The 54866-nt window shown below is 67.3% G+C and carries 57 protein-coding genes and 2 tRNA genes (1 of these 59 cut by a window edge); 34 read left to right on the top strand and 25 right to left on the bottom strand.

The features are described 5' to 3' along the window. The 6 genes from glgB to FL625_RS02410 form a co-directional block, all read left to right on the top strand. Window positions 1–451 carry the end of a 1,4-alpha-glucan branching protein GlgB gene (glgB, locus tag FL625_RS02435; protein ID WP_149587026.1) on the top strand. 1721 nt of this gene lie to the left of the window's left edge, so 451 of the gene's 2172 nt are visible here — the last part of the coding sequence; its start codon lies off the left edge, out of view; its stop codon occupies window positions 449–451. A 40-nt stretch (window positions 452–491) separates the two neighbouring features. Beyond that, the gene (gene glgC, locus FL625_RS02430; protein WP_149587025.1) at window positions 492–1763 is read left to right on the top strand and encodes a glucose-1-phosphate adenylyltransferase; all 1272 of its coding nucleotides are present in this window, start codon (window positions 492–494) and stop codon (window positions 1761–1763) included. 63 nt (window positions 1764–1826) lie between these two features. Then, on the top strand, window positions 1827–3251 hold the full coding sequence (glgA, locus tag FL625_RS02425) for a glycogen synthase GlgA (RefSeq protein ID WP_149587024.1): 1425 nt from the start codon (window positions 1827–1829) through the stop codon (window positions 3249–3251). After that, entirely contained in the window at window positions 3248–5374 is a 2127-nt protein-coding gene (gene glgX, locus FL625_RS02420; RefSeq protein WP_268815754.1) for a glycogen debranching protein GlgX, read from the top strand. The genes glgA and glgX overlap by 4 nt, the downstream gene beginning before the upstream one ends. Window positions 5375–5379: 5 nt before the next feature. After that, window positions 5380–7011, top strand: coding sequence for an alpha-D-glucose phosphate-specific phosphoglucomutase (locus FL625_RS02415; protein WP_149587023.1), 1632 nt, complete (start codon window positions 5380–5382; stop codon window positions 7009–7011). A 107-nt stretch (window positions 7012–7118) separates the two neighbouring features. Then, window positions 7119–8651 (top strand): trimethylamine methyltransferase family protein, encoded by a 1533-nt coding sequence (locus FL625_RS02410; protein WP_149587022.1) that lies wholly within the window; start codon window positions 7119–7121, stop codon window positions 8649–8651. A gap of 58 nt (window positions 8652–8709) precedes the next feature. Here FL625_RS02410 and FL625_RS02405 read toward each other — a convergent pair whose 3' ends face one another. Genes FL625_RS02405 through FL625_RS02395 form a run of 3 tightly spaced genes read right to left on the bottom strand, consistent with a single transcriptional unit; the run spans window position 8710 to window position 10903 of the window. Then, window positions 8710–9510, bottom strand: coding sequence for a metallophosphoesterase family protein (locus FL625_RS02405; RefSeq protein WP_149587021.1), 801 nt, complete (start codon window positions 9508–9510; stop codon window positions 8710–8712). Further along, window positions 9507–10415, bottom strand: a complete 909-nt coding sequence (locus tag FL625_RS02400) for a diacylglycerol/lipid kinase family protein (RefSeq protein WP_149587020.1) — start codon at window positions 10413–10415, stop codon at window positions 9507–9509. The genes FL625_RS02405 and FL625_RS02400 overlap by 4 nt, the downstream gene beginning before the upstream one ends. Window positions 10416–10441: 26 nt before the next feature. Further along, window positions 10442–10903 (bottom strand): lytic transglycosylase domain-containing protein, encoded by a 462-nt coding sequence (locus FL625_RS02395; RefSeq protein ID WP_235019284.1) that lies wholly within the window; start codon window positions 10901–10903, stop codon window positions 10442–10444. Window positions 10904–11205: 302 nt separating this feature from the next. On the opposite strand from FL625_RS02395, the gene FL625_RS02390 reads away from it, so the two are divergent. The 4 genes from FL625_RS02390 (at window position 11206) to pgi (ending at window position 15612) form a co-directional block, all read left to right on the top strand. Continuing rightward, window positions 11206–11790 (top strand): HNH endonuclease, encoded by a 585-nt coding sequence (locus FL625_RS02390; protein WP_149587019.1) that lies wholly within the window; start codon window positions 11206–11208, stop codon window positions 11788–11790. Between the two features lie 102 nt (window positions 11791–11892). Then, a complete protein-coding gene (gene zwf / locus FL625_RS02385) occupies window positions 11893–13347 on the top strand; it encodes a glucose-6-phosphate dehydrogenase (RefSeq protein ID WP_149587018.1) in 1455 nt (484 codons plus the stop codon). Beyond that, a complete protein-coding gene (gene pgl / locus FL625_RS02380) occupies window positions 13344–14015 on the top strand; it encodes a 6-phosphogluconolactonase (RefSeq protein WP_149587017.1) in 672 nt (223 codons plus the stop codon). Before zwf ends, pgl begins: the two co-directional genes overlap by 4 nt. A 1-nt stretch (window position 14016) precedes the next feature. Next, on the top strand, window positions 14017–15612 hold the full coding sequence (gene pgi, locus FL625_RS02375) for a glucose-6-phosphate isomerase (RefSeq protein WP_149587016.1): 1596 nt from the start codon (window positions 14017–14019) through the stop codon (window positions 15610–15612). A gap of 49 nt (window positions 15613–15661) precedes the next feature. On the opposite strand, the gene FL625_RS02370 is transcribed toward pgi, so the two are convergent. The 10 genes from FL625_RS02370 to FL625_RS02325 all read right to left on the bottom strand — a co-directional run bounded on the left by FL625_RS02370 (window position 15662) and on the right by FL625_RS02325 (window position 24089). After that, window positions 15662–16015: a RidA family protein gene (locus FL625_RS02370; RefSeq protein WP_149587015.1), complete on the bottom strand. Its 354-nt coding sequence runs from the start codon at window positions 16013–16015 to the stop codon at window positions 15662–15664. Window positions 16016–16076: 61 nt separating this feature from the next. After that, window positions 16077–16385 (bottom strand): hypothetical protein, encoded by a 309-nt coding sequence (locus tag FL625_RS02365; protein ID WP_149587014.1) that lies wholly within the window; start codon window positions 16383–16385, stop codon window positions 16077–16079. A gap of 71 nt (window positions 16386–16456) precedes the next feature. After that, a tRNA-Gly gene (locus tag FL625_RS02360) sits at window positions 16457–16530 on the bottom strand. Window positions 16531–16604: 74 nt separating this feature from the next. Further along, window positions 16605–16928, bottom strand: coding sequence for an ArsR/SmtB family transcription factor (locus tag FL625_RS02355; protein ID WP_235019283.1), 324 nt, complete (start codon window positions 16926–16928; stop codon window positions 16605–16607). Between the two features lie 9 nt (window positions 16929–16937). Continuing rightward, a complete protein-coding gene (locus FL625_RS02350; protein WP_149587012.1) occupies window positions 16938–17141 on the bottom strand; it encodes a YgaP family membrane protein in 204 nt (67 codons plus the stop codon). Between the two features lie 4 nt (window positions 17142–17145). After that, window positions 17146–18432 (bottom strand): NAD(P)/FAD-dependent oxidoreductase, encoded by a 1287-nt coding sequence (locus FL625_RS02345; protein ID WP_149587011.1) that lies wholly within the window; start codon window positions 18430–18432, stop codon window positions 17146–17148. 18 nt (window positions 18433–18450) lie between these two features. Further along, window positions 18451–21696 carry an efflux RND transporter permease subunit gene (locus FL625_RS02340; protein ID WP_149587010.1) on the bottom strand — a complete coding sequence of 1082 codons (3246 nt, stop codon included), beginning with the start codon at window positions 21694–21696 and terminating at the stop codon, window positions 18451–18453. Then, window positions 21689–22702, bottom strand: a complete 1014-nt coding sequence (locus FL625_RS02335) for an efflux RND transporter periplasmic adaptor subunit (RefSeq protein ID WP_149587009.1) — start codon at window positions 22700–22702, stop codon at window positions 21689–21691. The genes FL625_RS02340 and FL625_RS02335 overlap by 8 nt, the downstream gene beginning before the upstream one ends. Before the next feature lie 363 nt (window positions 22703–23065). Next, window positions 23066–23140, bottom strand: a tRNA-Asn gene (locus tag FL625_RS02330). A gap of 70 nt (window positions 23141–23210) precedes the next feature. Next, a complete protein-coding gene (locus tag FL625_RS02325; RefSeq protein ID WP_235019282.1) occupies window positions 23211–24089 on the bottom strand; it encodes an MBL fold metallo-hydrolase in 879 nt (292 codons plus the stop codon). 44 nt (window positions 24090–24133) lie between these two features. Here FL625_RS02325 and FL625_RS02320 point away from each other — a divergent pair, with 44 nt between their 5' ends. Next, a complete protein-coding gene (locus tag FL625_RS02320) occupies window positions 24134–25450 on the top strand; it encodes an ATP-binding protein (RefSeq protein ID WP_149587160.1) in 1317 nt (438 codons plus the stop codon). 1 nt (window position 25451) lies between these two features. Here the strand turns inward: FL625_RS02320 and FL625_RS02315 are convergent, their stop codons facing one another. Further along, window positions 25452–25937 (bottom strand): CAP domain-containing protein, encoded by a 486-nt coding sequence (locus tag FL625_RS02315; protein WP_160147716.1) that lies wholly within the window; start codon window positions 25935–25937, stop codon window positions 25452–25454. Window positions 25938–26160: 223 nt separating this feature from the next. On the opposite strand from FL625_RS02315, the gene FL625_RS02310 reads away from it, so the two are divergent. Next, on the top strand, window positions 26161–26769 hold the full coding sequence (locus FL625_RS02310) for a CDP-alcohol phosphatidyltransferase family protein (RefSeq protein WP_149587006.1): 609 nt from the start codon (window positions 26161–26163) through the stop codon (window positions 26767–26769). On the opposite strand, the gene FL625_RS02305 is transcribed toward FL625_RS02310, so the two are convergent. Then, window positions 26766–27932 (bottom strand): FAD-binding domain-containing protein, encoded by a 1167-nt coding sequence (locus FL625_RS02305; RefSeq protein ID WP_149587005.1) that lies wholly within the window; start codon window positions 27930–27932, stop codon window positions 26766–26768. The genes FL625_RS02310 and FL625_RS02305 overlap by 4 nt on opposite strands. 154 nt (window positions 27933–28086) lie before the next feature. On the opposite strand from FL625_RS02305, the gene FL625_RS02300 reads away from it, so the two are divergent. The 5 genes from FL625_RS02300 (at window position 28087) to FL625_RS02280 (ending at window position 31550) form a co-directional block, all read left to right on the top strand. Continuing rightward, window positions 28087–28719 carry an ATP-dependent Clp protease proteolytic subunit gene (locus FL625_RS02300; protein ID WP_149587004.1) on the top strand — a complete coding sequence of 211 codons (633 nt, stop codon included), beginning with the start codon at window positions 28087–28089 and terminating at the stop codon, window positions 28717–28719. Between the two features lie 120 nt (window positions 28720–28839). Further along, window positions 28840–30102 (top strand): ATP-dependent Clp protease ATP-binding subunit ClpX, encoded by a 1263-nt coding sequence (clpX, locus tag FL625_RS02295; RefSeq protein WP_149587003.1) that lies wholly within the window; start codon window positions 28840–28842, stop codon window positions 30100–30102. A gap of 154 nt (window positions 30103–30256) precedes the next feature. After that, entirely contained in the window at window positions 30257–30631 is a 375-nt protein-coding gene (locus tag FL625_RS02290; RefSeq protein WP_149587002.1) for an NADH:ubiquinone oxidoreductase subunit NDUFA12, read from the top strand. Then, window positions 30631–31113, top strand: coding sequence for an outer membrane lipid asymmetry maintenance protein MlaD (gene mlaD / locus FL625_RS02285; protein WP_149587001.1), 483 nt, complete (start codon window positions 30631–30633; stop codon window positions 31111–31113). Before FL625_RS02290 ends, mlaD begins: the two co-directional genes overlap by 1 nt. Next, entirely contained in the window at window positions 31110–31550 is a 441-nt protein-coding gene (locus FL625_RS02280; RefSeq protein ID WP_149587000.1) for a DUF2155 domain-containing protein, read from the top strand. The genes mlaD and FL625_RS02280 overlap by 4 nt, the downstream gene beginning before the upstream one ends. Here FL625_RS02280 and aat read toward each other — a convergent pair. The 3 genes from aat to accB form a co-directional block, all read right to left on the bottom strand. Continuing rightward, window positions 31454–32149, bottom strand: coding sequence for a leucyl/phenylalanyl-tRNA--protein transferase (gene aat, locus FL625_RS02275; protein ID WP_149586999.1), 696 nt, complete (start codon window positions 32147–32149; stop codon window positions 31454–31456). The two genes, FL625_RS02280 and aat, sit on opposite strands and share 97 nt — an antisense overlap. Window positions 32150–32231: 82 nt before the next feature. Further along, window positions 32232–33578, bottom strand: coding sequence for an acetyl-CoA carboxylase biotin carboxylase subunit (accC, locus tag FL625_RS02270; RefSeq protein WP_149586998.1), 1347 nt, complete (start codon window positions 33576–33578; stop codon window positions 32232–32234). 10 nt (window positions 33579–33588) lie between these two features. Then, window positions 33589–34089: an acetyl-CoA carboxylase biotin carboxyl carrier protein gene (gene accB / locus FL625_RS02265; RefSeq protein WP_149586997.1), complete on the bottom strand. Its 501-nt coding sequence runs from the start codon at window positions 34087–34089 to the stop codon at window positions 33589–33591. Between the two features lie 251 nt (window positions 34090–34340). On the opposite strand from accB, the gene FL625_RS02260 reads away from it, so the two are divergent. The 3 genes from FL625_RS02260 to preA all read left to right on the top strand — a co-directional run bounded on the left by FL625_RS02260 (window position 34341) and on the right by preA (window position 37647). Beyond that, the gene (locus FL625_RS02260; protein WP_149586996.1) at window positions 34341–35657 is read left to right on the top strand and encodes an NAD(P)-dependent oxidoreductase; all 1317 of its coding nucleotides are present in this window, start codon (window positions 34341–34343) and stop codon (window positions 35655–35657) included. Between the two features lie 58 nt (window positions 35658–35715). Further along, window positions 35716–36270: a DedA family protein gene (locus FL625_RS02255; protein WP_235019281.1), complete on the top strand. Its 555-nt coding sequence runs from the start codon at window positions 35716–35718 to the stop codon at window positions 36268–36270. Between the two features lie 78 nt (window positions 36271–36348). Next, window positions 36349–37647, top strand: a complete 1299-nt coding sequence (gene preA / locus FL625_RS02250) for an NAD-dependent dihydropyrimidine dehydrogenase subunit PreA (protein ID WP_149586995.1) — start codon at window positions 36349–36351, stop codon at window positions 37645–37647. A 51-nt stretch (window positions 37648–37698) separates the two neighbouring features. Here the strand turns inward: preA and FL625_RS02245 are convergent, their stop codons facing one another. The 5 genes from FL625_RS02245 to FL625_RS02225 form a co-directional block, all read right to left on the bottom strand. Continuing rightward, window positions 37699–37950 (bottom strand): hypothetical protein, encoded by a 252-nt coding sequence (locus FL625_RS02245; protein WP_435532690.1) that lies wholly within the window; start codon window positions 37948–37950, stop codon window positions 37699–37701. Between the two features lie 74 nt (window positions 37951–38024). Then, on the bottom strand, window positions 38025–38318 hold the full coding sequence (locus FL625_RS02240) for a hypothetical protein (RefSeq protein ID WP_149586993.1): 294 nt from the start codon (window positions 38316–38318) through the stop codon (window positions 38025–38027). Window positions 38319–38400: 82 nt separating this feature from the next. Then, window positions 38401–39021 carry a TetR family transcriptional regulator C-terminal domain-containing protein gene (locus tag FL625_RS02235; RefSeq protein WP_149586992.1) on the bottom strand — a complete coding sequence of 207 codons (621 nt, stop codon included), beginning with the start codon at window positions 39019–39021 and terminating at the stop codon, window positions 38401–38403. 79 nt (window positions 39022–39100) lie between these two features. Next, window positions 39101–39565 (bottom strand): heme-degrading domain-containing protein, encoded by a 465-nt coding sequence (locus FL625_RS02230; protein WP_149586991.1) that lies wholly within the window; start codon window positions 39563–39565, stop codon window positions 39101–39103. A gap of 11 nt (window positions 39566–39576) precedes the next feature. Further along, on the bottom strand, window positions 39577–40224 hold the full coding sequence (locus FL625_RS02225; RefSeq protein WP_149586990.1) for a TetR/AcrR family transcriptional regulator: 648 nt from the start codon (window positions 40222–40224) through the stop codon (window positions 39577–39579). Window positions 40225–40344: 120 nt separating this feature from the next. Here FL625_RS02225 and FL625_RS02220 point away from each other — a divergent pair, with 120 nt between their 5' ends. Together FL625_RS02220 and hydA are read left to right on the top strand one after the other, a co-directional pair. Further along, window positions 40345–41595: a Zn-dependent hydrolase gene (locus FL625_RS02220; RefSeq protein ID WP_149586989.1), complete on the top strand. Its 1251-nt coding sequence runs from the start codon at window positions 40345–40347 to the stop codon at window positions 41593–41595. A gap of 69 nt (window positions 41596–41664) precedes the next feature. Next, window positions 41665–43119 (top strand): dihydropyrimidinase, encoded by a 1455-nt coding sequence (hydA, locus tag FL625_RS02215; protein ID WP_149586988.1) that lies wholly within the window; start codon window positions 41665–41667, stop codon window positions 43117–43119. A gap of 401 nt (window positions 43120–43520) precedes the next feature. Here the strand turns inward: hydA and FL625_RS18030 are convergent, their stop codons facing one another. Beyond that, window positions 43521–43661, bottom strand: coding sequence for a hypothetical protein (locus FL625_RS18030; RefSeq protein ID WP_160147715.1), 141 nt, complete (start codon window positions 43659–43661; stop codon window positions 43521–43523). Between the two features lie 116 nt (window positions 43662–43777). Here FL625_RS18030 and FL625_RS02210 point away from each other — a divergent pair, with 116 nt between their 5' ends. The 10 genes from FL625_RS02210 to FL625_RS02165 all read left to right on the top strand — a co-directional run bounded on the left by FL625_RS02210 (window position 43778) and on the right by FL625_RS02165 (window position 53750). Continuing rightward, window positions 43778–44569 carry an ABC transporter ATP-binding protein gene (locus FL625_RS02210; RefSeq protein WP_149586987.1) on the top strand — a complete coding sequence of 264 codons (792 nt, stop codon included), beginning with the start codon at window positions 43778–43780 and terminating at the stop codon, window positions 44567–44569. Between the two features lie 79 nt (window positions 44570–44648). Then, the gene (locus tag FL625_RS02205; protein WP_149586986.1) at window positions 44649–45059 is read left to right on the top strand and encodes a hypothetical protein; all 411 of its coding nucleotides are present in this window, start codon (window positions 44649–44651) and stop codon (window positions 45057–45059) included. A gap of 67 nt (window positions 45060–45126) precedes the next feature. Beyond that, complete coding sequence (locus tag FL625_RS02200; protein ID WP_149586985.1) at window positions 45127–45993, top strand: ABC transporter permease; 867 nt, start codon at window positions 45127–45129, stop codon at window positions 45991–45993. Further along, window positions 45990–46835, top strand: a complete 846-nt coding sequence (locus tag FL625_RS02195; RefSeq protein ID WP_149586984.1) for an ABC transporter permease — start codon at window positions 45990–45992, stop codon at window positions 46833–46835. The genes FL625_RS02200 and FL625_RS02195 overlap by 4 nt, the downstream gene beginning before the upstream one ends. Before the next feature lie 36 nt (window positions 46836–46871). Next, window positions 46872–47852, top strand: a complete 981-nt coding sequence (locus FL625_RS02190) for an ABC transporter substrate-binding protein (protein ID WP_200833854.1) — start codon at window positions 46872–46874, stop codon at window positions 47850–47852. Window positions 47853–47965: 113 nt separating this feature from the next. After that, window positions 47966–49243 (top strand): helix-turn-helix transcriptional regulator, encoded by a 1278-nt coding sequence (locus FL625_RS02185; RefSeq protein WP_149586982.1) that lies wholly within the window; start codon window positions 47966–47968, stop codon window positions 49241–49243. A 145-nt stretch (window positions 49244–49388) separates the two neighbouring features. After that, window positions 49389–49766 (top strand): response regulator transcription factor, encoded by a 378-nt coding sequence (locus FL625_RS02180; RefSeq protein ID WP_149586981.1) that lies wholly within the window; start codon window positions 49389–49391, stop codon window positions 49764–49766. Further along, on the top strand, window positions 49763–50026 hold the full coding sequence (locus FL625_RS02175) for a hypothetical protein (protein WP_149586980.1): 264 nt from the start codon (window positions 49763–49765) through the stop codon (window positions 50024–50026). The genes FL625_RS02180 and FL625_RS02175 overlap by 4 nt, the downstream gene beginning before the upstream one ends. A gap of 1 nt (window position 50027) precedes the next feature. After that, a complete protein-coding gene (locus tag FL625_RS02170; RefSeq protein WP_149586979.1) occupies window positions 50028–52712 on the top strand; it encodes an ATP-binding protein in 2685 nt (894 codons plus the stop codon). A 54-nt stretch (window positions 52713–52766) separates the two neighbouring features. Further along, the gene (locus FL625_RS02165) at window positions 52767–53750 is read left to right on the top strand and encodes a FliM/FliN family flagellar motor switch protein (protein WP_149586978.1); all 984 of its coding nucleotides are present in this window, start codon (window positions 52767–52769) and stop codon (window positions 53748–53750) included. Between the two features lie 23 nt (window positions 53751–53773). On the opposite strand, the gene FL625_RS02160 is transcribed toward FL625_RS02165, so the two are convergent. Continuing rightward, entirely contained in the window at window positions 53774–54199 is a 426-nt protein-coding gene (locus tag FL625_RS02160; RefSeq protein WP_149586977.1) for a protein tyrosine phosphatase family protein, read from the bottom strand. Window positions 54200–54335: 136 nt separating this feature from the next. On the opposite strand from FL625_RS02160, the gene FL625_RS02155 reads away from it, so the two are divergent. Both FL625_RS02155 and FL625_RS02150 read left to right on the top strand, forming a co-directional pair. Beyond that, window positions 54336–54668 (top strand): TraR/DksA family transcriptional regulator, encoded by a 333-nt coding sequence (locus FL625_RS02155; protein WP_149586976.1) that lies wholly within the window; start codon window positions 54336–54338, stop codon window positions 54666–54668. After that, window positions 54665–54859 carry a hypothetical protein gene (locus FL625_RS02150; protein ID WP_149586975.1) on the top strand — a complete coding sequence of 65 codons (195 nt, stop codon included), beginning with the start codon at window positions 54665–54667 and terminating at the stop codon, window positions 54857–54859. Before FL625_RS02155 ends, FL625_RS02150 begins: the two co-directional genes overlap by 4 nt. Window positions 54860–54866: the final 7 nt, after the last annotated feature.

The raw sequence follows: 54866 nt of genomic DNA, 5'->3' as shown, positions 1-54866 counted from the left end.
CGCCGAGTGGAACCACAACCAGAGCCTCGACTGGCATCAGCTTGATATCGCTGAACATCGCGGCATGCAGCGGCTGGTGCGCGACCTGAACCGCGTCTACCGCGAGACGCGCGCGCTGCATGTGAACGACACGCGGCCAGAGGGGTTCGCCTGGATCGAATCGAATGATGCCGAGGCCAGCGTCTATGCCTGGATCCGCAAGGGCAACGCCGGCGACAAGCCGGTCGTGGCGGTGGTGAACATGACCCCGCTGGAACGGCAGTACCGGCTTGGCCTGCCCGCAGCGGGCAAATGGAACGAGATCCTGAACACCGATGCGGAAATCTACGGCGGGGGCAACCGCGGTAACCTGGGAGGGGTGACCACGGAAAAGACACCATGGCATGGCCAGACGCAGTCGGCGCTTGTCACGCTGCCGCCCTTGTCGGCAGTCTATCTGCAACAGGACTGAAACTCAGGCGGCAATGTCCGCCCATCCGGGGAGGGATGCGATGAAACCGAGACCGAACCAGCGGCTGTCCTCACAGGCCATGGCCTTCGTCCTGGCGGGGGGGCGCGGCAGCCGGTTGAAGGAACTGACCGACCGGCGCGCAAAGCCTGCGGTCTATTTCGGTGGCAAGACCCGGATCATCGACTTCGCGCTGTCGAATGCGTTGAACTCGGGCATCCGCAAGATGGCGATTGCCACGCAATACAAGGCGCACAGTCTGATCCGGCATTGCCAGCGCGGCTGGAACTTCTTCCGGGCCGAGCGCAACGAATATCTGGACATCCTTCCCGCAAGCCAGCGGATGGACGAGGTGAACTGGTATCGCGGCACGGCGGACGCCATCGCGCAGAACATCGACATCATCGACAGCTACGGCGTGAAGTATGTAATCGTCCTGGCCGGCGACCACATCTACAAGATGGATTACGAGGTGATGCTGCGCCAACACGTCGAGGCAGGGGCGGACGTGACAATCGGCTGTCTGACCGTGCCGCGCAAGGAGGCCTCGGCCTTCGGGGTGATGCATGTGGACAAGACCATGCGGATCACCGATTTCCTGGAAAAGCCGAAGGACCCTCCTGCCATCCCGGGCGACCCCGATCACGCTCTTGCCAGCATGGGGATCTACGTCTTCGACTGGGCCTTCCTGCGCGACCTCCTGATCCGCGACATGCAGGACGACAATTCGACACATGACTTCGGCTTCGACCTGATCCCGAACATCGTCAAGAACGGCAAGGCGGTCGCGCACAGGTTCGCGGACAGCTGCGTGACCTCGGGCCTCGAGACGGAGCCCTACTGGCGCGACGTGGGAACGATCGATGCCTTCTGGCAGGCAAACATCGACCTGACCGATTTCGTCCCGAAGCTGGACCTTTACGACAACGCCTGGCCGATCTGGACCTATGCCGAGATCGTGCCGCCAGCCAAGTTCATCCATGACGAAGACGGCAGGCGTGGCAGCGCGGTGTCCTCGCTGGTCTCGGGCGATTGCATCGTGTCCGGCTCGGCGGTGTCGAACAGCCTCTTGTTCACCGGCTGCCGGACGCACAGCTATTCGACGCTGGAATATGTCGTGGCCCTGCCGCAGGTGGTGGTCAACCGGAAGGCCCAGCTGAAGAACTGCGTGATCGACCGCGGCGTCGTCATTCCCGAGGGCCTGGTGGTCGGCGAGGATCCCGAGGAGGATGCGAAGTGGTTCCGCCGGTCCGAGGGCGGGATCGTGCTGATTACCCAGGACATGCTGGACGCCCGAGCCAGGGCGCTTGGCTGAAGGCTGGACGCGGCGCACAAGCCCGGTTAACTTCGGTCGGGAAGCTCTTGAAAGGCAAGGGAAATGGGCGGACGTGTCCTGTCGGTGGCCTCGGAATGTGTCCCGCTGGTGAAAACCGGCGGGCTGGCGGACGTGGTGGGTGCCTTGCCGTCCGCCCTTGCCGCGACCGGCTGGGAGATGCGGGTGCTGCTGCCCGCTTACCGCGCGCTCCGCGCGAGGGCCGCGGATTGGTCCGTGGTCTGGCAGGAGCCGGATCTCTGGGGCGGCCCCGGTCGTGTCCTGGCCGGAGAGGTGGCGGGCGTGCCGCTGCTGCTTCTCGACGCGCCGCACCTCTATGACCGCGAGGGCGGGCCATACACCGGCCCGACCGGCGACCATCCGGACAACGCGGTGCGCTTTGCGGCTTTGTCCTGGGTCGGCGCCCGCATCGCGCGCGAGGGGCTGGCGGACTGGAAGCCCGACATCCTGCACGCGCACGACTGGCAGGCAGGTCTCGCGCCGGCCTATCTGGCCTATCACGGCACGGGCGGGGTCAAGTCCGTGATGACCGTGCACAACATCGCCTTCCAGGGCTGGGCACCGGCGCACATGCTGGGTGTCCTCCGCCTGCCGGGTCATGCCTTCCACGCCGAGGCGCTGGAATACTACGGCGGCATCTCCAGCCTGAAGGCCGGGCTGGTGACGGCGGACTGGATCACCACCGTCTCGCCGACCTATGCGGCCGAGCTGATGCGGCCCGAATTCGGCATGGGCCTGCAAGGCGTCATCGCGGCGCGGGGGCCGGTGGTCTCGGGCATCCTGAACGGGGTCGATACAGCCCTATGGGATCCCGGCTCCGAGGATCCGCCCTTCGGGCCGAAGGCGATGGCCGGCAAGGCCGCGGCGCGCCAAAGGATCTGCGCCGAGTTCGGGCTGGAGGTGCCGGGTCCCCTGGCGATCGTGGTCAGCCGGCTGACCGACCAGAAGGGCATCGACCTGCTGCCCGAGGTCGTGCCGGATTTCGTGCTGGGCGGCGGCGGGCTGATCGTGCTCGGATCGGGCGACCCGGCGCTGGAAGGGGCGATGCGCCATCTGGCCGACCGCTTCCCAGGCCGGGTAGCCACGCGGATCGGCTATGACGAGGCGCTGAGCCATCGTCTGTTCGCGGGGGCGGATGCCGTTCTGGTGCCCTCGCGCTTCGAGCCCTGCGGCCTGACCCAGATGTACGGGCTGCGCTATGGCACGCTGCCGGTCGTCTCGCTGGTCGGCGGGCTGGCCGATACCGTGATCGGCGCCAGCCCGGCCGCGCTGGCCAAGCCGGTTGCCACCGGGATCACCTTTCATCCCGTCGATGCGCTGGCCTTCGGCCGGGCGCTGGCGCAGCTTCTGGATCTTTACCGCCAGCCGAAGCTCTGGGCGAAGCTGAGGGCCAATGCCATGGCGCAGCCGGTGGGCTGGGAAGCCTCGGCCCGCGACTATGCCGGGCTTTACGAAAGGCTTGCGCAGTGACAGCGCAGACCGTCTCGCCGCCCGCGCGGCTTCAGGGCCATGCCGTCGCGCCCGGCCGGCCCTGGCCGATGGGCGCAAGCCTGACCGGCGACGGGGTGAACTTCGCGGTCTTTTCTGCCCATGCGGAGCGGATCGAGCTGTGTCTCTTCACCCCCGACGGCCGCAAGGAACTGGCGCGGCTACCGATCACCGAACGCGACGGTGACATCTGGCATATCGAGGTCTGCGGGCTGACGGTCGGCGCGGTCTATGGTTTTCGCGCCTACGGACCCTATGCGCCAGAGCAGGGCCACCGCTTCAACCCCCACAAGCTGCTGCTGGACCCCTATGCCCGCGCGCTGGAGGGGCGGTTGAAGTGGTCCGACGCGCTGATGGGCTACAGGATCGGCTCGCCGCGCGGCGACCTCAGCTTCGATACCCGCGACAGCGCCTTTGCCGTGCCCAAGGCCGTGGTGACCGATCCCTCCTTCACCTGGGGCAACGACCAGCCGCCGCGCACGCCGCGCTGCGAGACGCTGATCTACGAGGCGCATGTCAAGTCGATGACCGCGCTGCATCCTGGGGTGGACAAGGGCCTGCGTGGCACCTACTTGGGCCTGTCGTGCGACCCGGTGATCGACCATCTCCAGAAGCTCGGCGTCACCGCGATCGAGCTTCTGCCGGTGCAGTCCTTCATCGACGACCGCTTCCTGGTCTCCCGCGGCCTGCGCAACCACTGGGGCTACAACACCCTGTGCTTCTTCGCTCCCGAGCCCCGCTACATGAGCCAGGGCGCGCTGTGGGAAGTGCAGACCATGGTGCGCCGCTTCCACGCGGCAGGGATCGAGGTGATCCTCGACGTGGTCTACAACCATACGGCGGAAGGCGACGAATGGGGCCCGACGCTCAGCTACCGGGGGCTCGACAATGCCAGCTATTATCGCCTGGCCGGTGGCGGTCGGCACTATGTCAACGACGCGGGCACGGGCAACACGCTGAACCTGACCCATCCGATGGTGCTGCGGATGGTGATGGACAGCTTGCGCTACTGGGTCGAAGCCGTGCACGTCGATGGCTTCCGCTTCGACCTTGCCACCACGCTGGGGCGCGAGGCGCATGGTTTCGACCCGAACGGCGGCTTCTTCGACGCGATCCGCCAGGATCCGGTCCTTTCCCGCGTCAAGCTGATCGCCGAACCCTGGGACCTCGGCCCGGGCGGCTATCAGCTCGGGGCCTATCCGCACCCGTTCCACGAGTGGAACGACCGTTTCCGCGATGGGGTGCGGCGGTTCTGGAAGGGGGATGCGGGGCTGACCCGCGACCTTGCCGCGCGGCTTCTGGGCAGCGCCGAACGCTTCGACCACTCTGGGCGCGCGGCCACATCCTCGATCAACTATGTCACCAGCCATGACGGTTTCACGCTGGAGGATCTGGTCAGCTACACCGTCAAGCGCAACTTCGCCAATGGCGAGGACAACCGCGACGGCCACCACGAGAACCATTCCGACAACCTGGGAGTCGAGGGCCCGACGAAAGACGCCACGGTCCTGGCCGCCCGCGCCCTGCGCAAACGCAACCTTCTGGCCACGCTTTTCCTGTCGCAGGGTGTGCCGATGCTGCTGGCCGGCGACGAGATCGGACACAGCCAGGGCGGCAACAACAATGCCTATGCCCAGGACAACGAGATCTCCTGGCTGGACTGGACGAAAGCCGATGCCGACCTTCTGACCTTCGTCCGGCGGCTTTCCGCCCTGCGTCGGGCGCTTCCGGTCCTGCGCCAGCGCCGCTTCCTGCACGCGCGCCCGCGCCTGTCGGACGGGCTGCCGGACGTGATCTGGCGCCGGGCGAACGGCACCGTGCCGCAGTCCGAGGAATGGCATGACCCGGCCTTCCGGTGCCTATGCGTCGAACTGCGGATGCAGGCCGAGGGCGGCGACCCGAACCCCGAGGCGGTCTTTGCCGTGTTCAACACCGGCGCCGCCACCCCCCTGCATCTGCCGGAAACCGCGCCCGCCTGGCACCTCCTGCTCGACACCACCCGCCCCGACCTGCCCGAAGAGGGTATTCCGGCCGCCGATTTTGCCGAGGCGCCGGCCCAGTCCGTGCTGCTCTTCCGCTCTGTCACCCAGCCTGCCAAGGGATGATCGCCATGACCCAGATCGCAACCGTCGCCACTCAGCCGATCCCGGGGCAGAAGCCCGGCACCAGCGGATTGCGCAAGAAGACCCCGGTCTTCATGGGCCGGCACTACCTGGAGAATTTCGTCCAGTCGATTTTCGACGTGGTGGGGGCGGCCGGAAAGACCTTCGTCCTGGGCGGCGACGGGCGCTATTTCAACGACCGTGCGGCCCAGGTGATCCTGCGGATGGCGGCGGCCAATGGCGCGGCGCGGGTGCTCGTGGGGCAGGGGGCGATCCTGTCCACGCCGGCGGCCAGCCACCTGATCCGGCTGAACAAGACGGATGGCGGGATAATCATGTCGGCCAGCCACAACCCCGGCGGGCCGAACGAGGATTTCGGGGTGAAGTTCAACATGCCGAACGGCGGGCCCGCCCCCGAGGGCGTGACCGAGGCGATGTACAAGCGGACCACCGAGATCACCGAATACAAGGTGCTGGAGGCACAGGACGTCGATCTTTCCCGGGTCGGGCGGCACCGGCTGGGCGAGATGATCGTCGATGTGGTCGATCCCGTGGCCGACTACGCCGCGCTGATGGAGACGCTGTTCGACTTCCCCGCGATCCGCGCCATGTTCGCCGGTGGCTTCCGGATGCGGATGGACTCGATGTGCGCCGTCACGGGCCCCTATGCCGTCGAGATTCTGGAAAACCGCCTCGGCGCGCCGAAGGGGACCTGCGTGAACGCCGCGCCTCTGCCGGATTTCGGCGGCTTGCATCCCGACCCGAACCCGACCTGGGCCAAGGCGCTGATGGACGAGATGTTCGGCCCCTCGGCGCCCGATTTCGGCGCCGCCTCGGACGGCGACGGCGACCGCAACATGGTCGTGGGACGGGGAATATATGTCTCTCCCTCGGACAGCCTCGCGGTGCTGGCGGCGAACGCCCATCTGGCGCCGGGCTACGCCAAGGGCCTGAAGGGCGTGGCGCGGTCGATGCCGACCTCGGCCGCCGCCGACCGGGTGGCCGATGCCCTGGGGATCGGGAAATACGAAACGCCGACGGGGTGGAAGTTCTTCGGCAACCTGCTGGACGCCGGGCGCGCGACGATCTGCGGCGAGGAGAGCTTCGGCACCGGCTCCGACCATGTGCGCGAGAAGGACGGGCTCTGGGCGATCCTTCTGTGGCTGAACATCCTGGCCGTCCGCAGGCAGTCGGTGGCCGAGATCCTCGGCGAGCACTGGGCGAAGTACGGCCGCAACTACTACAGCCGCCACGATTTCGAGGCGATCGAAACCGCCAAGGCCGACGCGATGATGGCCGCGCTGCGCGGGTCGCTGGCCGGTCTTCCTGGGCGGCAGGTCGAAGGGATGACCATCCGCACCGCAGACGACTTTGCCTATACCGATCCGGTCGATGGCTCGGTCAGCCAGAAGCAGGGCGTCCGGGTCCTGTTCGAGGATGGCAGCCGGATCGTGTACCGGCTGTCGGGAACGGGCACCGAGGGCGCGACGTTGCGGGTCTATCTTGAACGCTATGCGCCCGGTCCCGATGGCCTCGACCATGATGCGCAAGCGGCGCTTGCCCCGGTGATCCGCGCCGCGCACCGGATCGCGGCGATTGCCGAGCACACCGGCCGCAGCGCGCCCGATGTCGTGACCTGAGACCGATCCGGCGTTTCCTGACCATCAGGGGTCGCGATCTGACCAGACCCGGTGACGGATCGCGACAAACCTGACACAACTGTCGAGTTTCGCGGGAGAGGGTGGCTATGGGTGAGGTCAGGGTCAGGTCGGGAAGGCAGGCGCGTCAGGCGGAGCGGGCGCACAAGGGGCAGGGGGTGGGCCGGCCCTATATCGTCCGCAACATCCCGACCTATGACGTGCTGTCGGAAGAGAACCTGGTCCGCATCGAGCGTGCCGCCGACCGGGTACTGGCCGAAACGGGGATCGAGTTCCGCGACGACCCGGTGGCGCTGGACCACTGGCGGCGGGCCGGGGCGAAGGTCGAGGGCCTGCTGGTGAAGTTCGAGCCCGGCATGCTGCGCGAGATCCTGAAATCCGCCCCGGCCGAGTTCACCCAGCACGCGCGGAACCCGGCCAATTCGGTGCGGATCGGGGGGCGGAACGTGGTGTTCTCGCCCGCCTATGGCAGCCCCTTCGTGATGGACCTCGACCGCGGCCGCCGCTTCGGCACCATCGAGGACTTCCGCAACTTCATCAAGCTGGCCCAGTCCAGCCCCAACTTCCACCATTCCGGCGGGACGATCTGTGAACCGACCGACGTGGCGGTGAACAAGCGGCATCTCGACATGGTGCTGGCCCATATCGTGCTGTCGGATCGGCCCTTCATGGGGTCCGTCACCGCCGAGGAGCGGTCGGAGGACAGCATCGAGATGTGCCGGATCCTGTTCGGCGCCGATTTCGTCGATCGGAACTGCGTGATCCTGGGCAACGTCAACGTGAACTCGCCGCTGGTCTGGGACGGCACGATGACGAAATCGCTGCGCGCCTATGCGCGGGCCAACCAGGCTGCGGTGGTGGTGCCGTTCATCCTGGGCGGGGCGATGGGGCCGGTGACGAACGCGGGCGGAATCGTGCAGTCGCTGGCCGAGACGATGGCCGGCTGCGCGTTGACCCAGCTGGAGCGGAAGGGCGCGCCGGTGATCTTCGGGAACTTCCTGTCGTCGATGTCGCTGCGGTCGGGCTCGCCCACGTTCGGGACGCCCGAACCGGCGATCGGGAGCCAGGTGATCGGCCAGCTCGCCCGCCGGCTGAACCTGCCGCTGCGCTGTTCGGGGAACTTCACCACTTCCAAGCTGCCGGACGGGCAGGCGATGATGGAAGGGACGATGTCGATGCTGGCGGCGGTCCACTGCGGGGCCAACTTCATCCTGCATTCGGCCGGGTTCCTCGACGGTCTCCTCAGCATGTCCTACGAGAAGTTCATGCTGGATGCCGACCTTTGCGGCGCGCTGCATGCCTATCTGGACGGGGTGAAGATCGACGACGACCAGCTGGCGGTCGAGGCCTTTGCCGAGGTCGGGCCGGGGAACCATTTCTTCGGCTGCTCGCACACGATGCGGCACTATGAGACGGCGTTCTGGGACAGCGAGTTGTCGGACAACGAACCCTTCGAGAAATGGGAGGCGGCGGGGTCCACCGACGCCGCGACCCGGGCGAACCGGCTGTGGAAGAAGCGGCTGGCGGAGTATGAGGCGCCACCCTTGGACGCGGGGGTCCGCGACGCCCTGCACGACTTCGTCGCCCGCAAGAAGGCCGCCGTGGCCGATGCCTGGTATTGATGTCCACGGTGGACATTTCCGGATACCACTGCAAATCCAATCGGTTGCCCGCGGACGTTTACGCTTTGTCAACCTCGTTCCATACCCCGTCCAGGCGCCGGTAGGTCCGGGCGGGGCCGGGCTCGAATCCGCGTGCTCCGGGCGGGGAGAGCCAGCTTTCCACCCTCACCACCCCCGGCGAAAGGCTGAGGAGCGCCAGATCGTTGCTGCCGGTCTTCAGCCGGGTGGACAGGGCGGTCCCGACCTGGAGGAACAGCACCCCGGCCGCCGTGTCGGCAAGGCCCATGTGCGGCATGTGGGTATGGCCGGACAGCACGATCTCGGCCCCGGCGCGGGCGAGGGCGGCGAGCGTCCCGGCGGGATCGGCGATATCGGCGGGCGTGCCGTCGGCGGCCGGGACCGGGGCATGGTGCATCACCGCCACCCGCCAGTGCCCCGTCGGCGCCTCGGAAAAGGTCCGCTCCAGTCGCCGGATCGAGGCGCGCCGCAGGCGACCGGATTTCCAGACCAGCGGATTTGCGGTGTTCAGCCCCTGCACCACGGCGTCGGGGAGGGTCGCCTGCGGCTCGGTCAGCGGCCCGAAGGCGCGCCGGTAGCGCGCCAGCGGCGCCAGAAGCCGCAGGGGCAGGTTGTGAAGCGGCATGTCGTGATTGCCGGGCACCAGCAGCACAGGGGCCGGCAGGCGGTCGAGAAAGGCGCGCGCCGCGCGGAACTGGTCGGCCCGCGCGCGCTGGGTCAGATCGCCCGAGACCACGCAGAGATCCGGCTTCAGCCGATGCGCCAGATCGACAAGCGGATCGACCAGCCGCGCATCGACCGTGCCGAAATGCAGGTCGGAAAGGTGCAGGATCCGGCTCATCCGGCCAGCTTGTCCGGCGGCAGGATGACCTGCAACAGGTGATCGTTCAGCCGGATCCGCAGCGGCAGGCGCATCTTCAGCTTCTCGCCGTCGAGCGCCACGGCGATGCGCCGCCGCCCGCGCACCGCAATCGCGATCCGTCGCGGGGTGGAGACGATCACGTCGCGCCCATGGTCCACCCGCCGCCGCACCAGCCGCCAGGCGAGGCGCAGGAATCCGAGCCGCGTCTGCTGATGCGCGAGGAACAGCACGAAACGGTCGTCCGAGATCGCCTCGGCCCCTTGCAGCCCGAACTGGTCGAGCTGATAGGCCGAGCGGGCGACGAAAACCATGGGCGTGCGGATGCTGTGCCGGGTGTCGTCCTGGTAGATCTCCATCCGGTAGGGTTTCTGAAAGCGCAGGATCGTGCGCAGCGAGGCCAGATGCGCCAAAAGGCGATAGCGCCCGAAGCGGGCATAGACGGCCTCGCGTTCCTCGAGGATCGCGGGGTAGAGGCCGATGGCGACGTTGTTCAGGAAGACGCGGCTGTTCAGCGTGCCCACCCGGATGTCATGCGGGGCGCCGTCCAGGATGGCACGGGCAGCGGCCTCGGGGGCTTCGGGCATCTTCAGGCCGCGGGCGAAGTAGTTGAAGGTGCCCAAGGGCAGGACGGCCAGCGCGACCCCGGTTCCGGCCAGAGCATGGGCAACGCCCGCCACCGTGCCGTCGCCGCCGGCCGCGACCACGATGCGGAAGCCGTCCTGCACCGCGCGCGCGGCCTCGTCCGCCGGATCGCCGGAAAAGGGCCGCAGCTCTGCCCGGGCGCCGAACACGGCCATGGCGCGTTCGACCGCGCCGGGGTTGCGTTGCGAGGTGCCCGATCGCGGGTTCGACAGGACGCAGATATCGGGTCGGTTCTCGGCCATGCGCCCCCCTGCCTGACCGGAGACAGCTAGGTGCGCAGACCCGTTTCGTAAAGGAGGCCCAGGCGCTTGGCCTCGTAATAATAGCCCTTGGCATACCACATGACCGCACGGTCCTCGGACCCGCGCGAGACCAGCCAGGCGCCGCGGAGATACTTGCCGGCATAGGTCAGGTTGGTTTCGGCATCCAGCAGGCCTTCGGGCGGGCCGTTGTAGCCCATGGTCCGCGCGGTCTGCGGATGGATCTGCATCAGCCCGTAATAGGGCCCGTTGCGGGCGGCCGGATTGTAGCCGCTTTCGCGCCGGACGACCCGGTGCATCAGGCTGCGCGGGATTTCGTGGAAATCGGCGTAGCGGTCCACCAGCGCCAGCATCTCGGGCGTGGCGCCGGGCGCCATCGGCGCACGGGTCACGGGCGGCTGTGGTGCGCGGCCGCAGGCGGCGAGGGCGGCGGCGGCAGAGAGCAGCATCAGGCGGCGGGTAAGGGGCATCGGTGGCTCCGCTGTGGATCGCCGTCTGATACCGGCGCGCGGCCGGCAGGCGCAACCCCGACCCGCGCGGATGGGGCCGGATTGCGCGGCAACCGGCCGGCCGAAGGGCGCGGGTCAGGGCCGCGAATGTCACCGTGATGTTACCCGGATCGGGCAGAAGGCCTGTGGAAAACCCGCAGCGACACTCTGGCGCTTGGGGGTTGCCATGGCGGAAACGCCAGATATAGTTTCGGCTGACGGGGCGGGACTCCCCGCCCTGCTGGCCGAACGGTCGACGGGCGAAGCGCGGAGTCTTTGACGGAATGGACGGCGATTTCAGAACCCAGTTCGTGCGCGATCCGGCGGCGCTGAAGCATTATCCGGCGCTGGTGCTGAATGCCGACTATCGCCCGCTCAGCTACTACCCGCTCAGCCTGTGGCCCTGGCAGGAGGCGATCAAGGCGGCCGTCCTGGACCGGGTGCAGATCGTCGCCGAATACGACCATGTCGTCCGAAGCCAGCGGCAGGAGTTCAGGATACCCTCGGTGGTCGTCCTGAAGGATTACGTCAAACCCCAGAAGCGCGTGGCCTTCACGCGCTTCAATCTTTTTCTGCGGGACGAATTCTGCTGCCAGTATTGCGGCGCGAAGGGCGATCTGACCTTTGACCATGTGGTGCCGAGGTCGCGCGGCGGGATCACCAGCTGGGAGAACGTGGTTGCGGCTTGCAGCCCCTGCAACCTGCGCAAGGGTTCGAAGACGCTGAAACAGTCGGGCCTCTCCCTGCGCCGCCCGCCGCGCGCGCCGACGGCCGAGGAGATGCAGGCGCACGGCCGCCGGTTTCCGCCGAACCACCTGCACGACAGCTGGATGGATTACCTCTACTGGGATGCCGAGCTGGAGGCGTGACGACGCCGCCGGTTGGCCCGGCCCGTGCTGACTGCTAGACATGGGGTCGGGCAGGCTGTAGAAGGCGCCCGTTAGCGCTAACAGCCTTCCGAGGAGAAAGCCATGGTCTCGCGCGTCATTCCGGTGGATGTCTTCGATCTGGTGATCTTCGGCGGCACGGGCGATCTGGCGCGCCGCAAGATCCTGCCGGGCCTCTATCGGCGGTTCGTGGCCGGGCAGATGCCGGCGGAGAGCCGGATCATCGGGGCGGCCCGGGCCGATCTGACCGATGAGGGCTTCCGCGACCAGGTGCGCGAGGCGCTGGCCGAGTTCGTGCCCAAGGCGCGGCAGGACAAGTCGGCGATCGAGGCGTTCATCGGCCGTCTGCACTATGTTGCGATCGACGCCACCGGCACGAACGGCTGGGCGGCGCTGAAGAAGCTGATGCGCGAGAACGTGGTCCGGGCCTTCTATTTCTCGGTCGCGCCCAGCCTCTTCGGCGACATCGCGCAGCGGCTGTCGGAACATGGCATCGCCGATGCCTGGAGCCGGATCGTGGTGGAAAAGCCCTTCGGCCGCGACCTGGCGAGCGCCAAGGCGCTGAACGCGGTGCTGGCCAGGCATTTCAACGAGACGCAGATCTACCGGATCGACCATTACCTGGGCAAGGAAACCGTCCAGAACCTGATGGCGGTGCGCTTTGCCAACATCCTGTTCGAGCCCTTGTGGAAGGCCGAATACATCGACCACGTCCAGATCACGGTGGCGGAAACCGTGGGCGTGGACGGCCGCGGCGCCTATTACGACAAGTCGGGCGCCATGCGGGACATGGTGCAGAACCACCTGATGCAGCTTCTCTGCCTGATCGCGATGGAACCGCCCTATCACTTCGACCCCGATGCCGTGCGCGATGAGAAGCTGAAGGTGATCCGCGCGCTGAAGCCGGTCCCGCCCGAGGACATCGTGCGCGGGCAATACGGGGCAGGGCAGGGCGAGAAGTCCTATCTCGCACATGCCGAGAATCCGCAGTCGAGGACCGAAAGCTACATCGCGCTGAAGGTCGCGATCTCGAACTGGCGCTGGCAGGGGGTGCCCTTCTACCTGCGCACGGGCAAGAGGCTGCGGGCGCGGGCCAGCGAGATCGCCATCACCTTCAAGCAGCCGCCGCATGCGATCTTCGATGACGCGGCCGGCTGGCACGAGAACGTGCTTGTCATCCGGTTGCAGCCGAACGAGGGCATGAACCTGATGGTGATGATCAAGGAACCAGGACCCGGGGGGATGCGGCTGATGCAGGTGCCCTTGGACATGTCCTTCGCCGATGCGCTGGGGGCCGAGGCCGAGGATGTGCCGGACGCCTACGAGCGGCTCATCATGGACGTGATCCGGGGCAACCAGACGCTGTTCATGCGCGGCGACGAGGTCGAGGCGGCCTGGGCCTGGACCGACCCGATCATCGAGGGCTGGGAGGCGCGGGGCGACAAGCCGCAGACCTACGACCCCGGATCCTCGGGCCCGGAAGATGCGTTGATGCTGATGCACCGCGACGGGCGGCGCTGGCGGGAGATACGCGAATGAACCTGGAAACCTACCCCGACCGGGATCTGATGATGCTGCGGCTGGCCGACCTGATCGCCGGCCAGCTGGGCGATTTCCTGCGCCGAGAGGGCAGCGCGACCTTCTCGGTGCCGGGCGGGACCACGCCGGGGCCGATCTTCGACACGCTGTCGGGGGTGGATCTGGACTGGGCGAATGTGGCGGTGATCCTGAACGACGAACGCTGGGTGCCCGAGTCGTCGGACCGGTCGAACACCCGGCTGGTGCGGGAGCGGCTTCTGCGGGGCCGGGCGGCGCCGGCGCGGCTGGTGCCGCTTTATGCGCCCGCCGAGACGCCCGAGGAGATGCTGGAGGCGTTGGCCGACGGGATCCGGCCGCATCTGCCGATCTCGGTCCTCCTGCTGGGCATGGGGGCGGACATGCACACCGCAAGCCTGTTTCCCGGCGCCGACCGGCTGGAGGAGGCGCTGGCGCCCGACGCGCCGATCCTGATGGCGTTGCGTGCCGAGGCGGCGGGCGAGCCGCGCGTCACCCTGACCGCGCCGGTGCTGCGCGAGGCATTCAACATCCACATCCTGATCACCGGGACGGAAAAGCGCGCGGCGCTGGAGCGCGCGATGACCCTGAGCCCGCAGGAGGCGCCCGTCCGGGCCGTCCTCGACAGCGCAACCGTGCATTGGGCGGAATGACATGAGCAAATGGGCTGAATTGCAGCGGCTTCACGACGTGAACAAGGGCCGCCATATCCTTGATCTGTTTGACGAAGGCCGGGCGGGCGATTTCTCGGTGACTGCCGACGGGATGCTGTTCGACTATTCCAAGACCAACATCGACAGCGCTACCCGTGCCGCCCTGGTGCGACTGGCCGAGGTCTCGGGCGTGGCGGAAAAGCGCGCGGCGATGTTTTCCGGGGAGAAGATCAACGATACCGAAGGCCGCGCCGTGCTGCATGTGGCGCTGCGGGCCGGAGACGAGGCGGTGATCCGCGTCGATGGGCAGGACGTGCTGCCCGAGGTGCGCCGGATCCGCGCCGCCTGCGCGGCCTTCGCGCGCGACGTGCGCTCGGGGGCGTTCCAGGGACAGGGCGGGCGGATCACCGATGTGGTGAACATCGGGATCGGCGGATCCGACCTTGGCCCGGCCATGGCAACGCTGGCGCTGGCGCCCTACCATGACGGGCCGCGCTGCCATTTCGTCTCGAACGTCGATGGGGCGCATATTCACGACGTGTTGCAAGGCCTTGATCCGACGACGACTCTGGTGATCGTCGCCTCGAAGACCTTCACCACGATCGAGACGATGACCAATGCCGACACGGCGAAGCGCTGGATGGCGGCGAAGGTGGCCGATCCGGCGGCCCAGTTCGCCGCCGTTTCGACCGCGCGCGACAGGACTTCCGCCTATGGTATTGATCCGGCGAGGGTTTTCGGCTTCGAGGACTGGGTGGGCGGCCGCTATTCCATGTGGGGGCCGATCGGCCTGGCGCTGATGATCGCCGTGGGGCCGGAGCGGTTCGAGGAGTTCCTCGCCGGCGGCCGGGCGATGGATGAACATTTCCTGACAGCGCCCTTCGCGGCCAACATGCCGGTGATGCTGGCGCTGGTCGGCATCTGGCACAACCAGATCTGCGGCCATGCCACGCGGGCGGTTCTGCCCTATGATCAAAGGCTTGCGCGGCTGCCTGCCTATCTGCAGCAGCTGGAGATGGAATCGAACGGCAAGCGCGTCGCCATCGACGGGTCGGACCTGGAGACGCACTCGGGCCCCGTGGTCTGGGGCGAGCCGGGCACGAACGGCCAGCATGCCTTCTACCAGCTGATCCATCAGGGCACTCGGGTCGTGCCCTGCGAGTTCCTCGTGGCGCGGCGCGGGCATGAGCCGGACCTGGTGCATCAGCACCTGCTTCTGGTCGCCAATTGCCTGGCGCAGGCCGAGGCGCTCTTGCGGGGCCGCAGCCTAGATGAGGCGCGGGCGATCATGGCGCGGAAGGGGCTGACCGGGGCGGAACTGGAACGGCAGGCGCGGCATCGGGTGTTCCCGGGCAACCGGCCCTCGACGGTGCTGGCCTACGACCGGCTGACACCCTTCACCCTGGGCCAGATCATCGCACTGTATGAACACCGGGTGTTCGTCGAGGGGGTGATCCTGGGGATCAATTCCTACGACCAGTGGGGGGTGGAACTGGGCAAGGAACTGGCGCTGGCGCTGCAACCGGTGCTGGAAGGCAAGGCGGGCACCGAGGGCAAGGACGGCTCCACGGCGGCTTTGGTCGAATTTCTGCGTTAGGCGGTGCCCAAGAATTTTCGTCGAAAATTCTTGGGCTTGGCGGGCGAAGTTACTTCAGCGCGGCGGTGACGATGATCTCGACCTTGTAGTCGGGGGTGGCAAGTTTCGCCTCGCCGGTGGCGCGGGCGGGCGTGTGGCCCTGCGGGACCCACTTGTCCCAGACCGAGTTCATCTCGGCGAAGGTCGCCATGTCGGCGAGCCAGATCTGGACCGAGAGGATCCGGGTCTTGTCGGTGCCGGCCTCGGCCAGGATCCGGTCCACCTCGGCCAGGGCCTGGGCGGTCTGCTCCGCGACCGAGCCGCGCGGTTCGCCGAGCTGTCCCGCGACCCAGAGGATGCCGTTGTAGGCCACGGCCTCGGACATGCGGGGGCCGGTGCCGTAGCGGGTGATGTCGGTGTTCATGTCTGTCTCCCTGTTGGCGTCGGCCGGCTGGTTAGCCGGTTCCGGCGCGGAACGGAAGCACCTAGAGCCGGCGGCAGTTGAACTGGTCGCCGGTCGCGCCCGAGATCCAGGTCAGGCCGGTGTCGGTGACTGCGGCAAGGATGATCATGTAGCCGTCGGCGAAGCGCAGCGTGTAGGTGCGGTCCTGCCGGCTGACCGACTGGATCGGGTAGGTCCGGCTGCCGTTGTTGTAGGTGGTGTTGGTGAAGGTGAAGGTCTGCACCCCGCAATCCCAGCGGCCGACGAAGGGATAGGGCTCGGAGGGGCCGCTGTCCTCGACGCAGGCGGCGAGGGCGAGGCAGAGGGGCAGGGCGAGAAGAGGGCGCGGCATGACAGGCTCCGGTGGCTGTGACGCGAAGGTCAACCGGCGCGGATCGCCTGTCAATCGCCGCAGAGAGGTGATGGAGCGGGTGAAGGGAATCGAACCCTCGTCGTAAGCTTGGGAAGCTTCTGCTCTACCATTGAGCTACACCCGCACAGCGCTCATTTAGCCAGTCCGCGCGGCAAGCGCAAGGCAGCAGATCATGCCGCCCTGCGGGCAGATGCTGGGTTAGCTTGCGATCCTGGCGCGGCAGAAGGTGTCGCGCAGTGCGGTGACGATCCTGGCCACCTCTTCCTGCGCCAGGCTGTAGATGACGCTTTTCCCCTCGCGCCGGGTCTGCACGATCCCTTCGGCCCGCAGCCGCATCAGCTGCTGCGAGACCGTGACGGGGCTGGCGCGCAGGGCCTCGGCCAGCTGGGTGACGTTCATCTCGCCATCGACAAGCAGGCAGAGGATCTGCAACCGACCCTCGTGCGACAGCGACTTCAGAAGCGCCACGGCGCGGCTGGCCTGTTCGGCGGTGCCGCCGAAGCCTTCCAGGATCTCTGCCATCATCTTCTCCTATTCGAAGGCGCAGCCCTTCTTGACCCCGAGCTTGCGGAACACCGCAGCGGCCGGACAGAAGCCGGTGAAGGACGACTGGATCAGGTTCAGCCCGATGAACACGGTGAACCAGACGAAGAGCGGCGAGACATAGACGGTCAGCAGGACGCTGAGCAGCACCATCACGCCGGCAAAGCGCAGAACGGCAGCATCGAGGGTCATGGACTTATCCTTTCGTGGTTTCCTTGAGTTTGTCGATCCCCAGCACTTTCAGTGCGAGGCTTTCGTAGAAGGGTTCAGAGGTGCCTTTCCGCAGCTTGCGGATGAAGTATTTCTCGAAACCGGCCTTGGCCAGATGGACCCATTTGCCCGACGACGACCAGTTGACGTTGCGCGGCGGGATCTGGGGTTGGGCCACGAAGGCGATGCCCCCGTCGCCGAAATCGGCCAGGCAGACGGCGTTCCAGGTGCCGACCGAGTCGGGCTCCTTGCCGCGCACGAGGTTGCCGATGTTGTGGGCGGTCGCGGTGACCATCGATTCGATCATGAAGCCGGTCTTCGGCACGCCGCAGGGCACGGGGGTCGGGCCCATCGGCGGGATCGCAACGCAGACACCCACCGCGAAGATGTTCCTGTATTTCGGGTTCTGCTGGTGCTTGTCCACGATGGTGAAGCCGCGCGGGTTCGAGAGGCCCTCGATCCCCGAGACGGCCTTGATCCCGCGGAAGGCGGGCAGCATCATCGAGAAGGCGAAGGGAAGGTCGCGTTCGGCCTTCACCGTGCCATCGTCGTTGATTTCCTCGACGAACATGTGGCCTTCCTCGACCTTCTTGATCCGGGTGTTGGTCATCCACTTGATGTGCTTCTCGCGCATCTGGCTTTCGAGAAGGCCCTTGGTGTCGCCCACCCCGTCGAGGCCGAGGTGCCCGATGTAGGGCTCGGGCGTGACGAAGGTCATCGGCACGCGGTCGCGCACCTTGGCGCGGCGGAGCGCGGTTTCCAGGATGAACAGGAACTCGTAGGCCGGGCCGAAGCAGCTCGCGCCCTGCGCCGCGCCGATGATGACCGGGCCGGGGTTGGCCACCAGCTTCTCGAACACCGATTTCGCCGCCTCGGCATGGTCGATGTGGCAGACCGACTGGGTATAGCCGCCATGCGGGCCGAAGCCCGGTATCTCGTCGAAGGCCAGTTCCGGCCCGGTGGCGATGACGAGGTAGTCGTAGCTGACGGACTTTCCGTCCACCAGCTCGATCCGGTTCTCCTCGGGGTGGAGCTTCTCGGCCGCGACGGGGATGAAGTCGATCCCCTTCTTCTTCATCGTCGGGGCGAGGTCCACCGTGATGTCCTCGCGGTCGCGCCAGCCCACGGCGATCCAGGGGTTCGAGGGCACGAAGTGATAGTGCGGATCCTTGGTGACGACCGTCACCTTGTCCTCGGGACGCAGCTGGTCCTTCAGCTCGTAGGCCATGATGGCGCCGCCAAGTCCGGCGCCCAGTACGACGACATGTGCCATTTCAGTCTCCTCTTCTGATCAGGCAGTGGTGGCGGGCGCCGTGCTGCCGGATGCCGTCCGGAAGACGCGGTAGATCGCCGGGATGACAAGCACGGTCAGCAGCGTGGAGCTGAGCAGACCGAACAAGAGCGAGATGGCGAGGCCCTGGAAGATCGGGTCGGCCAGGATCACCACCGCACCGATCATGGCGGCGATGGCGGTCAGGAGGATCGGCTTGAAGCGGATCGCGCCGGCCTCGATCAGGGTGGCGACGCTGGGCAACTGGCCCTCTGGCGTGGCGTGGCGGATGAAATCGACCAGCAGGATCGAGTTCCGCACGATGATGCCCGCGAGCGCGATGAAACCGATCATCGATGTGGCGCTGAACGGTGCCCCGAACAGCCAGTGGCCGAAGATGATCCCCAGGAAGGTCAGCGGGATCGGTGTGAGGATGACGAGCGGCAGCTTGAACGAACCGAACTGGGCCACGACCAGGATGTAGATGCCCAGGAGCGCCACCCCGAAGGCCGCCCCCATGTCGCGGAAGGTGACGAAGGTCACTTCCCATTCGCCGTCCCACAGAAGCGTGACCTTGCTTTCGTCCTCGGGCTGGCCGTGCAGCGCGATCGTGGGCTTGGTGCCTTCGGGCCAGTCCATCTTCTCGATCTGGTCGGCAACGGCGAGCATGCCGTAGAGCGGCGCTTCGAAATCGCCGGCCAGTTCGGCCGTCACCATCTCGGCATCGCGGCCGTTGTGGCGGAAGATCGGATAGCTCGCCTGATCCTCGGAGACGCGGATCACGTCGCCGAGTTCCACCACCCCGCGCGCGCCGGGCAGGGCGTTGGCCGGAATGGGCGTGGTCAGGAAGCGTTCGTCCATGACCCGGTCGGACTTGTCGCGCCCCACGACCAGCGGGATCGGCAGGCGCCCCTCGCCGCGGTGCGAGTAGCCCACCGTCTGGCCGCCGTTCAGAAGCGCGAGCGTGTCGAACACGTCCTGTTCCTGCACGCCGTAGAAGTCGAGATCGTCGGTCGAGATCGTGGCGCGCAGGCGGCGGGCCTGGGTGCCGAAGCTGTCGTCCACATCGACGATGAAGGGCACGGACTCGAAGGCCTGGCGGATCATCCGGGCGGCTTCGCGCCGGGTTTCGGCATCGGGACCATAGACTTCGGCCAGCAGGGTCGAGATCACCGGCGGCCCCGGCGGGGGTTCGACGACCTTCAGGCTGGTGCCTTCCGGCACCGGCAGGTCGGCCAGACGCTGGCGGATGTCGAGCGCGATGTCGTGGCTGGCCCGGTCGCGGTCGGTCTTGGGCGTCAGGTTGATCGCCACCTCGCCGAGCTGCGGTTCCTTGCGCAAGTAGTAGTGGCGCACCAGCCCGTTGAAGTTGAACGGCGCGGGCGTGCCGGCATGGGTCTGGACCGAGGTCACTTCGGGCAGCTGCATCACGACATCGGCCACGTCGCGGGCAACGCGGTCGGTCGCCTCGACCGAGGAGCCCTCGGGCAGGTCGATCACCACCGACAGTTCCGACTTGTTGTCGAAGGGCAGGAGCTTCACTGTCACGTCGCGGGTGTAGAGCGCCGCGAGCGAGCCGAAGGACAGGACGGCGGTGACCAGAAGGAAGGCCAGGCTGCGCCCCTTGGTCTTCAGCACCGGCCGCGCGACGGCGGAGTAGGCCTTTTCCAGCCAGCCGCCGTGATGGCCGCCGTGGATGTCGTCATGGGCATGTTCCCGCATGTCGGCGCGGCCGGCGATCTTGACCATCAGCCAGGGGGTGATGATGACCGCGACGAAGAAGGAAAAGATCATCGCGGCGCTGGCATTGGCCGGGATGGGCGACATGTAGGGACCCATCAGGCCGGAGACGAACAGCATCGGCAGAAGCGCCGCGACCACGGTCAGCGTGGCGACGATGGTGGGGTTGCCGACCTCGGCCACCGCCTCGATGGCGGCCTGCAGGCGCGGCTTGCGGCGGTCCATGCCCCAGTGGCGGTCGATGTTCTCGATCACCACGATCGCGTCATCGACGAGGATCCCGATCGAGAAGATCAGTGCGAAGAGCGACACCCGGTTCAGCGTGTAGCCCATGATCCAGGCGGCAAAGAGCGTCAGCAGGATCGTCACCGGGATCACGATGGCCACCACGAGCGACTCGCGCCAGCCGATGGCAAACAGGACCAGAGCGATGATCGAGACGGTGGCGAGGCCGAGGTGGAACAGCAGTTCGTTCGCCTTTTCGTTCGCCGTCTCGCCATAGTCGCGCGTGATGGTGATGTCCACGCCGTCCGGGATCAGCTTCGGTTCCAGTTCATGGACGCGGTGCAGCACCTCTTCGGCCACGACCACCGCGTTCGCACCGGCACGCTTGGCGATGGCCAGCGTCACCGCCGGACCCGAGACGACCTTGCCGTCCCCGGTCTTGGCCATGTGCGAGACGATGGTGTCGCTGGTGTTTTCGACGTAAGCCACGGTGGCCACGTCCGAGACATAGACCGGACGCCCGTCGCGGGTGGTGAGCAGGAGGTTCGCCACCTCGGCCGGCGCGGTCAGCGTCTCGCCGGCGACGAGGTCCACCATCTGGCCCTGATCGCGCAGCTTGCCCGTGTTCAGCGTGCGGTTGGCCTGGGCGACCTTGCCGGCAAGCTGTTGCAGCGTCACGCCGTACAGCGCCAGGCGGTCGGGGTCGGGTTCGATGCGGATCGCGTCCTGCGCGTCGCCGACGAGGTAGGTCAGGCCCACGTTCTCGGTCTTGGCGACCTCGGTCTGCAGCGTGCGGGCGATGCGGGTCAGGTCGTTCGCGGTGGCGGTTTCCGAGGACAGGGTCAGGGTCAGGATCGCCACGTCGTCGATGCCGCGGCCCACGATCAGCGGTTCGGGGATGCCGACCGGGATCACGTCCATGTTGGCGCGGATCTTGTCGTGGACGCGCAGGATCGCATCCTCCGACCGCGTGCCGACGACGAACCGTGCCGTCACCATCGCCGCATCGTCGCGGGTCGAGGAATAGACGTGTTCGACATCATTGATGCCCTTGACCAGCACCTCGAGCGGTTCGGTCACGAGCTTCGTCGCATCCACCGCCTTGAGGCCCTGGGCCTGGACATGGATGTCCACCAGCGGCACCGAGATCTGCGGCTCTTCCTCGCGCGGGAGCGAGACCAGCGCCACGAGGCCGGCAGCGAGGGCGGCGAGGATGAAGAGGGGGGTCAGGGCCGAGTTGATGAAGGCCTTGGTCAGCCCGCCCGCGATCCCCAGCGGGTGCTTGGTCCTCGGCTCACTCATGGCCCACCTCGGCGGCATGGGTCGCCTCGGAAGCAGGCAGCACGACATCGCCCGCCGCAAGGCCGGTGACGACCTCGACCATCGGGATGCCGTCGATCACATGGGTCTCGCCCGGCACGATGCTGCGCAGGGCCACGCCTTCAGGCGTCTTGAGGCCGACGAAATCGAGCCCGGCGCGGGTGACGAGCGTGGTTTCGGGCACCAGAAGGGCCTCGCGTTCGGCGACGGGCAGGCTGATCAGCATGCGCTTGCCGACGAAGCTGTCGGGCAGACCGTCGATCTCGACATCGGCGGTAACGCGGCCGCCCTCGATCAGCGGATAGACGCGGGCAAGCGTGCCCTCGCGGTCCTCGCCGCCTTCGGTGATGCGGATCTTGTCGCCGGCATCAAGCGCGGTGGCATGGCGTTCGGGCACGGCCAGACGCAGATAGGTGCCGCCGCCGCCGACCACGGCCACGATTTCGCCCGGCATCAGGACCGCGCCCTTGGTGACCGGCACGTCCAGCACCCGGCCCGCGACGGGCGCCAGCACGACACCCTCCTTCGCCTGCTGGGTGACGACGTCGGCCTGGGCGACCAGCGCGGCGATCTGGCCCTTCAGCACATCGACCTGGGTGCGAAGGGCATCCACCCGCTGCGTCGTGGTCACGCCGTTCTTCAGAAGGTCCTCGCCACGTTTCAGGTCGACCTCGGCATTGGCAAGCTGGGCCGACAGAGCCTCGCGCTGCGCGGCGATCGCGGCAAGCTGGAAGTCCAGCTTGTCATCGACGATCCGGGCGATCTCCTGACCGGCGGTCACCAGGTCGCCTTCGTTCACCGACAGTTCGACCAGCGTTCCGCCGATGCGCGAGCGGGCCGGGATCCGGTCGCGCGCCTCGACGCTGCCGTAGACGGATTTCCAGACCGTGACGGGTTTTGCTGTGACGGTGAACGGCTCGGCCAGGAGCGAACCGGCGGAGATAACGGCAACAGCCAGCAGGCTAGACAGGAGAAGGGGTCGGGACATCGGATTCGCGCTCGCGTTTGTCTGATGGGGTTCATATAGTAAATTTCAAAGCTATGACAATACAAAAATGATGCGGCGGAAGAGTTGGTCCCGGCAAGGTCGGGATCGGGCCGGAAAACAGCAGATCTGTCGGACCAGTCTGGACGGGTGGTTCGGTCGCATCAACCGCAAAACTTTCGGTGCGGCCGGATCCGAGGCCAAGGGTGCATCCGGGATGGCGCGCGTGGCCGGGGCAGACTGCGGCGGCGGACGTCGGCGAGGCGCGTCTCCTGTCCTCTCTGCCAGCGAAGGAGCGCATGACATGGACAAAACCGGGCGGAGGGAGACGTCGCCCGTTCAATATCCAATTAGATCAGGATTTTTTGGCTCCGGCGGTAGGGATCGAACCTACGACCAATTGATTAACAGTCAACTGCTCTACCGCTGAGCTACGCCGGAACACGGGGCGGTCTATAGCAAGGCCGCTTGGGGGCGGCAAGGGGCAAATCCGGGGAAAATGCGCCGGCGGTCAGGCAAGGCGGAACTCGGCGTCTGGGGCCAGGGAGGGGCGAGCGGTCACGAGCTTTCTGCTTGCCAGATCAACGAGATGCGCAAGGACATTGCGCGCGGCCGCAGGGAGGAGATGTGACGGGGTGCCGGCATATATGCGCGCGGTGAGTTCAGCTATGCGGGCAGGACCTTCGGAGAGCATCGCAAGGATCTGCGTCTCGCGCCCCTGACGATGCGCGATCAGCTCGGCCAGGCGCCGTGCCGGATCCGCGACCGGATCGCCGTGGCCGGGCAGGAAGCGGGACCAGCGCGCCTGGGCCAGCCGGTGCAGCGACGCCATGTAGTCGGTCATGTCGCCATCCGGCGGCGAGACGATCGAGGTGGACCAGCCCATGACATGATCGCCGGAAAACAGGGTGTCGCCGAGAGCGAGGCAAAGGTGCCCGCCCAGGTGCCCCGGCGTGTGCAGCGCGCGCAGGTCCCAGTCCGGGCCGGTCAGCAGATCGGCATCCGCCAGCCGCCGGTCGGGCGCGAAGCGAAGGTCGAGGCCCTCGCCCCGGACCGCGAGGCTGTCGGCCAGGCCCTGCATCACGCGACTGCGACCGTCAGTGGCACCGCCGAAGGCATGGACCGGGGCTCCGGTCCGGGCGGCAAGGCGCGGCGCGAGGGCGGAGTGGTCGAGATGGGCATGGGTGACCACGATCAGGTCGATCCGTTGCCCCGGGCCGACCGCGCCCAGGATCGCCGCCAGATGCGCGGGATCATCGGGTCCCGGGTCGATGACGACGAGGCCGCTGCCGCCAACGATCCAGGTGTTGGTTCCGGCCCCGGTCAGCGGAGACGGGTTCGGCGCCACCAGGCAGCGCACCGGCGGGTCGGAGGTCCGGGCGCCGGTCACGGTCTGCCGGCTTTCCAAGCCGCATGCGCGCGGTTAGGGTCGGGGTGATGTCGATCTTGCAACGTCTTCTTCCCAGAGGGCTCTACGGCCGGGCGGCGCTGATCCTGATCGTGCCGATCCTGGCGATTCAACTGGTGTTCTCGACCGAGTTCATCCAGCGCTTCTATGAAGGCGTAACCGCACAGATGACGCAAGGTGTGGCGATCGACTTGGGGTTCCTGATGGACCGGATCGAGTCGAGCGCCACGCTGGAGGAGGCCCGCGCCGAGGTCACGCCGCTGGCCGAGGCGCTGGAGATCAGGCTGTCGATTCCGGCCGGGCCGGAGGCCCCGGTCGCGGACCGGATGGCGTTCATCGACCTGTCCGGCAACACGATCATGACGACGCTGCGGTCGCGGCTGCCGGGACTGCGTGCGATCGACCTGACCGATCCGGCACGGAGGGTGTTCCTCCGCTTCGACAGCCGTTTCGGGCCGGTCGGGGCCGAGGTCAGCCGGCGGCGGATGTCGGCGACCAACCCGCATCAGCTGATCGTGCTGATGCTGTTCACATCGGTCCTTTTGACGGTGATCGCCTACTATTTCCTGCGCCGGCAGCTTCGGCCGATCACCAAGCTGGCCGAGGCGGCCGAGGCCTTCGGCAAGGGGCAGAGCGTGCGCTACAAGCCGCGCGGAGCGCTCGAGGTTCGGGCGGCGGGCCGCGCCTTCCTGGACATGCGCGCCCGGATCGAGCGCCAGATCGAGCAGCGCACGCTGATGCTGTCCGGCGTCAGTCACGACCTGCGCACGCCGCTGACGCGGATGCGGCTGGCCCTGTCGCTGATGCCGGAGGACCCGGAAGTGGCGGCGTTGCAGGAGGACGTCGCGCAGATGGAACGCATGGTGGACGAGTTCCTGGCCTTCGTGCGCAGCGACGCGACGGAACAGTCCGAGCCGGTGGATGCGGTCGCCCTGGTGACGGATGTGGTCGAGAAGGCGGGGGCAAGGGTGCGGCTTGCGGGTGTCGAGGGGCGGGCCGAGCCGGTGGAGATGCGACCGACGGCCATCCGCCGTGCCATCGAGAATCTGGTCGGCAATGCCCTGCGCTATGGCCGAAAGGTGGAACTGCGGTTGGTCTTCCAGGACCGCAGCCTGCGCATAGCGGTCGAGGACGACGGCCCCGGCATCCCCGAGGACCGCCGCGACGAGGCCCTGCGACCCTTCGCGCGGCTGGATGCCTCGCGCGATCCGAACCAGGGCGGAGGGGTCGGGCTGGGGCTGGCGATCGCCTCGGACATCGCGCGCAGCCACGGCGGTGACCTGCGCCTGTCGCAAGGCGAGGCGCTAGGGGGGCTGAAGGCGGAACTGGTGATCGCGCGCTAGGCTATTTCGAGGCGCCGACCACGATGATCCAGTGCAGCTTGTTGTCGGGCGCGGGGCTGAGGGCGATGCCGACCCCGACTTCGCGCGCCTTGCGCAACAGGATGTTGTCCTTGTGCTTGGGCGAGTTCATCCACCACTGCACCGCCCGCGCACCGCTGGCGAAGCCGCGGCCGGTGTTCTCGGCGGCAGTGCGGAAGGCATAGCCCGCGCGGCGCAGGCGCGTCTTGAGCGTGCCGCCATCCGAGGAGGTGTGGCTGATCGACCTGCGGCTTGCATTGTCGCAGGCATGGCCCTGGGCGGCCTTGTCGAGCTTGGCCGAGAGCGTCAGCGGCGACAGGCCGCGCGCCTTGCGTTCGGCGTTCAGGTGCGCCAGCAGCTCTGCCTGCATGGCCTGGGCATTGGCGGGAATCGAGCAGGACTGAGCGGCAGTTCCGAGGCAAAGCACGGCCGAGGCGGCAACCGCCGCCAGCTGCAGGCGCATCATCATGGCAACTCCCCGTAGAATGGCAGTCTTGTTGATCGTCGACCAGTTGGGCCGGAATCGGGCAGAAAGTGGCGTTATTGGTGAAATAGTCGAAAAACGCAGACCTGCGCACGCAACTTTGGCGTGCGCCAGCGGTCCGGCCGATGCCTTGGGCGGAAATCCGCGGAAAGTTGACTTCCCTGCCGTCCGGCTAGCGAGGATCATGCGGACGAATCGGGAGTGGGCCATGCTGGACGGCTTGATGCGCGGGGTGATCGACGCTCCCCTGAACGAGGGTGGCCGCTGGCTGGCGGCGCGCGGGGCCACGGCCAACGCAGTTACGCTGGCGGGCCTCGTGCTGGGGCTTGCAGCGGCTGGGCTGATCTCTGCCGGCGGGGCAGGGGCCGGGGTGGCGCTGGTGCTCATGGCCAGCCGGTTGGCCGATGGCCTTGACGGCGCGGTTGCCCGGGCGCGCGGCAAGAGCGATTTCGGCGGCTTTCTCGACATCGTGGCCGATTTCGCCTTCTACGGCGCGATCCCGCTGGCCTTCGTCCTGCGCGACCCGGCCGCGAACGGGGTCGCGGGGGCCTTCCTTCTGTTCAGCTTCTATGTCAACGCGGCGACCTTTCTGGGTTTTGCGGTGCTGGCCGAGCGGCAGGGCATGCAGACCCGCAGCCGGGGCGAGAAGTCGCTCTATTTCACCGCCGGCCTGATGGAAGGAACCGAGACGATCCTCTGTTTCCTGATCCTCGCGCTCTGGCCAGGCCTGTTCGTGCCTCTGGCGTGGACCTTCGGGGTCTTGTGCGTCGTCACCGCCGGGGCGCGGGTGGCGCTGGCGGCCCGGACCTTCCGCTAGCCCATCACCGCCTCGCGAAAGCGGAAGAACCCGTGCGTGGCCAGCGGCCAGGCGTGCCGGTCGTGATCGCGCAGGACACGGGTCAGGCCGATGCCCCGCCGTCCCGCCAGAGACGCGAGATCGGACAGGGCCGAGGCCACCGGGCCGGTCGGGGCATAGGGCGTGACGATCTGCGCTGCGCCCGCGCGCTCTGCCAGATCGACCAGCGCGGGGAGGGTCCGGCGGCCGAACCGGGGCGCGCCGGGATGGCCGAGACGGCCGAGGCTGTCGGCGATCGCCGCCTCGGTGAAGCGGTGGACGGGGTCGGCGACGGCCAGAGGCGACCGACCGGCAACGTCGCCGAGCGCCGCAACGGCCACGGGGCGCAGTCCGAGGTTCAGCAGGAACTCGGGACACAGGTCCTCTTCGGTTGCCAGGAGGAGCGAGGGCGCCGAGGCATCGAAGTGATCGCCCTGCGGGGCGGGACGGGGCGGCGGCAGGGGCGACATAGGCAGGGGCGGGGCCTCGGGGGCCAGGCCTTCGGGGCGGAAGCGGCCGTTCGTGTTGCGCCGGATGTTGTCGGCTGTGGCGAGATAGGTCTTGCCGGGCGTGTGCAGGCCCGCCACCCAGCGCCAGGACAGGGTGTTCGAGGCCGGGTCGCCGTCCAGGAGGTGGCGCAGGAAGAAATCGGCCCCCAGTTCCCAGGGCAGCCGCAGGGTGAAGATCCAGATCGAGGCGAACCACATCCGGGCGTGATTGTGCAGATAGCCGGTAGCCACCAGCTCGCGCGCCCAGTGGTCGAAGCAGTCGATGCCGGTGTCGCCCGTCATTGCCGCCTCTGCCCGCGCCGCGAGACCCGGTTCTGCCGCCAGCCGGTTCAGGCCCGCCGCCAGGCCCTGCCGGTAGGCCGTCCAGAGCCCCGGCCGCAGCTCCAGCCAGCCCTTCCAGTAGGTGCGCCACCAGATCTCGGCCAGGAACTTCTCGGCCCCCTGCGGATGCGCGCGCAGGGTGGCGTCGATGACTTCCTCCTCGGTCACGAGGCGATGGCGCAGCCAGGGCGAGAGGGTGGAGACATGCGGATGACCGGGCAGATCGAGGTTGCGCAGCGCCGCATAGTCGCGGCCCGCCCGGGGCAGGAAGTCGGCCAGGCGCGCCAGGCCCGCGGCTCGTGTCGGCGTGAACATGCACCGGGTCTAGGCCGCCGCGCGCGGCTTTCAAGGCGCGGAACCCCTGCGGCAAAAGCGCAGGACGTGCCCTTGCAGCCCCCGTGTCACCCCACTAAGACTCTGGCAATACATTCGACGATATTCCTCGAGCGACTGAAAGAGGCAGGCCCCGATGCGCGATCCCGTTGAGCACTACATGAACACGCTGGTCCCCATGGTCGTCGAACAGACGAGCCGGGGCGAACGCGCCTACGACATCTTCAGCCGCCTGTTGAAGGAACGGATCATCTTCCTCGGCGGCCCGGTGCATGACGGCATGTCCAGCCTGATCTGCGCCCAGCTTCTGTTCCTGGAATCGGAAAACCCCTCCAAGGAAATCAGCATGTACATCAACAGCCCAGGCGGCGTGGTGACCGCGGGCCTGTCGATCTACGACACGATGCAGTACATCCGGCCGAAGGTTTCCACGCTGGTGATCGGGCAGGCGGCCTCGATGGGCTCGCTGCTGCTGACGGCCGGGGAAAAGGGCATGCGCTTCAGCCTGCCGAACAGCCGGATCATGGTGCACCAGCCCTCGGGCGGCTACCAGGGCCAGGCGACCGACATCATGATCCATGCGCAGGAAACGCTGAAACTGAAGCGCCGGTTGAACGAAATCTACGTCAAGCACACCGGCAACGACTACGACACCGTCGAGGCGGCGCTGGAGCGCGACAACTTCATGTCGGCCGAGGATGCGAAGGCCTGGGGCCTGATCGACCAGATCCTCGAAAGCCGCGGAAAGGCCGACGATACGTCGAAATGACGCCCACATTCCCGCCGAGTTTCCCGGCGGGTTTTTCGGATTGTGGAGCCTGGGGGAAGGCCCTAAACTTCCCCCGAGGCACCGGCCCGGCGAAGCGGGTCAAAGCTCAGAGGACTGCGGATGGCGAACAACACCGGCGGCGACAGCAAGAACACCCTCTACTGCTCGTTCTGCGGCAAGAGCCAGCATGAGGTGCGCAAGCTGATCGCGGGTCCCACGGTCTTCATCTGCGACGAATGCGTCGAGCTGTGCATGGACATCATCCGCGAGGAGACCAAGACCACGGGTCTGAAATCCTCGGACGGCGTGCCCACCCCGCGCGAGATCTGCAAGGTGCTGGACGACTACGTGATCGGCCAGGTCCACGCCAAGCGCGTGCTGTCGGTGGCAGTGCACAACCACTACAAGCGGCTGAACCATTCCTCGAAGAACGACATCGAACTGTCGAAGTCGAACATCCTGTTGATCGGCCCCACCGGCTGCGGCAAGACGCTGCTCGCGCAGACGCTGGCGCGCATCCTGGACGTGCCCTTCACCATGGCGGACGCCACGACGCTGACCGAGGCCGGCTATGTCGGCGAGGATGTGGAGAACATCATCCTCAAGCTCTTGCAGGCCAGCGAATACAATGTCGAACGCGCGCAACGCGGGATCGTCTACATCGACGAGGTGGACAAGATCACCCGCAAGTCCGACAACCCCTCGATCACCCGCGACGTGTCCGGGGAGGGCGTGCAGCAGGCGCTTCTGAAGATCATGGAAGGCACCGTGGCCTCCGTCCCGCCGCAGGGCGGGCGCAAGCATCCGCAGCAGGAATTCCTGCAGGTGGACACGACGAACATCCTCTTCATCTGCGGCGGCGCCTTCGCGGGCCTGGAAAAGATCATCGCCCAGCGCAACAAGGGGTCGGGCATCGGCTTCGGCGCCGAGGTCAAGAGCCCGGACGAACGCAGCGTCGGCGACCTGTTCAAGGAACTGGAACCCGAGGATCTGCTCAAGTTCGGCCTGATCCCGGAATTCGTCGGCCGCCTGCCGGTCATCGCCACGCTGACCGACCTCGACGAGGCCGCGCTGGTGACCATCCTGACCGAGCCGAAGAACGCTCTGGTCAAGCAGTATCAGCGCCTGTTCGAGATCGAGGGGGTCAAGCTGACCTTCACCCCCGACGCCCTGACGGCCATCGCCAAGCGCGCGATCAAGCGCAAGACCGGGGCGCGTGGCCTGCGCTCGATCATGGAGGACATCCTTCTCGACACCATGTTCGAGCTTCCCGGCATGGACGGGGTCGAGGAAGTGGTGGTGAAGGAAGAGGCGGTGAACGCCGGCGCCAAGCCGATGCTGGTGTACACCGAGACGAAGAAGAAGGAACCGGTCAAGGCCTGATCCGGCTCTTGCGATGCGGAAGGCGGGCCTCATGCCCGCCTTTTTTCATGGCTCGACCGGCAGCGAAGCACCCGTGGTGCGGGACCTGCCGCTTGACCCTAGACCTCGCCCCGGCTTTCCGCCATATGGGGGGAAACGAAGACGGAGTCCGCCCATGTACTTCCTCAAGCGCCTGCTGACCTGGTGGAACAGCCAGACCATCGGCACCCAGCTTTTCACCAGCCGCAAGGGCGTGAAGGTGGGCGAGGACGAGGCGGGGAATGTCTTCTACCAGACCCGTGACGGCAAGCGGCGCTGGGTGATCTACAATGGCGAGATGGAGGCAAGCCGCATCTCGCCCGACTGGCACGGCTGGCTGCACCACACCTGGGACGAGCCGCCGACCAAGGCACCCCTGCGCCACAAGCCCTGGGAAAAGCCGCATCAGGAGAACCTGACCGGCACCGAGGCTGCCTATGTGCCGCCTGGCTCGATCCGTCGTGCCGAGCCGGTCGCAAGGGCCGACTACGAGGCGTGGCAGCCCGAGTGATGGCCTACGAACGCGCCGAGATCCTGGCCGGAGCCGCCGTGCTTGCGGTTGCCTTGGGGTTTGCCGTCTATGCCGCGCGGGGTGCGGGGGTCGGTGCCGCGCCTGACAGCTATCCGCTGACGGCCAGTTTCCGGTCGGCCGAAGGCGTGCGCGTCGGCACCGACGTGCGGCTGGCCGGCGTCAAGGTCGGGACGGTGACCGACCTGCGGCTCAACCCCGAGACCTATTTCGCCGATGCCACCATCTCGATGCGCAAGGACGTGGCGGTTCCGGTCGATTCGACGATCCTGGTCGCCTCCGAAGGCCTCCTTGGCGGCACCTTCGTCGAAGTCCAGCCCGGCGGCGCGCTGGAGATGCTGGAACCCGGCGGCGAGATCGAGGATACCCAGGGCGCGGTCAGCCTGATCACGCTCCTGATGAAGTTCGCCTCCGGGGGCGGCAGCGGGGACGAGGCCCCGGCAGACGAGGCTCCTGCACCATGAGGGCGCTGCTTGCGGCACTCGTTCTTGTCCTGGCGTTGCCGGTCGTGGCGCAGGAAACTGGACAACCCGCAGGCCCGGAGTTCACCGAGTCCGAAGGGGCGTCGCTGCGCTTTCTGGACAAGCTGACCAGTTCGACAGGCGACGTCACCTTGTCGCGTGGCCAGACGGCCAAGTTCGGCCGGCTGATCGTCCGGCTGGACAGCTGCCGCTATCCGACCGGCAACCCGGCCTCGGAAGCCGAGGCGCACCTGACGATCCTGGAAGAGACGACCGAGACGCCGCTCTTCACCGGCTGGATGCTGGCCTCGTCCCCGGCGCTGTCGGCGCTGGACCATCCGCGCTATGACGTCTGGGTGCTGGGCTGCATCCTGCCTGGAGGCTCGGTGCCCGAGATCGCGCCCGAGGCGGATGCAACCTCGGACGGCGAGGGCGAATAGCCCTCGGGCGCGAACACGGCGCGTTGCGCAAGGGCGTCGCTCAGCCGGCGATGATAGTCGGCGCGCGTGATCTCGACCGCGCCGAGGCTTGCCAGGTGCGGTGTCAGGAACTGGGTGTCGAAGAGCCGGAAGCCGCCGGCCCGCAGCCGGTGCACCGCATGGGCCAGCGCCACCTTCGAGGCATCGGTCACGTGCGAGAACATGCTTTCGCCGAAGAAGGCCGCCCCCAGCGTCACGCCATAGACCCCGCCGACCAGCGCCGTGCCCTCGCGCACCTCGATGCTGTGGGCAAAGCCCAGCCGGTGCAGGTCGAGGTACAGGGCCTGGATGCGACGGCTGATCCAGGTTTCGCCTCGCGCGGCGCAGGCCTCGACCACCGCGTCGAAATCCTCGTCCACCGTCACCCGGAACCGGCCAGAGCGGATGCGTTTGGCCAGCGAGCGCGATATATGGAAGCCCTCCAGCGGGATCACACCCCGAAGCCGGGGATCGACCCAGTGGATCTCGGGGTCGTCGCGACCGTCGGACATCGGGAAGATGCCCATCGCATAGGCGCGCAGGAGGATGTCCGGGGTGATCTCGTCGGCGGGCACGGACATCGCAAAATCCTTCGGAGGATTTTGCAAAAGTTTACGGAAACTTTTGCGGTGAGGCGCCCGTTGCCGGGGCGCCCCGTTCAGATCAAGAGAACTGCTTTTCCAGCCACTTTTCCAGCCAGTGGATGTTGTAGTCGCCGTTCTGGATGTCGGGCTCGGCCAGAAGCATGTGGAACAGCGGGATCGAGGTGTCGATGCCGTCGATGATCAGCTCTCCCAGCGCGCGGCGGAGGCGGGCCAGCGCCTCGGGCCGGTCGCGGCCATGCACGATCAGCTTGCCGATCAGGCTGTCGTAATAGGGCGGGATCCGGTAGCCGTCGTAGATCGCCGAATCCATCCGCACGCCCAGACCGCCCGGGGCATGGAACTGGGTGATCCGGCCGGGGCAGGGGGAAAAGCCGGGGATCTTCTCGGCATTGATCCGCACCTCGATCGCGTGGCCGTTGATCTCGAGCTCCTCCTGCGAGAAGGACAGGCCGAGGCCCGAGGCGACGCGGATCTGTTCGCGCACGAGGTCCACGCCGAAGATCGCCTCGGTCACCGGATGTTCGACCTGAAGCCGGGTGTTCATCTCGATGAAGTAGAACTTGCCGTCTTCGTACAGGAACTCGATCGTGCCCGCGCCGATGTATTTCAGCTTCTTCATCGCATTGGCGCAGATCGTGCCGATCTCCGACCGCAGCTTCGGCGTGATGACGGGGCCGGGGGCCTCTTCGAACACCTTCTGGTGGCGGCGTTGCAGCGAACAGTCGCGTTCGCCCAGATGCACCGCGCCGCCCTTGCCGTCCCCGAAGACCTGGATCTCGATGTGACGCGGGCGCTGGAGGTATTTCTCCATGTAGACTTCGTCGTTGCCGAAGGCGGCCTTGGCCTCGGACCGCGCGGTGCGGAAGGCGATCTCCAGCTCGGAGGCGTCCTTCGCGACCTTCATGCCGCGCCCGCCGCCGCCGGCGGTGGCCTTGATGATGACCGGATAGCCGATCTCGGCAGCGACCTTCTTCGCCGTCTCGAAATCCGGCACGCCGCCGTCCGATCCGGGCACCACGGGGATGCCCAACTCCTTCGCGGTTTCCTTGGCGGTGATCTTGTCGCCCATGATGCGGATATGTTCCGCGTTCGGGCCGATGAAGGTGATGCCGTGATCCTCCAGCGCCTGGGCGAAGCTGGCGTTTTCCGAAAGGAACCCGTAGCCCGGATGCACCGCCTGCGCGCCGGTGATCTCGCAGGCCGAGATGATCGCGGCCTTGTTCAGGTAGCTGGCCGAGGACGGCGCCGGCCCGATGCAGACGCTTTCGTCGGCCATGCGGACGTGCATCGCGTCGGTGTCGGCGGTGGAATGGACGGCCACCGACTTGATCCCCATTTCGCGGGCGGCCCGGATCACGCGCAGCGCGATCTCCCCCCGGTTGGCGATCAGGATCTTGTCAAACATCGGCCCGCCCTTATTCGATGATCATCAGGGGGGCGCCGTATTCGACCGGGTGGCCATCCTCGACCAGGATGCGCTTCACCGTGCCCGCGCGCGGGGCGGGGATGTGGTTCATCGTCTTCATCGCCTCGATGATGAGGACGGTCTGGCCTTCGGCCACCTGGGCGCCGACGGTCACGAAGGGGGCGGCGCCGGGTTCGGGGGCGAGATAGACCGTGCCGACCATGGGCGAGGTCACGGCGCCCGGATGCTGGGCCGGATCCTCGTTGGCCGGGGCCGCCGCGGGGGCGGTCGGAGCCGCTGCCGTCGCGGCAGGCGCGGGCGCGGCATGGACCACCGGGGCCGGAGCGGCGGCAACCGTCACCACGTTGGCCTGCTTGACGACGCGCACTTCCAGGCTGTCGTCCTCGCCATACTCCCGCTTCACCGACAGTTCGGTCAGGTCGTTCTTGTTCAGAAGCTCGGCCAGGGCCGAGATGAATGCGACGTCGGAGTCGGTGTTCTGCTTGCTCATCGGGTCCTCTGTTCTTCTCTGCCCTGGGCGCGTGCGGCTTGGGCCCGCAGCCCGCCGCAGTCTGGTATTCGGCGCTTATACGCGAGCCCATGGGGGCTGAAAAGCCGCGAAAGCGCCCAAGAGACAGGCAATGCCGATCCGACCGGTGTCATCGTGTCGAAAATCGTTCATTCCGGAAAATTTACCGTTTGATAAAAAAATCGACCTGTGCCAGCCTGAGACCAATCATAAGCCAGGGAGGCCCCCAGCCCATGTCGAACAGCCCGCTGACGCCCGGCATCGTTCCGGGTCGCCTGCCAGCCGAAGCCTACGCCCGCAACTTCGCCGACCACGAGCCTGCGCTCGACCGGCACGAGGCGCGTGTGGCGGCGGACCGCTGCTACTTCTGCCATGATGCGCCCTGCATCACGGCCTGCCCGACCTCGATCGACATTCCGCTCTTCATCCGCCAGATCGCGACCGGCACGCCCGAGGCGGCGGCGACGACGATCTGGAGCCAGAACATCCTGGGCGGCATCTGCGCCCGGGTCTGCCCGACCGAGACGCTTTGCGAAGAGGCCTGCGTCCGTGAGGCGGCCGAGGGCAAGCCGGTGGAGATCGGCCGGCTGCAACGCTATGCGACCGATGTGGCGATGGCCAAAGGTCTGCATCCCTTCACGCGCGGCACGCCGACCGGCAAGCGGGTGGCGGTGGTGGGTGCGGGGCCGGCGGGTCTGGCCTGCGCGCACCGGCTGGCGATGCATGGTCATGACGTGGTGATCTATGAACGCCGCCCCAAGGCGGGGGGCCTGAACGAATACGGCATCGCCAGCTACAAGGCGACGAATGGTTTCGCGCAGAAGGAGGTGGACTGGCTACTGTCCATCGGCGGAATCGAGCTGCGCTGCGGAGTGGAACTCGGCCGCGACGTGACGCTGGCCGAGCTGGAGGCCGGGTATGACGCGGTGTTCCTCGGCATCGGTCTGGCCGGGGTGAACGCGCTCCGCGCCGCTGGCGAGGACAAGGCCGGTGTGCGCGACGCGGTGGATTTCATCGCCGAATTGCGCCAGACCGCCGATCTGTCCACCCTGCCCATCGGCCGCGACGTGGTGGTGATCGGCGGCGGCATGACGGCGGTCGATGCGGCGGTGCAGTCCAAGCTTCTGGGCGCCGAGACCGTGACCATCGTCTATCGCCGCGGGCAGGAGAAGATGTCCGCCTCGGCCTACGAACAGGAACATGCCACCAGCGCCGGCGTGCGGATCATCTGCAACGCGATGCCGGTGGCGATCCACGGCAACGGCGCGGTGCGCGAGGTGGAATTCGCCTATACGCAGGAGACGCCCGAGGGCCTGAAATCCACTGGCGAGACCTTCCGGCTGAAGGCCGACCAGGTGTTCAAGGCCATCGGCCAGACGCTGGCCGGCGCGCCCGAGGGGCTGGCGGTGCAGGGCGGCAAGCTTGCCGGGCACCAGGGCAAGGTCTGGGCGGGCGGTGACTGTGCCGCGGGTGGCGAAGACCTGACGGTGACCGCCGTCGCCGAGGGGCGCGATGCCGCCGAGGCGATCCACAAGCACCTGATGGCCTGACCGATGGCAGGCGGTTGCACATTCGCTCTGGCCCGGCTAGGCGGATGGCCTGGCCGGGATGTGGGTGGCGAACGTGGACGGATGGATCGAGGCGACGCTCGCCTTCGTACGGGAGAACCGGGACTGGGCCTTCTGGATCGCCCTGGTCTTCGCCTTCGGCGAGAACCTCGCCTTCCTGTCCATCGCCATTCCCTCGACGGCGATCCTGCTGGGGGTCGGCGCCTTCGTGGCCAGCGGAGAGCTGTCGCTGTTCCCGATCTGGGCCGGCGCCTCGATCGGGGCGCTGATCGGCTCGATTGCCTCCTACGCGATCGGTTGGTATTTCGGCGGGCCGATCCTGTCGCTCTGGCCGTTCCGCAACCATCCCGACGCCGTGGAGAAGGGCAATGCCGCCTTCCGGCGCTGGGGGATCTGGGCGGTCATGATCGGGCATTTCTTCGGCCCCTTGCGCGCGGTCGTCTTCGTGATGGCCGGGATCGCGCGGATGTCGGTGCCGTGCTTCATGGTGGTCAACTTCATCGGCTGTCTCGCCTGGGCCTATGTCACGCCGCTGTTCGGCGAGGTGGCGGGCCACGCCATCGGCTGGATCTGGTCGCTGTTCACCGGCGCCTGAGCCGGACCTTCACAACAACAATCCTCGGCATCGCCCGCCCCATGGCGGCGGCTGCCGCATGTCAGGGAGAGGTGCATCATGGCTAACCTGTCGTCCGAATTCGTCGGCATCAAGTCTCCGAACCCGTTCTGGCTGGCCTCGGCGCCGCCGACGGACAAGCAATACAATGTCGAGCGCGCCTTCGAGGCCGGCTGGGGCGGCGTCGTGTGGAAGACGCTCGGCGCCGAGGGGCCTCCGGTCGTGAACGTCAACGGGCCGCGCTATGGCGCGATCTGGGGCGCGGACCGGCGGCTTCTCGGGCTCAACAACATCGAGCTGATCACCGACCGGCCGCTGGAGGTGAACCTGCGCGAGATCAAGGCGGTCAAGCGCAAATGGCGCGACCGCGCGCTGGTCATCAGCCTGATGGTGCCCTGCGACGAGGAGTCCTGGAAGGACATCCTGCACCGGATCGAGGACACCGAGGCCGACGGGGTTGAGTTGAACTTCGGCTGCCCGCACGGGATGGCCGAACGCGGCATGGGCTCGGCCGTGGGGCAGGTGCCGGAATACATCGAGATGGTGACGCGCTGGGTCAAGCAACACAGCCGCATGCCCTGCATCGTCAAGCTGACGCCGAACATCACCGACATCCGCAAGCCGGCTGAGGCGGCCAAGCGCGGCGGGGCGGATGCCGTCAGTCTCATCAACACGATCAACTCGATCACATCGGTCAACCTGGACAACTTCAGCCCCGAGCCCTCGATCGACGGCAAGGGCACGCACGGCGGATACTGCGGCCCGGCCGTCAAGCCCATCGCGCTGAACATGGTGGCCGAGATCGCCCGCAACCCGGAAACCCGCGGCCTGCCGATCAGCGGCATCGGCGGCGTCACCACCTGGCGCGACGCGGCCGAGTTCCTGGCCCTGGGCGCGGGCAACGTGCAGGTCTGCACCGCGGCGATGACCTATGGCTTCAAGATCGTGCAGGAGATGATCTCGGGCCTGTCGCAGTATCTGGACGACAAGCAGATCGGCCTCAGCGACCTGGTCGGCCGCGCGGTGCCGAATGTCACCGACTGGCAGTATCTGAACCTGAACTACGTCACCAAGGCCCATATCGACCAGGATGCCTGCATCAAGTGCGGCCGCTGCTATGCCGCCTGCGAGGACACCAGCCACCAGGCCATCGCCATGTCTGCGGACCGGACCTTCACCGTGAAGGACGAGGAATGCGTGGCCTGCAATCTCTGCGTCAACGTCTGCCCGGTGGACAACTGCATCACCATGGTGCCGCTGGCCAAGGGGGCGGTCGATCCGCGGACGGGCGTGAAGGTCGGCGATTACGCGAACTGGACCACGCACCCGAACAACCCGAGCGTGCAGGCCGCCGAATAGGTCCTGGACGACCCAAGAATTTTCGTCGAAAATTCTTGGGTTCCCTGCGGCTCAGCAGAGGATCCGGATCTGACCCTGGTTGCAGATCACGATGTACTGGCCGCCGCATTCCACCAGATGGAAGCCGCGACGGCGGACTTCCGCAACAAAGCGCGCGCGGCCGACTTCGCGCTCCACGTCCCGGATCGACCGGCGGACGACCCCGCCGGTCGCCGCCGCCTTGGCAGAGAAGACGTGATCGAGCCAGGGCAGGGTGGCAGCGGGAGAGGAGGCTTGCAACATGGCCCGAGCTTCGACCCACAAGGTTAAGGCGAAGTGAACGGCCCATCGTGGCGCAAGAATTTTCGGCGAAAATTCTTGCGGTCCGGCCGGTCGGCTCAGGGCAGGGGCAGGGGGCTGATACCGGCAGCGATGCTCGCCTTTATGTAGGCGTCCCGCGCGGCCTCTGCGGCGGCGGCAGCAGTGGCTTCGGCCGAAGCCCGGCTCAGCAGAAGCTGCGGGTCTGTCCCCCGTTCGGCCGGAGCCTGGGTCACGGACCCGACCCTCTGGGGCGGTGCGACCGCAGCCGTCCCGTCAACGGGTGCCGACCGGTCGGCGCGCGTCGGGGCGGGGGGATGAAGGGGCGCCTCTGCCACTGGAAGCGGCGCACGGATGCTGGTGATCATGGCCATCGCTCGCCCTCCTTTCGGTCAAAAGAGCAAGCGGATCTTAACCCGAAATCAACACCTGCTCAGCCGGATTGTCCTTAAGACTTTAGGGATCGGGCTTGAGCAGACGGGTGAAGAGCGTGTCGAGGAACCCGCCCGCCTCCGCGAAGGGATCGTGGCCGGGGCCGAGGACGGCGCGCACCTGCACGTCGAAATCGGCATAGTGCTGGGTCAGGGCCCAGACCGAGAAGATCAGATGCACCGGATCGACCCGGGCGATGCGGCCTTCCTCCATCCAGCGGGTCAGCACGGCGGCCTTGTCGGTGACCAGCGCCCTCAGGTCGCCCTCGATGGCCTCGCGCATGCGCGGGGCGCCTTGCAGGATCTCGCCCGCGAAAAGCCGGCTTTCGCGCGGGTAGTCGCGCGCGAGGTCAAGCTTGCGGCGGACATAGGCGAGGATTTCCGCCAGCGGGTCGCCGGCCGGATCCATGGCGCGCAACGGATCCAGCCAGGTGTCCAGCAGCCCGGTCAGCAGCGCCTTGTGCACCGCCTCCTTCGAGGGGAAGTAGTAGAGCAGATTGGGCTTCGACAGACCGGCGACTTCGGCGATCTGGTCGAGCGTCGCCCCCCGGAACCCGTGCGCCGAGAACACCTCCAGCGCGGCGTCGAGGATGACCTCGCGGTTCCTCTGCTGGATGCGGGAGCGGGGGCGTGCGGTGGCAGACATGGGAACCGGAACAAGGGGATGGACACATCGGGAATAGCGCAGCCCGAGGCGAGAGGTCAAACCGGCTGCAACAGGGGGGTCAGCCCGTGCCCGCGCCGTCGAGCATCGCGCGCAGGCCGCGGACGACCAGCCGGTGATCCTCGACCTGCGGCAGGCCCGAGACGGTGGCCACCGCCACCACGCCGACCCCGGCCACCCGGATCGGCACCGCGCCGCCCGCCTCGGCATGATCCTCGGCCGAAAGCCCGTGCCGGGCCAGCGTCTCGTCCCTGGCCGCCAGCCGGCGCCCGACCAGAAGCGAGGGCAGCTGGAACTTCAGCGCCGTGTTCGACTTGCGCCGCGCCCAGAGGTCGTTCAGCGGCGCCGAGCCCGGCAGGGCGGCATGGAAGAGTGTCCGGTCCCCGGTGCGGATGTCGATGACCACCGGCAGATCCTCGGCCAGGGCCAGATCCACGAGGATCTGTCCCAGCCGCAGCGCCGACAACTCGTCGAAGGCGGGCAGGGCGAGCGTGGCATATTCGGCCTCGAGTTCGGTCAGGTCCATCTCCGCCCCCCTCAGATCGCCCCGATCCCGCGCAGGACCATGTCCTTCACGCTGGCTTTGGCCTCTTTCCACTGCGCCTCGCTCAGCGGCCGGCCCCCGTTCAGCGTCTGGATCTGGTGCCCGAAATCCGCGTAGTGCTGGGTCGTGGCCCAGAGCAGGTAAAGAAGATGCCGCGGGTTTACCGGACGCATCTTGCCTTCGTCGATCCAGCGCTGGATGACCGCGATCCGGCCCTCGGTCCAGTCGCGCAGCGTCGTTTCCAGATAGTCCTGGATCACCGGCGCGCCGTGCATCACTTCGCTCGCCCAGACCTTCGACCCATGCGGATGGCGGCGCGAGATGTCCATCTTGGCGTCGATATAGGCGCCGATCCCTTCAACCGGGCCGGGCGCGTCGTCGAAGCTGGCGGCAGCATCGAGCCAGATCTCGAAGATCTGCTGCACCACGCGGCGATAAAGGTCCTCCTTGGTGGCGAAGTAGTAGTGCAGGTTCGCCTTGGGCAGCCCCGCCATGTCGGCGATCAGCTGCATGGTGGCCCCCCCGAAACCGGCTTCGGCAAAGACCTTCTCGGCCGCCTCCAGGATCGCGCGTTCGTTCTCGCGCCGGATATCCGTGCGACGTCCCGGTTTGAGGCGTGAAATCTGGGCGTCGCCGCTCATCGCTCTCCGGTTTCTTGTTGACCGAATGGTCAGGTTGTGGTCGCCTTCACCTTGACCATACGGTCAGGAAATGAGTCGCGGCAAGGGGCAGGATGGCCCCGCGCGAACAGGGAGCGTCAGATGCCAGCAACCGGGGACAACCTGCGGATCAATTCCGAACGGCTGTGGGACAGCCTGATGGAGATGGCCAAGATCGGCCCGGGCGTCGCGGGCGGCAACAACCGCCAGACCCTGACCGATGCCGACAGCGAGGGGCGCCACCTGTTCGCGTCCTGGTGCAAGGCCGCGGGCATGACGATGGGCGTCGATACCATGGGCAACATGTTCGCGACGCGGGCGGGGACGGACCCGGATGCACTGCCGGTCTACATGGGCTCGCACCTCGACACCCAGCCCACGGGGGGCAAGTATGACGGCGTGCTCGGGGTTCTCGGCGCGCTGGAAGTCGTGCGCACGCTGAACGACATGGGGGTCAAGACCCGCCGTCCGATCGTGGTGACGAACTGGACCAACGAGGAAGGCACGCGGTTCGCGCCCGCCATGCTGGCCTCGGGCGTCTTTGCGGGGATGCACACGCAGGACTATGCCTATGCGCGCCGCGATGCCGAGGGGAAGGCCTTCGGCGACGAGTTGAAGCGCATCGGCTGGGTCGGCGACGAACCCGTGGGCGCGCGGAAGATGCATGCGATGCTGGAGCTGCACATCGAACAGGGCCCGATCCTCGAGGCCGAGGGCAAGGATATCGGCGTCGTGACCCATGGGCAGGGCCTGTGGTGGTTGCAGATCACGCTGACGGGGCGCGAGGCGCATACCGGATCGACTCCGATGCACATGCGGGTCAACGCCGGGCTGGGGATGGCGCGGATCACCGAGCGCGTCCACCAGATCGCCATGAGCCACCAGCCGAACGCGGTGGGGGCGGTGGGCCAGTGCAACGTCTACCCGAACTCGCGCAACGTGATCCCGGGGAAATGCGTGTTCACCGTGGATATCCGGTCGCCCGAACAAGCGAAGCTGGATGCGATGAAGGCCGAAGTCATCCGCGCCGCCCATGCGGTGGCGAAAGAACTGGGCCTCGGCTGCGAGATCGAGGACGTGGGCCATTTCGACCCGGTCACCTTTGATCCGGGCCTCGTGAAGATCGTCCGGCAATCCGCTGAGAAACTTGGCTATTCCCACATGGACATCGTCTCTGGCGCCGGCCACGACGCCTGCTGGATCAACCGCGTCGCCCCCACGGTGATGGTGATGTGCCCCTGCGTGGACGGGCTTTCCCACAACGAGGCCGAGGAGATCAGCCCGGAATGGGCCGCGGCGGGGACGGATGTGCTCCTCCACGCCTGCCTCGAGGTGGCGGAGGTCGTCTCCTGATGGCAGGCCCCGGGGCGCTGCCCCGGACCCCGGGATATTTTTGGACAGATGAAATCTGGGAGAGGTTCGATGGCTTCGACGGTGATCAAGGGGGGAACGGTCGTAACGGCGGACCTGACCTATCTGGCTGACGTCAAGGTTGAAGGCGGCGTGATCGTCGAGATCGGGCAGGGTCTGAAAGGTGACAGGGTGCTGGACGCGACCGGCTGTTATGTCATGCCCGGCGGCATCGACCCGCATACGCATCTGGAGATGCCCTTCATGGGCACCTACTCGGCGGATGATTTCGAGAGCGGCACCCGGGCGGCGCTGTCGGGCGGGACGACGATGGTCGTTGACTTCATCCTGCCGGGCCAGGGCCAGGACCTGATGGATGCGGCCAAGGTCTGGTCGAACAAGTCCACCCGCGCGACCTGCGACTACTCCTATCACATGGCCGTCACCTGGTGGGGCGAGAAGGTCTGGCAGGGGATCGAGGACTCGGCCAAGGCGGGCATCACCAGCTTCAAGCACTTCATGGCCTACAAGGGCGCCTTGATGGTGAACGACGACGAGTTGTTCAACAGCTTCCGCCGGGTGGGGGATGTGGGCGGCCTGGCGATGGTCCATGCCGAGAACGGCGATGTGGTGGCCGAACTGACGGCGAAGCTGCTGAAAGAGGGCAACACCGGCCCCGAGGGCCACGCCTATTCCCGCCCGCCGCAGGTGGAGGGTGAGGCCACCAACCGCGCCATCATGATCGCCGACATGGCCGGGGTGCCGCTGTATGTGGTTCACGTATCTTGCGAGGACGCGCATGAGGCGATCCGGCGCGCGCGGGCGGCGGGCAAGCGCGTCTGGGGGGAGCCGCTGATCCAGCACCTGACCCTTGATGAGTCCGAATACTTCCACCCGGATTGGGACCACGCCGCCCGGCGGGTGATGAGCCCGCCCTTCCGCAACAAGCAGCATCAGGACAGCCTCTGGGCGGGCCTCATGTCCGGCAGCCTGTCGGTAGTGGCGACCGACCATTGCAGCTTTACCACGGAACAGAAACGCTATGGCCTCGGTGACTTCTCCAAGATCCCGAACGGGACGGGGGGGCTGGAGGACCGGATGCCGATGCTCTGGACCCACGGGGTGAACACCGGGCGGCTGACGCCGAATGAATTTGTCGCCGTAACCTCAACCAATATCGCGAAAATCCTGAACTGCTACCCGAAGAAGGGCGCGGTTCTGGTGGGGGCGGACGCGGACCTGGTGGTCTGGGACCCGGAGAAGACGAAGACCATTACCGCGGGCAAGCAGCAGTCGAAGATCGACTACAACGTCTTCGAGGGCCACATCGTGAAGGGCCTGCCGCGCTTTACCCTGACCCGCGGCCATATCGCGATCCACGATGGCGAGGTGCGCACCCAGGAAGGCCACGGCAAGTTCGTCGCCCGCGAGCCGCGCCCGGCGATCAACCGTGCGCTGACCCAGTGGAAGGACCTGACCGCGCCCCGGCCCGTGGAGCGGACGGGCATCCCGGCGACGGGAGTGTAGGCAAGATCAGATCAATGGAAGAACAGTGGAAGATATCAGATGATGGTTAAACTTCGCGCCGGCGTCCTGTCTGTCGTTGTCGCAGGTCTGGCAGGATGCTCCATGACGCTTCCGGTCAAAGGACAGATGGCATCCGGGGGCGAGACCTTTACCGGAACTGCGACTGGATACTCTGACGGAGGCGGGACACTTACCATCGTATCCAACAGGGGGAGGACCTGTTCCGGGAACTTTGTCTATGTTACCAGCCGCAACGGGGAAGGTGTGTTTCAGTGCAGTGACGGTCAGTCCGGGCCGTTCACCTTTGTATCGACAGGCGTTCGTGGCACTGGCACGGGTGAAATCGGAGGCAGGCTATTTACGTTCACCTTCGGTTGATCCGAAGGTGAACATGCCTTGGACTATGGCTCCCCTTGTTCGCTTTCCTCCTCGTCACCAGGCGACGGAGTGAAGGCGATCACCGGGGAGTCGAAATAGACCTCCTCCAGGTCCTCGGGCTCGGGCGCGAAGGCGAGGGTCGTCTGCGGGGTGGTGAAAAGCATGGCGGTCCTCCTTTCGACCCCAAGATGGGGACCGGAGCGCAGGGTCGCACCGCGAGGCAACGGGAATGTGAAGGCCCGGGAGCGGATTCGCGGCCGATGAGGGAAGGGATGAGGGCGTGAAGGATACTGTCAGCCAACCGGTGATCGAGGCCAAGGGGCTGAACCTTGTCTTCCAGACGGCGGACGGGCCGGTCCAGGCGCTGAAGGATGTCAACCTGACGATCAACCAGGGCGATTTCGTCAGCTTCATCGGGCCGTCGGGTTGCGGCAAGACCACCTTCCTGCGCTGCATCGCGGCGCTGGAACATCCCACGGGCGGCACGCTGATCGTGAACGGGATGACGCCCGACGAGGCACGGCAGAAGCGCGCCTATGGCTATGTCTTCCAGGCGGCGGGGCTTTATCCCTGGCGGACAATCGCCGGCAACATCCGTCTGCCGCTGGAGATCATGGGCTTTCCGAAGGCCGAGCAGGACCAGCGGATCGAACGGGTGCTGGAACTGGTGGAGCTGAAGGGCTTCGGCAAGAAGTTCCCCTGGCAGTTGTCGGGGGGTATGCAGCAGCGCGCCTCGATCGCGCGGGCGCTGGCTTTCGATGCTGACATCCTCTTGATGGACGAACCCTTCGGCGCGCTGGATGAAATCGTCCGCGACCGGCTGAACGAGGAAGTGCTGAAGCTCTGGGCGCGCACCGGCAAGACCATCGGCTTCGTCACCCATTCGATCCCCGAGGCGGTCTATCTTTCCACCAAGATCGTGGTCATGTCGCCGCGTCCGGGCCGGATCACCGATGTCATCGACTCGCCCTTGCCGAAGGAGCGTCCGCTCGACATCCGCGACAGTCGCGAGTTCATCGAGATCGCCCACCGCGTGCGCGAGGGGCTGCGGGCGGGGCATCATGATGACTAGGGGCTCGGGCACAGGTCTGGGGCCGGTCCCTTCGGAGGCTCGGAAAGGCATTCCGGCGGGGACACAGGGGTGAACATGCATGTCACGATCCCCGTCCTCAAGACCGTCCCAGCCTGCGATACTGCCTCCGCCGGGGCGGGGCGCGGCATGGGCGCAGTTCCTGAAATGGGCGGTCGGCGTGCCGGTGGTGGTCGCCGGGGCGCTTGGTGCGATCTGGCTGGCCTTCTGGGCTGCGGGCAGTGCCGGCCTGATGCTGCGCACCGAGCTGAAGATCGGCGAGATCCTGATGTGGCTGGGCCTCATCGCGCTGCTCTATCCGGTCGCGCTTGTGGTCCTGGTCTGGGATCTGATCGACGGGCTGCGGGCTGCCCGCGCCTGGGAGGCCTTGCCGCCGGAGGCGCAGGCGCAGGCCATGGCTGCCGCCGATGCGGAGATCGCTGCGGCCGCGGAAAAGCCCCGGCGGTCGCGCAGGAAAGGAAAGGTGCAATGAGCAGAGGCTGGCACGATCCGCTGCCTCGGGGTCTGGCGGGACATGGCAGGTGGCAGGAGGGCCGGCCATGAGCCGTGCGCTTCCCGTCGTGACCGTCCTCGCCGGTATCGTGGCGATCTGGTATGCGGCCGCCGTCTGGATGAACGCGACCTGGGCCTTCGACCAGGCAGAGCGGGCCGGGCAGACCGTGACGTGGGCCGAGGTGATCCCGCAGACCATGGACCAGGCCCGGCCGCTCCTGCCGCCACCACACCAGGTCGGGGCCGAGCTCTGGAAGGGGCTGTTCGGCCAGGCAGTGACCTCGAAGCGCAGCCTCGTCTACCACGCTTTCGTGACGTTCAAGGGCACGATGACGGGCTTCGGCCTGGGGATCGTCGTGGGCGTCCTCCTCGCCGTTGCCATCGTCCGGTTCCGGGTGATGGACATGTCGGTCATGCCCTGGGCGATCATCAGCCAGACCATTCCCATCGTGGCCCTTGCCCCCATGATCATCACGCTGTCGAGCCAGCTGGGCCTGACCGGACGCGACATTCCCAAGGCGGTGATCGCGGCCTACCTGTCCTTCTTCCCGGTCCTCGTCAGCATGGTGAAGGGGTTGCGCAGTCCCGACCAGATGCAGCTCGACCTCCTCAGGACCTATGGCGCCAGCGATGCGCAGACCTTCCTGAAGCTGCGGCTGCCGGCCTCGATGCCCTACTTCTTCGCTTCGCTGAAGGTGGCCGTCGCGGCCTCGCTCGTGGGGACGATCGTGGGGGAGCTGCCGACCGGGGCCATCGAGGGCCTGGGCGCGCGCATGCTGATCGGGTCGCAGTTCGGCGAGCCGCTGATCATGTGGGCGAGCCTTTTCGCGGCAGCGATCCTGGCGGGGATCCTGATCCTGGTGGTGGGCCTGATCGAACGGATTGCCGGGAGGCGCATGGGGGTGCGGGCATGACGGCGCTGTGGCTGGCAATTACGGTGTGGCTCGCCGCTTGGGCGCTGAACGTCCGGCTGGCGGGAAGCGGGATCGCGCAGACCCGCCTGGGCAGGATCCTGGTGCCGCTGATCTTCGGTGTCACGGTCCTGGTGCTCTGGGAGGGGTTGGTGCGCGGCCTGAACGTCGCCCCGGTGATCCTGCCCGCCCCCAGCGCCATCGCCGCGAAGATCGCGACCTCGCTGCCGGTCCTGTGGCAGGACTTCGCGCAGACGATCCTAAAGGGGGCGATCCCGGGCTTCCTGATCGGCGCCGGCGCGGCCTTCCTGACCGCCATCGCCGTCGATCGCAGCCCCTTCCTGCAGCGCGGCCTGCTGCCGATCGGCAATTTCGTCGCCGCGCTGCCCATCGTCGGCCTCGCGCCGATCCTGGTGATGTGGTTCGGCTTCGACTGGCAGTCGAAGGCGGCGGTCGTGGTGGTGATGGTGTTCTTCCCGCTTCTGGTGAACATCGTTGCGGGCCTTCAGGCCTCGGACCGCATGCAGCGCGACCTGATGGCGACCTGGGGCGCCTCCTACTGGCAGAGCCTTCTCAAGCTGCGCCTGCCCGCGGCGATGCCCTTCGTCTTCAACGGGCTGAAAATTGCATCGACTCTGGCGCTGATCGGGGCCATCGTTGCCGAGTTTTTCGGCAGCCCGGTCTATGGCATGGGGTTCCGCATCTCGACCGAGGTGGGCCGGCTTGGCCTCGACATGGTCTGGGCCGAGATTGCGGTGGCGGCATTGGCGGGGTCGGTTCTGTATGGGCTGATTTCGCTGATCGAACGGTGGGTGACCTTCTGGCATCCGTCGCAACGGCATTAACAAGGCCCGGAAGGGGCCCAACATGGGAGTACGATGATGAAGAAGCTACTGATGGCGGCAGCCATGGCAGCGATGGCCTCGGGGGCCAGCGCCGAGGATGTGAAGCTGCAACTCAAATGGGTCACGCAGGCCCAGTTCGCGGGTTACTATGTGGCCAAGGACAAGGGGTTCTACGAGGAAGAGGGTCTTAACGTCACCATCCTGCCGGGCGGCCCGGACATCGCGCCGACGCAGGTCATCGCCGGGGGCGGGGCCGATGTGGTGGTGGAATGGATGCCGGCGGCGCTTGCCGCGCGGGAAAAGGGCCTGCCGCTGGTGAACATCGCCCAGCCCTTCAAGTCCTCGGGCATGATGCTGACCTGCCTGAAGGAAACCGGGATCAAGGAGCCCAAGGATTTCGCAGACAAGACGCTGGGCGTCTGGTTCTTCGGCAACGAATACCCCTTCCTGTCGTGGATGAGCCAGCTCGGCTTCAAGACCGACGGCAGCCCCGGCGGCGTTACGGTGCTGAAGCAGGGTTTCAACGTGGACCCCTTGCTGCAGAAGCAGGCCGCGTGCATCTCGACCATGACCTACAACGAATACTGGCAGGTGATCGACGCCGGGATCAGCCCGGACGACCTGATCACCTTCAAGTATGAGGATCAGGGCGTCGCCACGCTCGAGGACGGTCTCTATGCGCTCGAGGACCGCCTGGCCGATCCGGCCTTCGCCGAAACCATGGTCAAGTTCGTCCGGGCCAGCATGAAGGGCTGGAAATATGCCGAGGAGAACCCGGACGAAGCCGCGATGATCGTGCTGGAGAACGACCAGACCGGCGCCCAGACCGAGGCCCACCAGAAGCGCATGATGGGCGAGGTGGCCAAGCTGACCGCCGGCTCGAACGGCGCGCTCGATCCGGCCGACTATGAACGCACGGTGGCCACGCTGTTGGCCGGCGGGTCCGACCCGGTGATCTCGAAGGCGCCGGAAGGGGCCTGGACCCATGCGATCACCGACAAGGCGCTGGCGAACTGATCCAGCGCGCAGCAACGTGAACCATGGCGCCGTCCTTCGGGGCGGCGCCTTTCCGTCTTGCGGGCTTGTAAAGCTTCACTGCGCTTGTAAACCTTCGGCCGGGGGAGGGTCCGATGCCACTGTCTGCCCTGACCGGCACCAAGCTGCGCGACCTGCGTCTGGCCCAGGGGATGCGCCAGGCCGAGGTGGCCCAGCGGGCCGGAATCTCGGCCAGCTACCTCAACCTCATCGAACACAACCGCCGCAAGATCACGCCCGAGGTGATGGAGCGGCTGGCCGATGCCTTGCAGATCGACCGCGCGGCGCTGGCCGAGGGACGCAACGCGGCGCTGGTCGAAGACCTGCGCTCCGCCGCCGCCCGCAGCGGGACGATGGCCGAGGTCGAGCGGGTGGAGGAGTTCGTGGACCGTTTTCCGGGCTGGGCCGGTCTTCTGGCGACGCTCGATGCAAGGACCCTGGCGCTGGAGCGCGCGGTCGAGGCGCTGAACGACCGGATGAGCCACGACCCGCACCTTTCGGCCTCGCTGCACGAGCTGCTCTCCTCGCTGTCGGCGGTCCGGGCCACGGCCGCGATCCTGGCCGAGACGCCGGACCTCGACGCCGACTGGGCCGCCCGGTTCCACCGCAACCTGCATCAGGACAGTGAGCGTCTTGCGGCGGGCGCAGAGGCGCTGGTTGGGTTCCTCGACGCGCGGCAGGGAATCGAGGAACAGGGTATCGCCGCCCCGCAGGAAGAGGTGGAGGACTGGCTGCGCAGCCGTGGCTGGCGCATTGCCGACGCCGAACTTGCCGCGGGGCTTGAGGCCGAGGTGGCCGGGCTCGCCTCTTCGGCCGCGCGCAGTCTGGCCGGCGGGTTCCTCGCGCGCGCGCGTTCGGACGCCGAGGTCCTGCCCGAATCCGCGCTTGCTGCGGGCCTGGCGGCGCTCGGCCCCGATCCGCTCCTGCTGTCTGACCGGCTTGGCGTCTCGCCCCTCGTGGTGATGCGCCGGCTGGCCGGTATGGCGGACCTGCAAGCCGGCCTCGTCACCTGCGACGGCTCGGGCACGCTGACCTTTCGCAAGCCGACGACCGGGTTCCCCTTGCCGCGCTTCGGCGCCGCCTGTCCGCTCTGGCCGCTCTACGCGGCGCTTGGCCGGCCCGGGCAGCCCTTCGAGGCGCGGGTGCAGATGGCCGGGCAGGGCGAGCGGCGCCATCGCGTCGTCGCCTGGGCCGAGACGCGGCATCCGAGGGGCCTGCGCGGTCCCGAACTGCGCGAGGCGGCGATGCTGATCCTGCCCGACGAGGGTGAGGGGCCGGTGCTGCCCATCGGGTCGAGCTGCCGGGTCTGCGTGCGCGGCGACTGCCCGGCCCGGCGCGAGCCCTCGATCCTTCCGGTCGAGGGCCTGGCCTGACCCGCTCCACCTGCGGCGCCTGACGGGTGGTCGGGCTGCGAGGAGTGCCGCAGGCATCGACGAGCGTCGCCCTCAGGCTTTGACACGGGCCGCGGTTTGCGCCGATAGTGGGGTAGGGCGGCAGAAGACCGACCGGGGGGAACCATTGGCCGCGCATGTCCTTCTGATCGAGGACGAACCGAACATCGCCGAGGCGATCCGCTTCCTGCTGACCCGCGACGGGTTGCGCGTCAGCCATGCCGGCGAGGGCGCCGCGGCGCTGGTGCTGGCCCGGCAGGACCCGCCGGATCTGGTGATCCTCGACCACATGCTGCCCGGCATGTCGGGGCTCGAGGTGCTGGCCAGCCTCCGCGCCGATCCGGCCAGCAGGACGACCCCGGTGATCATGCTCACCGCCCGCGGCCGCGACCGCGAGGTGGCCGAACAGGCGGGCGCCGACCGCTTCATGACCAAGCCCTTCTCGAACGCCGAGATCCTGGCCGAGGTTCGCGCGATGCTGGCCCAGTCCGGGCGCACCCCGTGACGCGCCGCCCGAAGCAGCCCCTGTTCCTCGCGCGGGCGCCCTACCGCCGCCGCCGCCTGCGCGATGCCGCGCGGCTTCTGCCCGTCCTCGGCCTGTTCCTGCTCCTCTTGCCGCTCCTCTGGGCCCCGGACTCCCGCATGGCGCTGGAATCCGGCGACGTGATCTATTTCTTCGTGGTCTGGCTGGGCCTTGTCCTCCTGGCCGCGGCCTTCGCGCCGGGGCTGCGCGGTGGCGAGGGGGCAGAGGAGGACGAGGACTGAGATGCCCTTCAATCTTCTCGTCCTGTCCTGCCTCCTTTACGTCGTCTTACTTTTTGCCGTCGCCTTTCTTGTCGAGCGCAGGGCCGCGCGCGGGCGGCTCGGCTGGCTGCGCTCGCCGCTGGTCTATACGCTCTCGCTGTCGATCTACTGCACGGCCTGGACCTTCTACGGCGCGGTCGGTTATGCCGCGCGCTCGGGGCTGGAGTTCCTGACGATCTACTTCGGCCCGACGCTCGTGTTCATCGGCTGGTGGTGGCTCCTGCGCAAGCTGGTGCGGATCGGACGGCAGCACCATGTCACCTCGATCGCCGACCTGATCTCGTCGCGCTACGGCAAGTCGAACGGGCTCGGGGTGATCGTCACGGTCATCATGGTCGTGGCGGCCACGCCTTACATCGCGCTGCAACTGCAGTCGGTGGTCCTGGCCTTCGGCGTCTTTGCCGCCACCGAGCCCGGCGGCTCGCGCCCGCTCGACCCCGGGCAGATCGCGGTCTGGGTGGCGGTGGGGCTGGCGCTCTTCACCATCCTCTTCGGCACCCGCAACCTCGATGCGCGCGAACAGCACCACGGCATCGTCACCGCGATTGCGGTCGAGGCGGTGGTCAAGCTCGTGGCGCTGCTTGCGGTGGGCAGTTTCGTGGTCTGGGGCATCGCGGGCGGGATTGCGGACGTGATCGCCCGGATCGACGCCGCCGACCTGGCCGCCTGGCAGGTCCAGCCGGGGCGCTGGACGGGCCTGATCTTCCTCTCGGCCGCCGCCGTGATCTGCCTCCCGCGCATGTTCCAGGTCATGGTGGTGGAGAACGAGGACGAGGGCCACCTCGCCCGCGCCAGCTGGGCCTTCCCTCTGTATCTTATGGCTATGAGCCTGTTCATCGTGCCCATCGCGGTGGTCGGCCTCGAACGCCTGCCCGAGGGCGCGAACCCCGACATGTTCGTCCTGACCCTGCCCCTGGCCGAAGGGCAGGGCGCCCTGGCGATGTTCGCCTTTCTTGGCGGCTTTTCCTCGGCCACCTCGATGGTGATCGTGGAATCGATCGCGCTGGCCACGATGATCTCGAACCACGTCATGATCCCGCTCTGGCTGCGGCTGCGCCCCAAGGCGGGGGCGGGGGACGACCTGCGCCAGGTGGTGCTGATGGCGCGGCGGATCGCCATCGGGGCGGTGCTGGCGCTCGGCTATGCCTATTACCACGTCTCGGGCGGTTCGGCCGCGCTTGCCGCCATCGGGCTGATCGCCTTCCTGGGCGTGGCGCAGGTGCTGCCGGCAATGATCGGCGGCATCTTCTGGCGCGGGGCCACCCGCACCGGGGCCATCCTCGGCCTCGTCACCGGTTTCGTGGTCTGGGCCTATACCTCCTTCCTGCCCTCCTTCGGACCGGGCGCCGCCCTCTCGGCCCAGGTCTTTGCCGAAGGCGCTTTCGGCCTCTCCTGGCTGCGCCCGCATGCGCTGTTCGGGACCGAGGCGATGGACCCGATGATCCACGCGCTCTTCTGGTCGCTGACGCTGAACACCATCGCCTTCTGCATCGGTTCGCTTCTCACCTTCCCCGGGCCGGTAGAGCGGTTGCAGGGCGCTGCCTTCGTCAACGTCTTCGAGGGATCGGTCGGCCCGCAACGCTGGGCGCGCGGGCAGGTGGAACCCGAGGCGCTCCTGACCATGGCCCAGCGCATCCTGGGCGAGGACGCCGCCCTGGCGCTGTTCCAGGAGGCGGCGCGGGCACAGGGCAAGGATGGCTTCCTGCCGGACCCGACGCCCGCTTTCCTCGATGGCCTGGAATCGCGGCTGTCCGGCTCGGTCGGTGCGGCGACGGCGCATGCGATGATCAGCCAGCTGGTCGGCCGCGCCACGGTGACGGTCGAGGACCTGATGGCGGTGGCCTCGGAATCCGCCCAGCTTCTGGAATATTCCGCCCGGCTCGAGGCGCGCGAGGCGGAACTCACCCGCACCGCCGGCGCCCTGCGCGAGGCGAACGAGAAGCTGACCCAGCTGTCCCTGCAGAAGGACGCCTTCCTCAGCCAGATCAGCCATGAGCTGCGCACGCCGATGACCTCGATCCGCGCCTTCTCCGAGATCCTGACCGAGGGCGACCTGCCGCCGGAAACCGTGGTGCGCTACGGCCAGATCATCCATGACGAGGCCAAGCGGCTGACGCGGCTGCTGGACGATCTTCTGGACCTGTCGGTGCTGGAGAATGGCACCGTGCAGCTGAATGTCGGACTGGCAAGCCTGCAGGGCATGATCGATACCGCGCTGACCGCGGCGCGGGCAACGCGGCCGGAGCGCGAGTTCCTGGTGATCCGCGACCTGCCGTCCGAGGCGATCTACCTCAAGACCGACGCCGACCGGCTGACCCAGGTCTTCATCAACCTGATCTCCAACGCCCGGAAATACTGCGACGCGCCCCGGCCGGAACTGCGCATCGTCGTCCGGCAACGGGGCGGCCGGGTCACGGTGGATTTCATCGACAACGGCAAGGGAATCCCCAAGGACGCCCAGCGGCTGATCTTCGAGAAATTCGCCCGGCTGACCGACGCGAACCGCGCCGGCGGGGCGGGCCTTGGCCTTGCGATCTGCCGCGAGATCATGACCAATCTCGGCGGATCGGTCGCCTATCTGCCGGGGCAGGGCGGGGCGGCCTTCCGTGTGACGGTGCCGCTCCGGCTGGAAGCCCAGGCCGCTTAACCTTTCTGCAAGGATGCCCGGTCTAGGCTCTGGCCTCACGAGGGACAGGCCGCCATGACCGATGTGATCCGCCGCAAGATCGACCGTGCCCGCCCGGCGGTGGCGGAAGGCGCCCCGGGGGCGGACCGGGGCTGGCGGCTGGCCCTTGCCCGCGCCACGCGCGACGCCATGGGGCTGGACCTCGACATCCGCGCGCTGACCATTTCACGCTTCAGCCTGGCCGAAATCCTGGAAACCGTGCCGGATCGCGCGCTTCTGGCGCTTCTGGATGGGCCGCAGGGCGGGCTTGGGGTCATCATGCTCTCGCCGATGGTGACCGCATCCCTGATCGAGATGCAGACGCTTGGCCGCCTCTCGTCGCAGGCGCCGGCCCCGCGACGTCCCAGCCGGATCGATGCTGCAATGGTCGCCGGCGTGATCGACCGGGCGCTCGCCGGGCTGGACGACACTTTGGCCGAGGAAGCGGACCTGTCCTGGGCCGGGGGGTTCCGCTATGCCTCCTGGCTGGAGGATGCGCGCCCGCTCGCCCTGATGCTGGAGGAGGAAACCTACCGTGTCCTGACCGCCGAGGTCGCGATGGGCCCTCTGGGTCGGCAGGGGCAGGTGATCCTGGTCCTGCCTGACCTGGGTCGGGGTCATCGGCCCGTCCAGCCGGCCGACGACAGGGAAGCAGCGGCGCCCCAGTTCACCCAGGAGCTGGCGACACAGGTGCTTCAGGCGGATTGCCGACTGGATGCCGTGTTAGGCCGTTTGCGGCTGCCCCTGCACCGGATCATGGCGCTGGCGGTCGGGGAAACCCTGGTATTGCCCTCGGCGGCACTGGATGCCGTCTCGCTCGAAACCCTGGAAGGGCGGCGCGTCGCCGGGGCGCGGCTTGGCCAGCATCGCGGCATGCGGGCGCTGAAGCTGAACGAGACCCAAGCCGTGCCCCAAGTGCCGCGGCCTGCACCGGCACCCGCCGCAAGTCCGGTGGCGTCCGCGGATTCGGCCGCGCCGGGGCAGCCGGCTGCCGGCCCCGAACTGCGGGCGGCGGGCTGATGCGGGCGCCGGCCCCGGCGCGATCACCCCCTGGAAAGCGCCTCGATCTGCGGCCGCAGGTGATCCAGCTGATAGCCAAAGCGCGCAGGCAGGCCCACCAGTTCGTCCACCGGGCGCTTGCCGGCATTGGCCAGCGCCCAGACGATCGAGGACCGGTTTCCGCTGGCGCAATAGGCAAAGACCGGCCCCGGCGAGGCGGCGATCGCCGCAGCCTGGGCCTTGACGTTGTCCATCGTCAGCGCCCCGCCGATCACCGGGTTGGCCACGAAGACCAGCCCCAGCGCCTCGGCGGCGCGGCGCATCTCGGCGGTATGGAGGTGCGGCGGGATCTCGCCGTCCGGGCGGTTGTCGATGACCGTGACATAGCCCGCCGCCTTGATCGCCGGCAGGTCCGCAGGCTCGATCTGGGGCGAGACGGCATAGTCGGGGGTGATCGCGCGGATGTCCATGGCTCTCTCCACTCCTGGGGCTGGCAGGCGCCCCGACCATAGCCAGCCCCGGCGCAAAGCGAAAGCGCCGTTGACCTGGGTCAAGGACATCCGGGCCGGGACCGCCTATCCTTCATCCTGCAAGAAGGAGGATGCGATGCAGGCTCAGGCCCCGAAACCGATTTCCGTCCGCAAGGCCGCGCTCAGGCAACGGCTGGTCGAACTTGGCGCCCGGCTCGAGGCGATCGAGGAAGAGCTCGATTCGCATCACAACCCCGACTGGGAGGATCTGGCCACCGAACGCGAGGGCGACGAGGTGCTGGAAGCCACCGGCCAGGCAGGACTTGCCGAAATCTCGCAGATCCGTGCCGCGCTTCGCCGGATCGAGGACGGGAGCTACGGGTTCTGCGTCCGCTGTGGCGAACCCATCGCCGAGGCGCGGCTCGACGCCCTTCCGTGGACCCCCCTTTGCAGGAGTTGTGCCCAATGACCGCCCGCAAACCCGCCGACCTGATCCGCGAAGAAGCCGAGCTCGTGGCCGCTGGGATCGCTGTCCAGCAGCAGGGGCTCGAACTTCTCCTGGCCGAAATGCGTGCCCTGGCCGCCCTGATGCCGGGCGAAGATTCGCGCCTGCCCACCGACGCCGAGATCGAGGCCGGCTTCGACAACATGCCGGTCTGAGGCCGGG

Source organism: Tabrizicola flagellatus, assembly GCF_008271465.1.
Lineage (GTDB): Bacteria > Pseudomonadota > Alphaproteobacteria > Rhodobacterales > Rhodobacteraceae > Tabrizicola > Tabrizicola flagellata.
Note: the sequence above shows the minus strand (reverse complement) of the source record. Positions and strands in the feature narration are given on the sequence as shown.

Excerpts from the sequence above, each read along its gene's own strand:
- glgC (WP_149587025.1), top strand. The coding sequence starts at position 492 with ATGAAACCGAGACCGAACCAGCGGCTGTCCTCACAGGCCATGGCCTTC.
- glgA (WP_149587024.1), top strand. The coding sequence starts at position 1,827 with ATGGGCGGACGTGTCCTGTCGGTGGCCTCGGAATGTGTCCCGCTGGTG.
- FL625_RS02415 (WP_149587023.1), top strand. The coding sequence starts at position 5,380 with ATGACCCAGATCGCAACCGTCGCCACTCAGCCGATCCCGGGGCAGAAG.
- FL625_RS02410 (WP_149587022.1), top strand. The coding sequence starts at position 7,119 with ATGGGTGAGGTCAGGGTCAGGTCGGGAAGGCAGGCGCGTCAGGCGGAG.
- FL625_RS02405 (WP_149587021.1), bottom strand. The coding sequence starts at position 9,510 with ATGAGCCGGATCCTGCACCTTTCCGACCTGCATTTCGGCACGGTCGAT.
- FL625_RS02400 (WP_149587020.1), bottom strand. The coding sequence starts at position 10,415 with ATGGCCGAGAACCGACCCGATATCTGCGTCCTGTCGAACCCGCGATCG.
- FL625_RS02395 (WP_235019284.1), bottom strand. The coding sequence starts at position 10,903 with ATGCCCCTTACCCGCCGCCTGATGCTGCTCTCTGCCGCCGCCGCCCTC.
- FL625_RS02390 (WP_149587019.1), top strand. The coding sequence starts at position 11,206 with ATGGACGGCGATTTCAGAACCCAGTTCGTGCGCGATCCGGCGGCGCTG.
- zwf (WP_149587018.1), top strand. The coding sequence starts at position 11,893 with ATGGTCTCGCGCGTCATTCCGGTGGATGTCTTCGATCTGGTGATCTTC.
- pgl (WP_149587017.1), top strand. The coding sequence starts at position 13,344 with ATGAACCTGGAAACCTACCCCGACCGGGATCTGATGATGCTGCGGCTG.
- pgi (WP_149587016.1), top strand. The coding sequence starts at position 14,017 with ATGAGCAAATGGGCTGAATTGCAGCGGCTTCACGACGTGAACAAGGGC.
- FL625_RS02370 (WP_149587015.1), bottom strand. The coding sequence starts at position 16,015 with ATGAACACCGACATCACCCGCTACGGCACCGGCCCCCGCATGTCCGAG.
- FL625_RS02365 (WP_149587014.1), bottom strand. The coding sequence starts at position 16,385 with ATGCCGCGCCCTCTTCTCGCCCTGCCCCTCTGCCTCGCCCTCGCCGCC.
- FL625_RS02355 (WP_235019283.1), bottom strand. The coding sequence starts at position 16,928 with ATGGCAGAGATCCTGGAAGGCTTCGGCGGCACCGCCGAACAGGCCAGC.
- FL625_RS02350 (WP_149587012.1), bottom strand. The coding sequence starts at position 17,141 with ATGACCCTCGATGCTGCCGTTCTGCGCTTTGCCGGCGTGATGGTGCTG.
- FL625_RS02345 (WP_149587011.1), bottom strand. The coding sequence starts at position 18,432 with ATGGCACATGTCGTCGTACTGGGCGCCGGACTTGGCGGCGCCATCATG.
- FL625_RS02340 (WP_149587010.1), bottom strand. The coding sequence starts at position 21,696 with ATGAGTGAGCCGAGGACCAAGCACCCGCTGGGGATCGCGGGCGGGCTG.
- FL625_RS02335 (WP_149587009.1), bottom strand. The coding sequence starts at position 22,702 with ATGTCCCGACCCCTTCTCCTGTCTAGCCTGCTGGCTGTTGCCGTTATC.
- FL625_RS02315 (WP_160147716.1), bottom strand. The coding sequence starts at position 25,937 with ATGATGATGCGCCTGCAGCTGGCGGCGGTTGCCGCCTCGGCCGTGCTT.
- FL625_RS02310 (WP_149587006.1), top strand. The coding sequence starts at position 26,161 with ATGCTGGACGGCTTGATGCGCGGGGTGATCGACGCTCCCCTGAACGAG.
- FL625_RS02305 (WP_149587005.1), bottom strand. The coding sequence starts at position 27,932 with ATGTTCACGCCGACACGAGCCGCGGGCCTGGCGCGCCTGGCCGACTTC.
- FL625_RS02300 (WP_149587004.1), top strand. The coding sequence starts at position 28,087 with ATGCGCGATCCCGTTGAGCACTACATGAACACGCTGGTCCCCATGGTC.
- clpX (WP_149587003.1), top strand. The coding sequence starts at position 28,840 with ATGGCGAACAACACCGGCGGCGACAGCAAGAACACCCTCTACTGCTCG.
- FL625_RS02290 (WP_149587002.1), top strand. The coding sequence starts at position 30,257 with ATGTACTTCCTCAAGCGCCTGCTGACCTGGTGGAACAGCCAGACCATC.
- mlaD (WP_149587001.1), top strand. The coding sequence starts at position 30,631 with ATGGCCTACGAACGCGCCGAGATCCTGGCCGGAGCCGCCGTGCTTGCG.
- FL625_RS02280 (WP_149587000.1), top strand. The coding sequence starts at position 31,110 with ATGAGGGCGCTGCTTGCGGCACTCGTTCTTGTCCTGGCGTTGCCGGTC.
- aat (WP_149586999.1), bottom strand. The coding sequence starts at position 32,149 with ATGTCCGTGCCCGCCGACGAGATCACCCCGGACATCCTCCTGCGCGCC.
- accC (WP_149586998.1), bottom strand. The coding sequence starts at position 33,578 with ATGTTTGACAAGATCCTGATCGCCAACCGGGGGGAGATCGCGCTGCGC.
- accB (WP_149586997.1), bottom strand. The coding sequence starts at position 34,089 with ATGAGCAAGCAGAACACCGACTCCGACGTCGCATTCATCTCGGCCCTG.
- FL625_RS02260 (WP_149586996.1), top strand. The coding sequence starts at position 34,341 with ATGTCGAACAGCCCGCTGACGCCCGGCATCGTTCCGGGTCGCCTGCCA.
- FL625_RS02255 (WP_235019281.1), top strand. The coding sequence starts at position 35,716 with ATGTGGGTGGCGAACGTGGACGGATGGATCGAGGCGACGCTCGCCTTC.
- preA (WP_149586995.1), top strand. The coding sequence starts at position 36,349 with ATGGCTAACCTGTCGTCCGAATTCGTCGGCATCAAGTCTCCGAACCCG.
- FL625_RS02240 (WP_149586993.1), bottom strand. The coding sequence starts at position 38,318 with ATGGCCATGATCACCAGCATCCGTGCGCCGCTTCCAGTGGCAGAGGCG.
- FL625_RS02235 (WP_149586992.1), bottom strand. The coding sequence starts at position 39,021 with ATGTCTGCCACCGCACGCCCCCGCTCCCGCATCCAGCAGAGGAACCGC.
- FL625_RS02230 (WP_149586991.1), bottom strand. The coding sequence starts at position 39,565 with ATGGACCTGACCGAACTCGAGGCCGAATATGCCACGCTCGCCCTGCCC.
- FL625_RS02225 (WP_149586990.1), bottom strand. The coding sequence starts at position 40,224 with ATGAGCGGCGACGCCCAGATTTCACGCCTCAAACCGGGACGTCGCACG.
- FL625_RS02220 (WP_149586989.1), top strand. The coding sequence starts at position 40,345 with ATGCCAGCAACCGGGGACAACCTGCGGATCAATTCCGAACGGCTGTGG.
- hydA (WP_149586988.1), top strand. The coding sequence starts at position 41,665 with ATGGCTTCGACGGTGATCAAGGGGGGAACGGTCGTAACGGCGGACCTG.
- FL625_RS18030 (WP_160147715.1), bottom strand. The coding sequence starts at position 43,661 with ATGCTTTTCACCACCCCGCAGACGACCCTCGCCTTCGCGCCCGAGCCC.
- FL625_RS02205 (WP_149586986.1), top strand. The coding sequence starts at position 44,649 with ATGTCACGATCCCCGTCCTCAAGACCGTCCCAGCCTGCGATACTGCCT.
- FL625_RS02200 (WP_149586985.1), top strand. The coding sequence starts at position 45,127 with ATGAGCCGTGCGCTTCCCGTCGTGACCGTCCTCGCCGGTATCGTGGCG.
- FL625_RS02195 (WP_149586984.1), top strand. The coding sequence starts at position 45,990 with ATGACGGCGCTGTGGCTGGCAATTACGGTGTGGCTCGCCGCTTGGGCG.
- FL625_RS02190 (WP_200833854.1), top strand. The coding sequence starts at position 46,872 with ATGAAGAAGCTACTGATGGCGGCAGCCATGGCAGCGATGGCCTCGGGG.
- FL625_RS02185 (WP_149586982.1), top strand. The coding sequence starts at position 47,966 with ATGCCACTGTCTGCCCTGACCGGCACCAAGCTGCGCGACCTGCGTCTG.
- FL625_RS02170 (WP_149586979.1), top strand. The coding sequence starts at position 50,028 with ATGCCCTTCAATCTTCTCGTCCTGTCCTGCCTCCTTTACGTCGTCTTA.
- FL625_RS02165 (WP_149586978.1), top strand. The coding sequence starts at position 52,767 with ATGACCGATGTGATCCGCCGCAAGATCGACCGTGCCCGCCCGGCGGTG.
- FL625_RS02160 (WP_149586977.1), bottom strand. The coding sequence starts at position 54,199 with ATGGACATCCGCGCGATCACCCCCGACTATGCCGTCTCGCCCCAGATC.
- FL625_RS02155 (WP_149586976.1), top strand. The coding sequence starts at position 54,336 with ATGCAGGCTCAGGCCCCGAAACCGATTTCCGTCCGCAAGGCCGCGCTC.
- FL625_RS02150 (WP_149586975.1), top strand. The coding sequence starts at position 54,665 with ATGACCGCCCGCAAACCCGCCGACCTGATCCGCGAAGAAGCCGAGCTC.